Source organism: Paenibacillus artemisiicola (assembly GCF_017652985.1).
GTDB classification, from domain to species: Bacteria; Bacillota; Bacilli; order Paenibacillales; family Paenibacillaceae; genus Paenibacillus_Z; species Paenibacillus_Z artemisiicola.
Window position 1 is genome coordinate 230,685 of sequence record NZ_JAGGDJ010000005.1, and the last position, 56,626, is coordinate 287,310.

Below are 56,626 nucleotides of genomic sequence, written 5' to 3' on the forward strand. Positions count from 1 at the left end.
ATAAGCCGCCGTACAACCGCGCCTTGAAGCGGGACAACAGCGGCTATGCTTATTTGGAGCTGACCGGGGAGCGGATCCCGCGGCTGGCGGTGCATTTTCGCGACCGCCGGGAGCCGGGGCAAGCGGCCGGTGACGGCGCCGGAACGGCCGCCGCGGGCGCGGACGCCGCGCCGCCGGCCGTGAATGACGCCGCGGGAGACGCCGGCGCGCCGCCGAACGAGAAGGCGGAGCATGCGGCCCCGGGCAAGCCCGCGGGCCGTACCCGCGCGTCCGGCAAACGGGGCACCGGCGCAGCATCCGGCACGCCGGCCGGCAAACGGGACAAGCCCGCCGAAGCGGAACGCCAGCCCGCGCAAGCCGAGCCGAAGCGGTTCGGTCCGTTCGCCAGCGCGAGGTTCCGCAACGAGCTACTGGAGTTTTTGACCGACCACTATAAGCTGCGTTCGTGCGCGACGCTGCCGAAGCGCGCCTGCTTGCTGTATCATATCGGGCGGTGCAGCGGCATTTGCGAAGGGCATATCTCCGAGGCGGAGTACGCGAAGGACGTGAAGCAGGTGACCGAGCTGCTGTTCGGCGGGAGCAAGGACGCCTTGCTCGCCCGCATGTACGCTCAGATGGCGGAGTACGCGGAGCAGCTCAAATTCGAGAAGGCGCAGAACATGCTGGAGCACATCCGCAACCTGGAGAAGACGCCGGAGCGGCAGATCGTCGACCGGGAAACGAACGTCAACCAGGAGGTGCTCTATTTCGGCAGCGAAGGCGTCATGATCGCGAAGGTGCAGCAGGGCATGCTGCGGGATTTCCAACTGCACGAGCTGGAACGGGGCTATGGGGAAACGGCCTGCGACCGGTTTCTCGTTCAGCGGTACCGGGCGGAGACGAAGCCGGACGAGCTGATCGTCAACCGCGTCGCCGATCCCGCCGCGGTGCGCCGCGCGCTGCGGCGTCCGGGAGAAGGGCAGGCACCGCCGCTGCAGATCACGCAGCCGAAGCGGGGGCTGAAGCACGCGCTGCTCCAGCTGTGCAAGGAGAACTACGAGTACCGCAAGGGCGCCGGGCAGCATGCGGCGGACAGCGTGTCGAAGCGCGGCACATGCTCGGGTTGCGAGCAATGAATCCGCCTATTTAGCCGTGTATCACCCCGAACGAACGGCGGTCGCGCTTGCCCTCCCAAGCCGACCGTTGCGCAATGATGACGGGTCGCCTAAGCCATCGCTTGCCCGGCGGCTTTTACTCTCGCACGTCGGCGCCGAGATACGCCCGCGTCTCTTGATCGAAATACAGCACGATCGGACCGAGCAGTCCGTCTTGGGTCGTGCGCAGCGTCACGCGGTACGCCGGACGGGACGCGTCGCTGCGCGCCGTCATCGCCGCGGCCGTCTGCCAGCGGGGCACGTCGTTCCAATCCACGAGCGCGACCGGCGTCGTTTTCCAGTCGCCGTCCACCGTTCGCCGCGCGGAATCGGAGAGCCGCTTCCAAGCGGCCTGGCGGACGTCGTCGGCTTCTTCGGCACAACGGGCGGCCGTTTCCGTTATCGCGAGCAGCTTTGCCTGCACGGCGCAGGGGACGCCGGTTGCCGGCTGCGGTTCGCGGCTGACGGTGCCGGACGGCTGGCCGAGCAGAAGGATGCCAAAGGCTGCCGCCGCCGCGAGGCGGAGCGGGATGCGTATCGGATTCATGCCGAATCACCTCTTCATTAAAGGCTCGGAATGCGTTGCTTGCCTATACCGACGCAGCTATCGTCGAATGGGTTGCGCCATCCGCGCGAAAGGAGCAACACGATGCTGCATAACGCCAAACGATCGCCGGCCGGCGCGTTCCGCCGTTTGGACGCCTACATGGAGGAAACGCGCGAGCTGCTCTCGACCGGTTCCGCCCTGTGCGTCGTCCGGGGAGACGCCGTCGTCCACGAGGCATACGGCGGCCGGCACGGCGCGGAGCCGGGAAGCCGGCCGATCGACGCGGCTTCGCAATTTCATCTCGCGTCCGTCCGCAAAACGTATCTCGGCTTCGCCGTCAGCCTCGCCATCGAAGAAGGGCGGATCGCGAGCCTCGACGACGCGGCCGCGGATTATCTCGAGGACGCCGGCGAGGTGCCGCTTGAAGGCATCACGCTACGGCATCTGCTCACGCATACGCACGGCCTGCGGCGCGGGGGCGAAGCCGGCCGGGAGTTTCCGCCGGGAACGGGCTGGAGCTACAACAATAGCGGCGTGAACCTGCTTATCCGCATCGTCGCGCGCGTCTTCGGCAAGCCGCCGGCGGAGGTGCTGCGCGAACGCGTTTTCCGGCCGCTCGGCTTCGCGCGGACGGACTGGCGCGCGGAGCGGACGGAGGAGCTGGTCTGGATGGACGAAGCGTACGGGACCGACGACGGCTCCGAAGCGAATCTGTTCGCGAACGCGCGCGAGCTCGCGTACTGGGGCGCGCTGCACCTGAACGGGGGCGGCTTCGCGGGCGTCCGGATCGCGCCGCGGCGCGTCTTCGAACGCGCGGCTGCCGTCGCTTCCCCGGAGGGACTGCCGGCCCGTTATCCGCGCAACGGCTTCCTGTGGCAGGTGCAGGCCGGCCCGTCGGAGCGGTCCGAGCTCGGGCCCTCGCTGCCGGCCGGCGCGTTCCAGTCGCTCGGCGTCTACGGGAGCGCGGTGCTCGTCCTTCCGTCGCACGGCGCCGCGGCGGTCCGCATGCTGAACGGCTTCAAGCCGAATCCGCCCGGCTACGATTACCTGGCGGATATCCGCCGGTTCGGCGACCTCGTGCTCGAGGCGCTGGAATGTGCTAGTATGAAGGGATAAAAATCCCGTGATCGAGCGCCTGCGGGCCGAAAGGAGAATGCGCGATGAATCCACTGCTGCTCGATATTCCGTCTCAGTTCGAGACGGAGCGGCTGCTGCTGCGGGTGCCGCGTCCGGGCGACGGACGCGCCGTGGCCGAGGCGATGAAAGCGTCCATGAAGGAGCTGCGCGCCTGGCTGCCGTTTGCCCAGGAGGAGCCGGACGAGGACCGGACCGAGGCCAATCTGCGCGAGGCGTACGCCCAATTTATCCGGCGCGAGGACATGCGGCTCTTGCTGTTCGAGAAATCGACGGGGCAATTCATCGGCTCCTCGGGCCTCCACAATCCGGACTGGAACGTGCGGAAGTTCGAAATCGGGTATTGGATCGACACCCGGCACGGCGGCAAAGGCTACATGACCGAAGCGGTGCAGGGCATCACGGTGTTCGCGTTCACGGAGCTGCTGGCGCGGCGGGTCGAGATCCGCTGCGACGCGCTGAACGAGAAGAGCCAGGCCATCCCGCAGCGGCTCGGTTTCTGGCATGAAGCGACGCTGCGCAACGACGGCTTGTCGGCCGACGGCTCGCGGCTGCGGGACACGTATATTTTCGGCATGATCCCGTAAGCGGGCTTACCGACAAAAGGAGGCGGTCATGATGCGAAAACAGCTGGTGCTGGACGCGGGCGGCGTCATCGTGACGAACCTGACGCCCGGCTTCTGGACGATGGTCGCCGACGCCGCGCGCGTCCCGTATCCGGACATTCGGGCGGCGTATAAGACGGAGCTGCGCGACGGCCTCTGGACCGGCGCCGTGTCGGAAGCGGACTTCTGGCGCTGGCTGGGAGACCGCTGCCCGGACGTGGCGGAGCGGGATGCCCGCGAGCTGCTGCGACGGAACCTTCGGCCGCTGCCGGCGTTCGAACGCGTCGCGGCTTGGAGCCGCCTCGCCGACGTCCATCTGCTCAGCAATCATCGCGCGGAGTGGCTGGCGCCGGTCGTGGAGCAGCTTCGTCCGTACTTGGGGCACGTCGTCATCTCGAGCGAGGCGGGAGCGAGCAAGCCGGCGGACGCGATGTTCGCGGCGCTGCGCGACCGGCTCGCGCCGGACGCGCCGGTGCTGTACGTCGACGACCATCCGGACAATCTGGCCGCCGGAGAACGTTTCGGCTGGACCGGCTTGCTCGCGGACGACGGCGGGCGTTGGACCGGCGAGGCCGACGCATGGCTGCTGCAGGACCATTGCGAATAGTCGGAACGGTCCGTTGACACGGATGGCAGGAACGGATGGCAGGAACGGACAGCAGGAACGGGAAGCAAGAGCGGACAGCAGCAACGAACACCAGACAAACAGCAGGAACAAACCGTCGAACGACAGTCGATTTAGTCAGAAGGAGCGGACCGGACAACCATGCATGAATTGCGCATCGTCGACGTAGGCATGAAAGACCCCGATTTGCTCGGGCTGATCGGCAAGCTGGACGCGTACTTGTACGCATTGTATCCGCCGGAGGAGGTTTTCGGCGTCGACTTGGACGACCCGGACCTCCGGGACATTCATTTCGCGGCGGCCTATCTGGACGGCCAACCGGCCGGCTGCGGGGCGATCAAGGAGCTCGACGGGACGACGACGGAGCTGAAACGGTTCTACGTCGAGCCGGAATTCCGCAACCGCGGCGTCGCCGGGCGGATGCTCCGCTATTTGGAAGACAAGGCCCGGGCGCGCCGCTACGCCGTCATTCGGCTGGAGACGGGCGGGCCTCAATTCGAAGCCGTGGCGTTCTACAAGAAACACGGGTACGCCCCCATCGAGCCGTACGGCGAATATATCGGCTGCCCCTCGAGCTTATGTTTCGAGAAGCGGCTGGAAGGCTAGGATAGGGAAGTACGGGATAGGTTTACGAGGTACAACAATAATTTTGCTTATCTTTGAGGAGGTTATCGGATGCCGGGCATCGCAAAAAACATCACGGATCTCATCGGCAACACTCCGATGCTGGAGCTGTCCAAATTCGCGGGCAAAGCGGGAGCGCAGGCGAAAATCGTCGCCAAGTTGGAGTATTTCAACCCGGCGGGCAGCGTCAAGGACCGGATCGGCTTCGCCATGATCAAGGACGCGGAGGAGCGGGGATTGCTGCAGCCGGATTCCGTCATCATCGAACCGACGAGCGGGAACACGGGCGTCGGGCTGGCGATGGCCGCCGCGGCTATGGGCTACCGCCTCGTCATCGTGCTGCCCGAAAGCTTCAGCATGGAACGGCGCAAGCTGCTCGCGGCGCTCGGCGCGGAGCTCGTGCTGACGCCGGCGATGGAAGGCATGGGAGGCGCGATCCGGAAGGCGGAGGAGCTGGCCGCCGAAATCCCGCATTCCTTTATTCCGCAGCAGTTCGAAAACCCGGCGAATCCGGCGGTGCACAAACGGACGACCGCGGAGGAAATCTGGGCGGACACGGCCGGCGCCGTCGATATTTTCGTCGCGGGCGTCGGCACGGGGGGCACGATTTCCGGCGTCGGCGAGGTGCTGAAGCAGAAAAATCCGGCCGTGCGGATCGTCGCGGTGGAGCCGTACGACTCGCAGGTGCTGGCCGGCGGCCAGAAGGGCGGCCATGCCATCCAAGGCATCGGCGCCGGCTTCGTGCCGGGCAACTACAACCCGGCCGTCGTCGACGAGATCGTGCCGGTGCGCAACGAGGAAGCAATCGAGACGGCGCGCGCGCTGGCGCGGACCGAAGGGCTGCTCGTGGGCATCTCTTCGGGAGCGGCGGCGTTCGCGGCGCTTCAGCTGGCCAAGCGGCCGGACAATAAGGACAAGACCATCGTCGTGCTCCTGCCGGACACGGGCGAGCGGTACCTGTCCACCGCGCTGTTCTCGGATCCGCATTAAGCGGCTAGCCTCCGCATGTCGGGACGCGAGGCGTTGCGCGGCACGCGGCGATGGACTGGCGCGGCGGCAAGGCGTTCCGCATGCGGCCGGCTGTGAATGTTGGCGGGAACGTTTCCGGTCCCGGCGGTCGTCCCGGCGTCCCGGCAGCGACCAGCGGACCGGCGCTGGTTCCCGGCGAGCGACCAACTGGCCGATTCGAGTCCCGGCGAGTTGCCAACGGCCGAACGTTTTGATGCTTTAGATTAGGCACACCGCTTTCCTGGAGAGGAGATACGCCGCGTGCTGACCAATCTCTTGATCGTCTTCGCGATGACGACGATCATCCATACGGCGGAGACCCTGTCGTACGCCGTCCGGCTGGCGGGGGTCCGGTTGAACAAAATCGCCGTCGCGCTGTCCTTGACCGGCATCATCGTGCTGGTGTCGCGGACGGCGAACATGGTGCAGGGGCCGATCGCGGCCAAGTTCGTCGACTACGGGCGGTCGCACCCCGGCTTTCCCATGCTGCATTACTTGCGCGTCACGCTGCTCGCGTCGTCGGTCGGCACGCTGCTCGCGATCATCCTGTTTCCGACCTGCGTGCGGCTTTTCGCCCGCATGATCGCGAAGCTGGAGATCGCGGGCTCCTTGCCGAAGCTCGTGTCGAGCGTCACGATCGGGCAGCTGAAGAACACGAGGCATTACGTCCGTCTGCCGCGCTTCAATCTTAGCCGATTCCGGTACTTGGGCATCTCGAAGACGTTCATGCTGCTCAGCGTCATCGTCACGTCGTTCTATACCGTCGGGGTCCTGGCGGCGCTCTACGCGGCCCATCTGTTTCCGCATTTCGGCACGGCCGCCTCGAACGCGTCCGGCATCATCAACGGCATCGCGACGATTCTGCTGACGATCTTCATCGATCCGCAGCTCGGACTCATCACGGACAAGGCGCTCCGCAGCGCGGAATACCGGACGAAGCTCGGCAAAATCTACGTCGTCCTCATGACGGCGCGCTTCATGGGCACGATGCTGGCGCAGCTGGTGCTGGTTCCGGCGGCGTACCTGATCGGGTACTTCGTGACGGTGATTTGATGGTTTTATATAAAGAGGGCTGTCCTGCCGTCAGGAAAGACGACGAGGGGACGGCCTTTTTTTTGCCGATGTCGCGGTAAAGGCGCCTGGCGGACGGCTCAAGAACGGTACCACGTACCGTTCTTTCGGCGAAACCGCCGCCGAGCGGCTCAAGAGCGGTACCACGTACCGTTCTTTCGGCGAAACCGCCGCCGAGCGGCTCAAGAGCGGCACCACGTACCGCTCTTTCGGCGAAACCGCCGCCGAGCGGCTCAAGAACGGTACCACGTACCGCTCTTTCGGCGAAACCGCCGCCGAGCGGCTCAAGAGCGGTACCACGTACCGTTCTTTCGGCGAAACCGCCGCCGAGCGGCTCAAGAGCGGTACCACGTACCGCTCTTTCGGCGAAACCGCCGCCGAGCGGCTCAAGAACGGTACTACGTACCGTTCTTTCGGCGAAACCGCCGCCGAGCGGCTCAAGAACGGGCCGCCAAGCGGCATGGATGTCCCTATTACTCACCGATTGATCCGTTTTCGTTATTCAGTCGGCCGGCCAGGCGCATTAAGATGGGGAGGATGACCGGATTTCGACGCTTCATGCCTGATTTTTCGTTTGGCGAGAGGAGACATGGACGAATGAACGTAGACAAAAGCTGGCGCATCGAGAGGATCGAGCAAGCCGAGATGAGAGGCGAACGTCCGCGATCGGCCGGGTGCAACGCAAGGCTGGGCGTGCACGGCAAGGAGGTGCGATTCCCGCTCGTCCGCGTGACGATCGGCGGGAGGACGGGCTACGGGTGGTCGCGGATTTCCCGCGACGAAGCCCAGGCGATGGTCGGGACCCCGGCCGGCGAGCTGTTTTGCGAGGAGCAGTGGATCCAGGACCGCTTCCAGGGCCTGCAATTTCCGTTGTTCGACTGGCTGGCCAAGGCGGAGGAAATGCCCGTGCACGCGCTTCTGACCGGCGGGAAGGGGACCTCGCCCCTGACGGTGCCCTGCTATGACACGTCGCTGTATTTCGACGATCTGCACTTAAGCTCGGATGCGGACGCGGTCGCGCTGCTGCAGGAAGAAGCCATGCAGGGCTACGAGGCGGGCTTCCGGGGGTTCAAAATCAAGGTCGGCCGCGGCGCGATGCACATGGAGCTTCAGGCCGGCACGCGGCGGGACATCGCGATCGTGAACGGCGTTCGCGAGGCGGTCGGCCCGTCGTGCAACGTGTCGATCGACGCCAACAACGGGTATAACCTGAACCTAACGAAGCAGGTGCTGAAGGAAACGGCGTCCGCCAACCTGCTGTGGATCGAGGAAGCGTTCCACGAAGACGACCGGCTGTACCGCGAGCTGAAGGATTGGATGGCGAAGGAAGGCTTAAGCGTTTGGATCGCCGACGGCGAGGGGCTGGCCGCGGGGCCGATCGTCGAATGGGCGGAGGCGGGCCTGATCGACGCGATTCAATACGACCTGAAGGATTACGGCATCGTGAATTGGATCAAGCTAAGCAAGCGGCTGGCCCGCTCCGGCGTGAAGGCCGCGCCTCACAACTACGGGGGCTTCTTCGGCAACTTCGCGTCGGCGCAGGCCGCTCCGGCGATCGAAGGGTTTCAATTCGCGGAGTGGGACGAGGCGCGGATCGAAGGCATCGATACGTCGGGCTACCGCATTAACGACGGCCGCATTCTCGTGCCGGAGCTGCCCGGATTCGGGCTGGCGATCGACGAGGCGTACTTCGAGAAGCAGGTCGGCCAGCGCGGCTGGGCGGTCTAGGCGCCTCGCTCTGCGCGCTTAACCGGATTGCCAAACCGGATTTTTAGCCGATCGTCTAACGGTTGTCTAACCGGCTGTCTAACCGATCTCTAACCGCACGTCCAACCAATCGTCTAATCGATTGGTCGCCTAGCCGATTATCTAGCCGATCGTCTAATCAATCGTCTAACCGATCGTCTAATCAATTGTCTAACTGATCGCATAATCAATTGTCTAGCCGATTGTCAAACCGATTGTCAAACCGATTGTCAAACCGATTGTCAAACCGATTCGTCTAACCAGACCGCCTAAACTAGATCGCCCGACTAGTTCGCTGAAATATCGTCGGTTCGATCCGCGTAATCGGATTGCGCCACCGGAGTGTCGACACGCCTCCGGCCGACTTGCGCGAACAACTCAAAAAACACCGCGCTCGGCAGCATCAAGCCGCCGAGCGCGGTGTTTATTCATTTCTGCCTCTCTCTCTCTCTCTCTTTTCTAGCTCCATTCTTTCTTTTCTCTCTCTCTCTTTCCTCTCTCTCCCCCGCCTCAGTCCGGCAGCTGCGCCAGCAGCGCGTCGAGCAGATGCGCGTACTGCTCGGTCACCATGCCCGCTTCGTTCAGAATCGTGTTGAAGTGGCGCACGGTGCCCATTTGGGAGTGGCGGCGGTAGAGGGTGAGCGGCTCGTTGAAGTAATGAAAGTCCACGCGCGAGAGCAGCACGCGGATCCAAAAATCGTAATCGTGGGTATACGGCAGCCCCGGGTTGAAGCCGCCCATGGCTTGGAACAGCTCCTTGGTCATCATGACCGTGCAGCCGTTGACCGGACAGCCGTGCCGGATGCCGTAGATGAACGCTTTGGCCGACGGGTATTTGATGCCGGCTCCGTATTCCGTGACCGCGCCGTGCTCGTTGATGACGTGGAAGTCGGTATGGCTGATTTGGGCGCCGGTCGCTTCCATATAGGCGGCTTGCTTGGCGACCTTGTCGGACAGGAAGCGGTCGTCGGAGCTGAGCCACGCGACGTATTTGCCGGAAGCGATCGAGAACCCGTGGTTCAGCGCGCTGCCCGTGCCGCCGTTCGCCTTGCCGATGTAGTGGATGCGCGAACGGTAGGGGGCGACGACCTCCTGATGCCGGGTGGAGCCGTCATCCACGACGATCACTTCCACGTTCGGATACGTCTGGTACAGCGCGCTGACGATCGCCTGGTCGACGTACTGATCGTTATAGAAAGGAATGATGATCGACACTTTTGGCAGCATGATCGTGCACCTCTTCGAACAGAATGGCAATGCTTTTGTTTACTATGCGGGGACAAGGCGAAGGCGTCACGGACAAGTGGCGCGGGCCATCCGTCCATCTTCGCGCGTCAGCGCCGAAGGCCGAGCGCGGTCAGCACGTTGACGATGTCCGCCGCGTACCGGCCCAGCGAGAAATGCTGCCGGACGTGCAGCTGCGCCTCGTCGCGGATCCGTTCCGCGAGCGCCCGGTCGTTCATCAGCGTCCGCGCTTCCGAGACCGCTTCGTCGACGCCGCCGCTGCGGAAAAACTTGCCCGTCCTGTCGTGGTCGATGAAGCACCGGACGCCGTCGGAATCGGTAGATACCACGGGGCAGCGGCAGCTCATCGCCTCGGCGACGGCGTAGCCGAAGCCTTCGGCGTAGGAGGTCGACAGCAGCAGGCCGCCCGAATCGCCGATCGCCGACAAATAGTGGGGCATATGGCTGTGCGGGATGTTGGACCGGACGACCAGATTCGGCTCGAGGCCCAGCTCCCGCACCAGCGCCACGAACCGTTCCCGTTCGCCGGGCTCCGAGATCGTCGCGTCCTCGAACAGCCAGAGCCGCAGGTTCGGCTTCTCCGCGGCGAGCCTTGCGGCGATGCGCAGGCACAGCGGCCAGTTCTTGTTGGCTTCCAGCCGTCCGATCCAGCCGACGATGGGGTCGCCGTCCGGATTGAGCCACGGCGACGGGCGGTGGCTGAACTGCCCGGTGTCGATCATGTTTTGCACGTAGAAGCGGGGAAAGTCGCCGAGGTACCGCTGGAAGATGTCCATGAGATGCGACGTCGGCGGGCTGATGACCCCTTGCGCGTACATGCGGATGAACGCGGAGGCGAACGCCAGCGTCCCTTCGGCCTGCTCCTTCGTCCCGAGTCCCTGCGCTTCGTAGATCAGCGGGCCGCCGTAGCCGAGGCCGCGCAGCCGCTGCAGCATGAGATGGTCGCAGATGACGACGACGGCGTCGTACCCGTTTCGGAGCACCTCCAGGATTTCGAAATCGTTGTTGGTCACGAAATGGGGGATGCCGGCCATGTTCTGGGTGCCCGCGCCGTTCCATAAGTAGAGGGCGTGGACTTCGATTCCGGCGGCGCCAAGCGCATGATACCGCAGCCGGTTGAGCGTCTCGATCCCGCCGCTTGGAATAAAGTACGTAAACAACAGCTTCATCGCGTTCGTTCCCCCTTGCTATGCGCACACTTACCGCCAGTGTATGCCGGGGTGCGGCCGCCCGCTTGGGTCCTTGTCTTCTATTCTGCAAGACTCCCAATCTCGCGTGTGGTAAAATGGCGCTAACGAGGAAAGGGGACTGATGCGAGATGGAGATCCAAACCGCGTTACGCGAAATCAACGAAGCGGCCGCCCGCCGGCCGGAAGGCGTGGTGTTCGCGCCCATCGTCATGGAAGGCGCCCTGGAGGCGGGGGCGCTCGCCAAGGTCGCGCCGTACCTAAAGGCCCGCGGCTGCGCGTCCGTCGGGCTTGTCGCCGACGCCAACACGTGGGCGGCCGCGGGCGAGCGGCTGGCCGAGTCGCTGCGGGAGGCCGGGATCGCCCATGCCGTCGTCCGGGTGAAGCCGGACGGGCAGGGCGACGTGATCGCGGACGAGCGGACGATCGTCCAGGTCCTGCTGGAGACGCCGAAGGAAGCCCGCGCGATCCTGGCCGTCGGCTCCGGCACGATCCACGACGTCGTCCGGTTCGTCTGCGCGCAGACGGACCGCGCGTTCGTTTCCGTGCCGACGGCCGCTTCCGTCGACGGGTTCACGTCCGTCGGCGCGCCGATCATCACGGGCGGCTTCAAGCAGACGGTGCCGGCCATCGCGCCGGAGGCGATCTTCGCCGACCTGGACGTGCTGGCGGCGGCGCCGCGGCGGATGACGGCGGCGGGCTTCGGCGACATGCTGGGCAAGTTCACGTCGCTGGCGGATTGGCGCTTCTCGGCCGAGCAGGCCGGCGAGCCGTTCTGCCCGCTGGCGTACGAGCTGACGGAGCAGGCGCTGACGCGGTGCCTCGAAGCGGTGGACGAGATCGCGTCGGGATCCGCGCGCGGCGTGGAGGTGCTGATGGAGGCGCTGCTCCTGTCCGGCTGGTCGATGCTGCTCGTCGGCCATTCGCGGCCGGCTTCGGGCGGCGAGCATCATCTGTCGCATCATTGGGAGATGGCGTATTTGAAGGAGGGCCGCCGGCAGCTGCTGCACGGCGCCAAGGTCGGCGTCGCGGCCGTCATGCTGGCGAAGCTGTACCGCGAGCGGCTGGCCGGCGCGTATCCGGCCGTCTTCGGCGATTTGCCGGATGCCGAGCGGCTGCGGACGTGGCTGCGGCAAGCCGGCGGACCGTCCGATCCCGGCGACATCGGCTTGACGGAGGCGCTGATCGGCGAATCGCTGCGGGAAGCCTACCTGCTGCGGGACCGCTATACGGGGCTTAAGCATCTCGCGCTGAACGCCTGAACGAACAAAGCGCAGCCGCGCGTACGATTCGTACGCGCGGCTGCGCTTTTTTGCGCGGACCGGCCGCGGTCCCTACCAGTTGTCGCCGCCGGACGAACCGCGCGGCTTATCGAACGAATCCCCGCCGGTTGAGCCGCCGTGATGCCCGCCGCCCTGATGGCCGCCGTGGTGCGCGCTGTTTTGGCGGTGAAGCTCTTCGTGCCGGCGCCTTTCTTCCTCGTGCCGGCGCTCCTCGCGGAGGATGTCGTCGTACGCCGATTGCATGCGCTGGAGCTGGCGGTCGGCCTCGTTCATCTGCTCGATCGCGCCCGCGTACATCCCGAGCGCGAACATGCGGTCCGCTTCGTTCACGCGGGCTTGGTAGGAGGCGTCGAAATGGCCGGGCAGCGACCGGTGCCGCGTCCGGGCATGGACCGAATCGTAGCGCGAGCCGAGCTCGCGCATGCGCCGCTCCGCCGTCTGCTTCTCCTGAACGAGGCGCTGCACGTCCTGCGCGTACGCGGCCACGCGGCTGGCCAGCTGGTTCAGCCGCAGCTCCGCGGCGTCCGGGTGGATCCCCGGCGGCGAAAGCAGCCGGTCCGTCTCGCGGAGCTCCGCTTGAATCGCGTCTTCCTGCGTGGCGACCCGGGCGCCGCTGTCGCCCGCCGCGGGCAGCCGGTGCGCCGCCGCCTGCGAGGCGGCCGCTTCGAACGTCTGCCGCGCGTCTTCCCACTTGGCGCGCAGCGCTTCCGTGCGCGCATGCGCGCGTTCCCGCGCCTTCAGGCAGGACTCGGCCGCCTCCGCCGCGCGCTTCGACAGCTCGAGCAGCCGGTCCGCCTGCGGGCGCGCCGCGGCGTAGCGCTGCTCACCGAACGCCTCGCGAAGCGGCGCGAGGCCCGCTTCGAGCTCCCGGAAGGCGTCCGTCGCCGCGCGGAACGCGTCCGGCATGAAGCCCCAGACCGATTCGTCGAACTGGCTCCGCAGCTTGCCGAGCTCTTCGCGGTAAGCCGCTTCGCCGAAGGAGAAGGAGCCCGCGAACCGTTCGAGCGTTTCCAGATCGGCGGCGAGGCCGTCCCGCAGCGCGACCCGTTCGCGGACCATCCGCTGCGCTTCGGCGATCGCGCCCGTCATTGCTTCGGATTGGCCCGCGGCTTCGCGCAGATCGCCGGCCGCGAGCGCGTCCGCGAACGGCGCGAGCCGGCGGGACGCTTCCTCGAGCCGGTCGAACGGATTGAACTCGGTCAGCTCGAGCCGTTCGGCGCGCAGCTCGCCCTCGATCCGCGAACGGGCTTGCGCGATGTCGTCCGGCAGCAGCTGCCGCTGCGACAGGAACGAAGGGAGCCGCTCCAGCAGGGAGGCGTGCAGCTCAACCGTGGCGCGATGCGGCTTGAGCAGCTCGGCCGCGTCGATGAGGTCCGTAACCTGCCGCTTGCGGATGACTTCCACCTGCTCCGCGTTCTCGGCGATTTCCTGCTTGATCCGGGCGAGCGACAGGCCGTTCGCGGTTGCGAGCTCGCCGGCCTTGGCCGCCAGGCCGCTTAGTTCGCCCTGGATCCCGCTGACCTCGCGGCCGTTCTGCCGGTCCAGCTCCACGAGATGCTCGGCCTGTTTGCGCAGCTCACCGGCATCGGCGCGCAGGCGCGCGGCGGTCGCGCCGGCCGCGTCCGTCGCGCGGCGCCCGCCGCCGGAGAAGAAGCCCGGCCGGCTGCCGCCGAGCGTCCGCAGCAGCTCCTGCGCGGAAGCCGCGCGGGCGTCGAGCGCGTCCGCCACCGGCTTCAGCGTCGCCGCGGTGGCCGGGCCGCTGTACAGCCCGACGAGCGGACGGAGCAGCTCCTGGGCGCGGAACAGCTCCACCGCGATCGCGTCCGTTTCGCGGACGAGGCGGGCATGCCGCGACCGGCGGATCAAGTAGAGGACGAGCATGATCGCGGCGGCGGCAACGAGCGCTAAGACGAGCAGCGCGATCGCGAGGCCGGTCCGGTTCGCCGGCGAGCTCGGCTGGCCCGCCGCCGTGCCGTTGCCAGCCGCAATGCCGCTGTCCGGCGGCGTTGCCGGCGGCGTCGCGGTCTCGCCGGAGGACGGCGATCCGCCCGCATCCGGCGCGGTGTCCGGTTCCGCGCCCGGCGCCGCATCCCCCGCCGGCTCCGGCAGCTGTTTCGCCGCGGCGATCAGCTTCAGCACGCCGCCGGCGTAATCGCCTTCCTTGGCGAGCGGGGTGAAGGTGCCGCCGACGAACCGGTCGATCGCCGCCCGGCCGGCATAGTCATTGCCCGCGTAATCGTCCGGCAGCGCGTCCAGCTTCCGCTGGAGCGGCGGATTGACGAAATACAGCTGCACGCGCCGTTCTTGCTTGGCGAGCAGGATCAGCACGTCGTCCGCCCGCAGCTTCCAAGCGTCGTACAGCGCCTCCGCGTAGGCGTCCGGCTCGGAAGCGCCGAGCGACTCGAGCGTGACGATATAATACGCGTACGGCGCGCCCGCCGCGGCGGCCTGTTCCAGCCCCTGCAGCCGGCCGGACGGGAACATGCCCCCGCCGTCGTAGACGTGGCCTTTGCCTTTGGCGGGCAGCGGCGCCGCGCTCGCGAGGCTCGCGAACAGCGCGAAGAGGAAGAGGGCGATAAGGGCGATTTTTCTGGTCATGATGGGCCTCCCGGTCTATCCTTTTTTATCCAGTTCGACTCATTGTAACATGGATCGGGACTTCGGCGGCGGAGCGGCGGCAAAAAAAGCCGCTGCCGAATCGCGTCGGATTCGGCAGCGGCGCCTCCGGTCGGGGTCGACCGATTATTTCAAATACCCGGCAATGAACGAGAACGCGTTGTCCGGCCGCTCGGAATTCACGCGGACGCCGGCGATGTACTCTTTGCCGATGACGGGCAGCCCTTTGAGCAGCGGACTTGCGGAGATGTCCACGCCGTACACGTGCTCCTCGGGCACGTCCTCGGTTTTGGCTTTGTAGCCCAGCTCCGGCTTGAAGGCCGGGCCCAGCTTGGCGGCGTTGGCGCCGTCGAGCGGAAGGAGCGACCCGTCCTGGGCCAGCTTCTGGAAGTTTGCCTTATCCAGGATATAGACGTCGGCTTTGTTCATCATAAGATCGATGATGCTCTTCTGGATGAGCGCGGAATCCTGCTCGCTCTTGATGTCCGACGGCACGTAGGTGAAGAACGCCTGGACCCGTTTCCACTGCGGGAACTGGGCGAGGAACTTGTCCTCGAGCGGCTTCAGGTCGCTGACGGGGTAGCTGCCGTCCTGGCTGTAATACTCGCCGAAGAAGGAGACGCTTACATCGATCGGCGGCAGCTTCGCGAGCTCGGCCATTTTCTGCCGGTGGTCGATGTAGGCTTTCGTGCCGAAGATAAGGATCAGAACGAGCGCGATGGCGCCGAGCACGTGGAATTTATAATAGCTGAAAAAATGATCGACCTTCTGGGCGGAGCCGGCCATGCCTTTGAATTTGCCGTAGGCGGCGTCGTTGAACTGCGCCATCGTTTGCTTCTCGTCGTACTCCAGGATCGTCTTGTACGCCTTGTTGATGTCTTCGAGGGCGATCCCCTGCTCGTCCGATTGCGCGGCCTCTTCGCGCTGCCGGTTCGCGCGCTCCCGGCGGATCAAGAGGAAATAGCGCTTCTCGACGTCTTCCTTCCCTGCGCCCTCGGGCAGGCCAAGCAGCTCGTAAGCCTTTTTCAGTTCGTCCATGGCGGGCTACCTTCGCTTTCTATAGGTTCTTCGTATACGTTCTAGTATACCGCCTTTGCGCGCATTCGACAAAATCGGATTGTTCCCATTTCGCGGCGGCGGGACCGCGCGGGCGGTCATGGCCGAATCGCGCATGGTACCGGGCCGGCCAAGCGAAAAAAAGCGGAGCGTCCCGAAGGAAGCTCCGCGCCCGCCCGCGACGCGTCGCGAAACGTCCGGTTGAGCCGAAACGGCGTTACAGCGTCCAGCGCAGCAGCAGCGCCGATTCCGTCAACCCGCCGCCGAAGCCGTACAGCAGCAGCGTGTCGCCGGTCTTGATGCGGTCTTCCTTCAAGGCCAGGTCGATGGCCAGCGGGATGGACGCCGCCGAGGTGTTGCCGTATTCGCGCATGCTGGTCAGCGTCCGCTCCAGCGGAATGCCGGTCCGCTCGCAGACGGATTCGACGATGCGCATGTTCGCGCTGTGCGGGACGAACCAGTCGATGTCCGACGGCGCGAGGCCGTTGCGCTCCATGAGCGCCTGGATGCCCTTGGGCACCGTCGTGACGGCCCAGCGGTACACCTCGCGCCCGTTCTGGACGATCATGCCGTTCGTCTGGATCGGCACGCCGTCGATGGACGGCGCGAGGGAGGAGCGGTACAGATGATGCCCGTCGCCGCCCTTGGTTCCGTTGTGGGAGGCGAGGAACGCGCCTTCCTCGCGGCGCTCCACGAGCATCGCGCCCGCGCCGTCGCCGAAGAGGATGCAGGTGGAGCGGTCGGTGTAATCCGTCGCCTTGGTCAGCGTCTCGGCCCCGACGACGAGAATTTTATGGTAAGCGCCGGAGAGAAGCAGTCCGTTGGCGAGCTGCAGCGCCGAGACGAAGCCCGCGCACGCCGCTTGGACGTCGGCCGCCCCGCAGGAGACGATGCCGAATTCCGCCTGAACCCGCGCGGCCATGCTCGGGAAGAACGTATCCGGCGTCGTCGTCGCGACGAGCACGTAGTCCACGTCCTCCAGCACGACGCCGTAGCGCAGCTGAAGGTCGCGCACCGCGCCGAAGCACATGTCGCTGCAAAACTGATCGTCCGCGGCGATGCGGCGCTCCTTGATGCCCGTCCGTTGAAAAATCCACTCGTCCGTCGTGTCCACCATTTGTTCCAAATCGCGATTCGTCAAAATCCGTTCCGGGACATACGCGCCGAAAGCCGTAATGGCCGCATGCGATTGAAGCGGGTGCTGCAGCATAGCCGTTCAACTCCTTAGCATCAGGTTTTAGTACCTGGTATTAATTTATCTTCAGCGTACACCTTTTCGCCGCCGTTGTCTATAGGCAGTTCGCCGCGCCTTGCCGGATTGGCGCGGCCGCCCGGTTGAAGCGGCGCGGGAGCTGCAGCCGCGCATCGCTCGCGGCTTCCGTCTTCTCGCCGCCTCCGCCTTCCCGCTGTCCCGCGTCACCGTTCTCTCTTCATAGGATGGGACAAAAAAAGATATCCATGTATGCGGCCGGACCGCTTACATGGATATCGGAGGGAGCTAGGAGTCGCCCGGCCGGCGTACGCCGGATGGCTTGGAAGAATCGCGGACGGCCGAGATGCCGGCCGCAGCCGCCGATCCGGACCGGAAGGCCGTCCGGGGCGACGCATCGTCCTTCGCCTTCAGCTCGGCGATCAGCTTCTCGCCCTCCACGTCGAGGTTCGGCAGCAGGCGGTCCAGCCATTTCGGCAGGCGCCAGGCGCGGTCCCCGAAGACGGCCATGACCGCGGGCACGAGCGTCATCCGGACGACGAAGGCGTCGATCAGAATGCCGACGGCGAGCGCGAAGCCGATCTGCTTGATCATGATGTCCGGCGCGAAGATGAAGCCGGCGAAGACGGACACCATGATGACGGCGGCGGCCACGACGACTCGGCTCGCCTGCTCGTAGCCGTGCACGACGCTCGACCGGCCGTGATGCCCGTGGACGTACGCCTCGCGCATGGAGCTGACGAGGAAGACCTGATAGTCCATCGCCAGCCCGTAGAGAATCCCGGTCACCATGATCGGCATGAAGCTGAGCAGCGGACCGCCGGTATCGAAGCCGAACAGGGCGTGGAGCCAGCCCCACTGATACACGGCCGTCGTTATGCCGAACGTGGCCAGCACGCTGAGCAGGAAGCCGACCGTGGCTTTGACCGGCACGATGACCGAGCGGAACACGAGCAGCAAAATAATCAGCGACAGCACGACGATGATGCCGACGTAGAGCGGAAACACTTCCGCGAGCTTGGCGGACATGTCGAGGTTGATCGCGGTAAAGCCGGTGACGCCGATCGCGACGCCGTACGTTTGCGCCAGCTTGGATTCGGGCGCGCGCAGGTCGTGGACGAGACGCTTCGTCGCCGCGTCGGTCGGGCCCGATTTCGGAATGAGGCTGATAATGGCCATGTCGCCGGTCTTGTTCACGCCCATCGGCGTGACCAGCGAGACGTCCTCGTGCTGCTGGAGCTCCTGCGCGAGCTTGCCCAGCGTCTCCGCCCCGATGGCGGCTCCGTTCTTCGGCTCGGCGACGAGCAGCAGCGGGCCGTTGAAGCCTTCCCCGAACCCCTGCGAAATCGCGTCGTAGCTCTGCCGCGACGTCGTGTCGAGGTTCGCCGTGGCGCCGGACGGGATCCCCATCTCCATCTTGGCGACGGGAATCGCCGCGACGCCCAATACGGCGATCGCCGCGACCACGATCGGCCAGCGGAGCTTGATCGCGCCGGCTGCCCAGCGGCGCGCGAACCCGTGCCGCGGTTCGGACGATTGCCCGGCTTGCTTGGCGCGCGCCTTGGCCGAGCAGATCCGCTCGCCGGCCAGGCCGAGCAGGGCCGGCAGCAGCGTGAGGGCGATCAGCACGTTCGCCAGCACCGCCGCCGCGGCGACGAGCGCCATCGTCGACAGGAACGCGATGCCGATCACGAGCATGCCGCACAGGGCGATGATGACCGTCAGGCCCGCGAAGAACACCGCGCTGCCCGCGGTGCCGACCGCCCGGCTCGCGGCTTCGCGCGCGCTCAGGCCTTGGTCGAGGATCATGCGGCGCTGCCGGTTGACGATGAACAGCGAGTAGTCGATGCCGACCGCAAGCCCGACCATAAGCGCGAGCGCGGGCGTGATGTCGGTCATCGGGATGAATTTCGAGAAGGCGTACGCGCCGCCGACGCTGATGCCGACGCCGAGAATGGCGGTCAGCAGCGGCAGGCCGGCCGCGACGACCGAGCCGAGCGTCATCAGGAGGACGACGGCGGCCACGATGAGGCCGACGCCTTCGGTCGAGCCGAGGGCGGGCTTGGTCGACAGCGAGTCGCTCGGCAGCGCCTGGATGCCGGTCTTCTCCACGGCGGAGACCGCCTCGATCACCCGGTCCGGCACGGACTCGGGCAGCGACATCTGCTGCACGGTGAATTGGAACTGGAACAGGGCGACGCTGCCGTCCTTGGCGATCATGACGCCGGGAACCGGCGCGCCGTCGACGACGAGCGGGCCGTACGGCGCCTGCCCGGCCGCGGAGGCGTTCGCGCCCCCGGCACCTTGGCCGGCCGCGCCCGCCGCGTCGCCTTGGGCACCGGCTTCGGCACCTTGGCCGGCCGCGCCTGCCGCGTCGCCTTGGGCACCGGCTTCGGCACCTTGCCGGACGTCCGCCGCCGCGGAATCGCCGGCTTGCGCGCCGGCTTGGGCGCCGTCCGAGACGCCGGCCTTCGCCGCCAATTCGGCGGGGTTGATGACGTAGTCCAGCCGGTAAACGTCGTCGACGGCTTTGCGAAGGGCGGCCAGGCGCTCCGCGGTGTCCAGCCGTTCCCCGGCGGGAGCGGCGAATACGACGCTCGCTTGTCCGCCCGACGCTTCGGGCAGCTCCGCGGCCAGCTGGTCCAGCACCTTTTGGGACTCCGTGCCTTCGATTTTCATATCGGAGCTGACGTGGATGCCGTTCGCGCCGAGCGCGGCGAGCACGACGGCCAGAATGACGAGCCAGCCGGCGATGAACGCCCAGGGCTTGTCGTACGCGGAGCGGCCAACTTTGTACAAAAAGGTCGACATGGAAGGATGATTCTCCTTTGCTTGGGGGAGTAGGGGCCGAACGCGGGTCCTCGCTTAGAAGCCGCTTCGCAAATAGCCGAACATGGTGTCCAAATAATCGTCGAACGCGACGGCTCCCGGCGCTTCGCCGGCCGGTTGGCCGGGGAGCAGGACGTTCAGGCTGCCGTCGAGCAGCGGCAGGAATGCCCCGTAGACGGCGCCCGCCAGCAGATGGGCATAGCCGTCGGGATAGCGGCCCTGCGAATAGACGCTCAGCGTCTCCTGCGCCGACTCGTGCAGCCGCCGGAACGCGCTCAGGATATACGGCTCCAGCGTCGGGCTCCGCTTCGCCAGCGACACGAGCTCACGCAGCTTCCATAGAATCCCCGCGGTCAACCGCATCTTCATGAGCCGGTACAAGATATCGACCGGGGACGCGTTCCCGTCCACGCCCGCGAGCAATTCGTCGGCCTCTTGGACGCCTTGGAAGGAGACGGCGGCCGTCGCCACCGCTTCCTCCTTGCAGGCGAAATGATTGGCGAACGTCCGGCGGGAGAAGCCGGCGCGCTGGACGATGTCGTCGACGACGAAGCCGTCGAGCCCGCGCTCGAGCGCCAGCTCGAACGCCGCGTCGGCAAGCGCGTGCGCGGTCGCCTCCCGCTTCGCGTCCCTTAAGCTTGATTTGGTCATCGCGTACGGTACACCTCGCTTTGCTGACTTTCTTTCGTTCTTCCGCGGGCGCAAGCGGTCAAGCGCGCGCCGCGATGTTCCTCTCTATTATTGCCCATTGGGCAATCATGCACAATGGGCAACGATTATACGATTTTACGATATTGTGACAACGGCCTTCCGCCCCGGGAGAGAAGGATGCCGGTGAACGCCGTTCCCGGCGCGAGGTGGGTCCCCTTTCCTCAATTGAGCGCATCCGGCAGGACTTCCCGCCGCCGCGTGGAATATGGACACAGATGCGGCCGGCAGCGGTTGACGGAAGCGGAAATCCGCGAAACGGCCGCGCGGGTTTCATTATTGAAAGCGTTTCAAAGGACGAAGGAGAGGGGAAAGCGATCATGGAACCGATCGTGCAAATTTCGCTGGATTTGACCACGATAGCGGACGCCCTGGCGATGGCCGAAGTGGCCGTGGAAGCCGGCGTCGACTGGCTGGAGGCGGGCACGCCGCTTCTGCTCGGCGAAGGCCTGCACGCCGTCGCGGCGCTGCGCAAGGCCTTCCCGGACCATCCCATCGTGGCCGATTTGAAAACGATGGACGGCGGCTACCTGGAAGCGGAGATGATGGCGAAGGCCGGCGCCACCCACGTCGTCGTCATGGGCGTGGCGCATCCGGCGACGATCCGCGCCGTCGTCCGGGCCGCCCGGGATTACGGCATCCGGGTCATGGGCGACATTATGGCCGCGCCGGATCCCGTGGCCTGCGCCCGGATGATGGAGGCGAACGGCGTCGATTACATCATCGTGCATACCGGCTTCGACGAGCGCGGCGAAGACCGGGCGCGCACGCCGTACGATCACCTCGCCGAGGTGGCGGCGGCGGTGAACGTGCCGGTGCAGGCCGTCGGCGGGCTGTCCATCGACCAGGCGGCGGACATGCCTCGCCACGGCGCGCCACTCGTCGTCATCGGCGCGCCGCTCGTCATCGACAAGCGGGAATTCAGGCCCAGCACGGACCGCGAGGCGCTCCAAGCGATTTTGCGGCGGTTCGTGGACCGGGTCAAAGCGAACAAGACGGAGGAGTGACGACTATGGCGGCTTCGGCCCGCGTGGCGGTATTTCCGAAAGGCTTCATTCATGAGTTGTCCGAAGGCAAGATGAGCTTGGAGACGTGGATCGAACTGGCCGGCACGCTCGGCGCCGACGGGCTGGAGATGTATCCGCGGTTTCTGGCAAGCACGGAGGAGACGTACCTGAAGGCCGTCCGCGAGGCGTGCGACCGGCAGGGCTTGGCGGTCCCGATGATGTGCGCGTCCCCGGATTTCACGCAGCCGGATCCCGAACGGCGCGCGCGGGAAGTCGACGCGATGAAGCGGATGATCGACGTCATGGCGATTCTCGGCCCGGACGGCTTCCGGAGCTGCCGGGTGCTGTCGGGGCAGCGGCGAAGCGGCGTTTCCCGGGAGGACGGGATCGATTGGACCGTCGCGTGCATCCGGGAGCTGCTGCCGTACGCCGCGGAGAAACGGGTGCACTTGGTCATGGAGAACCATTACAAGGACGGCTACTGGACCGCGCCGGAATTCGCGATGCCGAGCGACATCTTCCTCGACATCGTCGGCCGGATCGAATCGCCGTGGTTCGGCGTGAACTACGACCCGTCCAACGCGATCGTGGCGGGCGACGATCCGCTTCGGTTGCTGGAGCGGGTCCGGTCGCGCGTGCTGACGATGCACGCCAGCGACCGGTATTTGAAAGCCGGCCGCTCGATGGACGACATTCGCGAATACCGGGACCAGGGCTATTCCGACGCGCTCGAGCACGGGGTCATCGGCCGGGGAATGAACGATTACGACGCGATCTTCCGCGTCCTGCAAGAAGAGAAGTTCCGCGGCTGGATCTCGATCGAGGACGGCGTGAACGGCCTGGAGGAGCTGCGGGAATCCGTGGCGTTCGTCCGCGCGGGGATCGGGCGGTATTTGACGTGAGGCGCCGGGGAGGCGCGCCGAAAGGGAGCGAAGCGAACGCATGAAGACGATCGTATTGAAGAACGCCGCATCGGAGTCGGCGAGAATCGAAGTGGCGGAGAAGGCGAAGCCCGCCATCCGGCACGACGGCGAAGTGCTGATCCGGGTGCTGTCCGTCGGAATCGACGGCACCGACAAAGAAATCGTCACGCACCGCTACGGCGTGCCGGAGGAAGGCGAGGACGACCTGATCATCGGCCACGAGCTGAGCGGCATCGTGGAAGCGGCCGGCCCCGCCTCCGGGTTCCGGCCGGGCGACGCCGTGACGGCGCTGGTGCGCCGGCCGTGCGCGGATCCGGCTTGCGCGAACTGCCGCGCGGACCGGGCGGACTACTGCGAGACGGGCGCGTACACCGAACGGGGGATCAAGGGCTCCCACGGCTTCATGCGCGAATACGTGGTCGAGGACGCCCGCTACGTCGTGAAGGTGCCGGACGACCTGAAGCAGCTCGCCGTCTGGGTGGAGCCGCAGAGCATTTTCGAGAAGCTGTGGGCGACGATCGCCTGCATCCAGCAGCGGTTCGTCTGGCAGCCGAAGCGGGCGCTGGTGCTCGGCTCCGGCCCGATGGGCCTGCTGTCCGCCCTGTCGCTTCGAACGATGGGCTTCGAAACGCACGTCTGGTCGCTGCATGCCGGGGACAGCCGGCAGGCGGCGGTGCTGGCGGGCGTCGGAGCGGAGTTCCGGAGCGCGTACGGCGGCGAGCCGGACGGCGAAGACGGCTGCGGGCTCGCGCGCCATTACGCCGGCAAGCGCGGAATCGGCTTCGACGTCGTGCTGGAGTGCACCGGCTACAGCCCGCTGCTCGTCGAGGCGCATCGCGTGCTGAACCGGAACGGCATCATCGGCACGGTCGGCATCTCGCCGACGGACCGCCGCATCCCGGTGCCGATGGACGACATCAATCAGCGGATGGTCATCGGCAACCAGACCGTGGTCGGCTCCGTGAACGCGTCGAAGGCGGATTTCGCGCGCGCGCTCGACCGGATCCGCGACATGGAGCGGCTTTATCCCGGCCTGCTGCGCGGGTTGGTCACGGACGAATTCGCGCCGGAGCAGGTCCCGTCGCTTGCGTTCGACCGGATCGGGATCAAGGCGGTCGTCCGCATGGGCGAGTAGCCCGGAAGACGCGGGCGCATGGCCGCGCCAATCGCATAGCGAGCCATTCTTCGAAGCCGCGCATGGCCCTCCGTGCGCGGCTTCGCCATGCGCGGAGGCCCGCCGGGGATCGCGCGGCACGGGATGCCGGACAGGGGACGCCGTTCGTTTAAACGCCTGGGCGCAAGGCAATAATGGTCAACATCACCTTGGAGGACGGAGACGATGCGGCATGAACGCGAGCACCCGTTTGCAGGCTTCCATCAGCGGCAATATCGCGGCGATCCGGGCGCTGACGGGCGAGAGCGACGACCTGATCGTGCGCGAGATCCTCGTCGAGTCGGGCGGCGCCGGACGAAGGGTCGTCCTCTTTTATTTCGACGGACTGACGGAGGAGAAGTCGATCCACCAATTCGTGCTGGAGCCACTGATGCTCCACGGCGGCGAAGGCGCCGGCGGATACGCGGGGGACGGCTGGCTGGAGCGGTTGAAGGCATCCGTCCTGGCGGTGGGCCAAATCTTCGACTTCGACGGCATGGAGGAGGCCGCCGACGCGTTGATGGACGGCAGCGTGCTCGTTATCCCGGAGGGGTTCGAGAAGGGTCTTCGCATCACGATGGCGGGCTGGGAGCAGCGCAACGTCACCGAGCCGACGAACCAGTCGGTCATCCGCGGGCCGAAAGAAGCGTTCACGGAGAACATCCGCGTCAACTCCGCGCTGGTCCGCCGCATCATCAAGGACCCGCGGCTGGCGCTGAAGAACCGCAAAATCGGACGCGTGACGAAAACGAACGTGTCGCTGATGTACCTGACGGGCATCGCCGACCAACGGGCGCTCGACAAAGTGAACAGGCGCCTCGGGGAGATCGATACCGACGCGATTCTGGAGAGCGGCTATATCGAAGAGTTCATCCAGGACGAGACGTACACCATCTACCCCACGATCCAGAACACGGAGCGGCCCGACGTCGTCGCCGCCTCGCTGCTGGAAGGGCGCATCGCCATTCTGATCGACGGAACGCCGCACGCGCTGCTCGTGCCCGCGGTGTTCGTGCAGTTCTTCCAGGCGGCCGAGGACTATTACCAGCGGGCGGACATCAGCTCGCTGCTGCGGGTGCTGCGGTATTTCGGCCTCTTCATCGCCGCGCTCGTGCCGGCGCTGTATATCGCCCTGACGACCTACCAGCAGGAAATGCTGCCGACCCAGCTGCTCATCAGCCTGGCCGCGCAGCGGGAGGGCGTGCCGTTTCCCGCGTTCATCGAGGCGATGATCATGGAGGCGACGTACGAGATTCTGCGGGAGGCCGGCGTCCGGATGCCGCGGGCCGTCGGCCAGGCCGTCTCGATCGTGGGCACGCTCGTCATCGGCCAAGCGGCCGTCGAAGCCGGCATCATCTCCGCGAGCATGATCATCGTCGTCTCGATCACGGCCATCTCCAGCTACGTCATCCCCGAGTTCGACATGTCGATCGCGGTTCGGATCACGCGCTTTCTCTTCATGGGGCTCGCCGCCGTGTTCGGCATGTTCGGCATCTTCGTCGGCATCGTCGCGCTGCTGCTGCATCTGAGCAGCCTGCGCTCGTTCGGCGTGCCGTACATGGCGCCGACGGGGCCGTTCGTGCTCGCCGACCAGAAGGACGTCATCCTGCGGGTGCCGCATCCGTACATGAAGAAGCGGCCGAGCCTCTTCGCGAAGCTGAACCCCGTGCGGACGCGGGGCAAGCGCCGGAGCGGCTCGTGAATCGCCGCCGGCGCTTGCTCGCCGCGCCGCTCGCGCTGCTGCTGCTCGTGCCGCTGGCGGGCTGCTGGGACCGGCGGGAGCTGAACGAGCTGGCCATCTCCCTCGCTCTCGGCATCGACAAGGCCGAGCGCGGGTATCGGGTCACGCTGCAGGTGGTGCAGCCCGGCCAGGTCGCGTCCAAGATGACCGGCACGGCCAATGCCGCCCCCGTCACCGTCTACGAGACGAACGGCACGACGATCTACGAGGCCGTCCGCAGAATGACGACCGTCAGTCCGCGGCACGTGTACGGGGCCCATCTGCGGGTCGCCGTGTTCGGCGAGGAGCTGGCCCGGGAAGGCCTCGGCGACGCGCTCGATCTGCTGTCCCGGGACTATGAGTTCCGCACGGACTTCTACCTGCTCGTCGCGAAAGGCGCGACCGCGGCGCGGGCGCTGAATCTGCTGTTTCCGCTGGAGCGGATTCCCGCCAACAAAATTTACGGCTCCATCCAGACGGCGGAGAAAGTTTGGGCGCCCGTCCGGGGGATCTCGCTCGACGAGTTCATCACGGATGCCGGGCGCGCCGGCAAAAATCCGGTGCTGAGCGGCATTCAAATCACGGGCGACGAACGGATCGGCGGTTCGACGGACAATGTGCGCACCGTGCGCCCGGCCGCCGACTTGCGGGACGCCGGCTTCGCGGCGTTCCGGAAAGACCGCTTGGTCGGCTGGCTGGACGAGGAGGAAAGCCGGGGGTATAACGCGCTGGTCAACCGCATCATGAGCACGGTCGGCCACGTGCCGTGTCCGCGCGGCGGCAACGCGGCCCTCGAAGTGGTTCGTTCGAAAGCGAAGCTGACGGGGACGGCCGCGCACGGACGCGCCCGTCTCGGCGTCGACCTCCGGCTCGAGGAGAATATCGGGGAGGTTCAGTGCCGCCTCGACCTGACGCGCGCGGAGTCGATTCGGGCGCTGGAACGGGCGGCGGGCCGCCTGGCGGCGGACAGCCTGCGCGAGACGATCGAATCGGCGCAGAAGCGGTACAAGTCGGATATATTCGGCTTCGGGGAAGCGATTCACCGCAGCAGTCCCGGCACCTGGAGATCGATTCGGGACGATTGGGACGAGCTGTTCGCGGAGGCCGGCGTGGACGTCTCGGTCACCGTGAAGATCAAACGGACGGGCACGCTGACGAACGCCTACAAGGAGAAGGAGGAGTAGCCAAGCATGTGGACGATTGCCGGGTTGATCGCGATCGCGGGCATCTGCGCCGCCCTCGAATGGCCCTTGCTGAAGGGAAGCAGGCGGGACCTGTGGACGTTCGGCCTGCTTCTGCTGGCGGGGCTCGGTGTCGGCGTGGCCGAAGCGCTGCATGCGCGGCTTCCGAATCCGCTCGATTTCGTGGCGGCCGTCTTCGAGCCGATGGGCGAAGGAATGCGGGACTTCTTCGACATTCGGGGATAGGAGCGAAGGACATGACGGACAATGGGAAAATCAACGCCCGCCAATTCATGGTGCTCGTGTTCCTCTATACGATCGGCTCGACCGTCCTGATCATTCCGGCGGGTCTGGCTTCGGCGGCCGATCAGGACGCGTGGATCGGCGCGCTCGCGGGCGTCGCGATGGGCGTTGTCATCGCGGGATTGTACATCGCGCTCTGGCGGCTGTTCCCGGGCCGCAGCTTCGTCGGCATCTGCCGGGCCGTGCTCGGGCGCTGGCTGGGGACGCTGCTGGGCATCGTGTTCTTATTCTATTCGTTCGTCGGGGCGACGACGGTGTTGTACTACGTCGGCAACTTTTTCTCGATTCATTTCCTGCCCCGCACGCCGTTCGCCTTCATCTGCGCGTTATTCGCCCTCATCGTGATCTTCGGCGTCCGGCTGGGGCTGGAGACGATCGCGCGGGCGACCGAAATGATGCTGCCCTGGTTCCTCATTCTCTTCATCGTCATCCTGCTCACGCTCATGCCGGGCATACAGCCGGAGAAGATGCTGCCGGTTTTCGAAACGGGGTGGAAGCCCGTCTTTTGGGCCGGCTTCACGTTCGCCGCAACGGCGTATATGCCGCTGCTGTCGCTATTCGCGGTTTTCCCGCGGATCGGGAATCCGGAGAAGGCCCGGACCGGCATGTACGCGTTCGCGCTGATGGGCGGGCTGTGCGTCGCGCTCGTGACGCTGCTCTGCATTCTCATTCTCGGACCGGACATCACGTCCCGGAGCATGTTTCCGAGCTACGCCCTGGTCAAGAAGATCAACATCGGCAACTTCCTGCAGCGCATCGAGGCGGTGCTGGCCGGCATGTGGTTCATTACGACGTATATCAAAACGACCTTCTATTATTACGGCTGGGTCACGAGCCTCGCGGAGATGCTGCGGCTCCGCGATTACCGGACGCTGACGCTCCCCTGCGGCATGCTGATGGTCGCCTTCGCGCTCATTCTCTATCCCGACGTCGCGTACATGCTGCACTGGGATTCCGTCGTCTTCCCGCCGTACATCCTGTTCGTCGCGTTCGTCCTGCCGCTCCTGCTGCTGATCGGCGGCCTGATCAAGCGCGGCGCCGGACGATCCGCGCCGGCCGAATGACGGGACGCAGGCCGAAGGCGCGCAGCCGCAAACGTTCTTGAACGCCCGGTAGAAGGAGGAGTAATCGCGAAATCCGGCATCGGCGGCGGCGGACGCGGCGGAGCGGCCTTCGCGCAGCAGCCGCTGGGCGAGCGCGACCCGCTTGCGCAGCACGTAATTGCCGACCGTCGTGCCGGCGGCTTTGCGGAACACCTTGTTCAGGTGATGCTTGCTGACGTAAAACGACGCGGACAGCTCGTCCAGCGACAGCGGCTCGGTCACGTGCGCGTTGACGTGGTCGATCAGCCGTTCGGCGAGACCCGGAGCGGCCGCGGGCGCTCCGGCCGGCGCGGGGGCCATGCGGGCGATTTGCGATAACAGCGCTTCCAACCGGATGCGCAGCGACAGGCCGCGGAGCGTCTCGTCCATGCCGCCGGCGTCGAGGAGCTGGTCGAGGAACGGCCGCAGCCCCCGCGCGTCCGCGACGCAGAACGCCTTCGAGCCCGACGCCGCGTGGAACGGCGCGAGCAGGGCGGAGCGGCTTTCCGGATGCAGCAGCTCCGGCGCGAAATGCAGCGCGAGCCGCTCGTAGGCGTCGTCGCTTTCGACGCGGACGCCGTGGAAGACGTTCGGCGGGATGAGCAGGAAGCTGCCCGGCTCCGGCGCGAACCGCCTGCCTTCGACGAGATAGCCGACGCGGCCCGCGATCAGGTAGAACACTTCGTAGTAGTGATGGCAGTGCAGGTCGTAGCTGGCCGTTCTTCGGACGTCGACGCTATGATGATAGAGCATGGCGTCCGTGCGGATGCTGCGGATTTCCATCGGTTCATCCCCTCCGGTTCCCCCTCAGTGTAGAGAAACATCGCTAGATTTGCAATGCACAGGCTTCGATTCGCAATGGCGGCTTCCGGCATAATTTTTATAATGGAGAGCAGAGCCGGTTCGAACCATTCGGAGGAGGTAGCAATCGATGATCTTGGGAGCCCAGCTGTACACGGTCAGAACGTTCATTCAGACGGAGACGGACATTCGCCGTACTTTGCAAAAAGTCGCCGCCATGGGGTATACCGCGATTCAAGCGTCGGCCATGGGGCCGATCGCGCCGGAAGCGCTGCGGGCGATCTGCGACGAGCTGTCGCTAACCGTCGCCCTGACGCACACGAGCCCGGACCGCATTATCCGCGACACCGAGGCGGTCATCCGGGAGCATGACGTGCTCGGCTGCGAATATATCGGGATCGGCAGCATGCCGGATAAGTACCGCACGCCCGACTGGTACGGGCATTTCGCCGCCGACTTCCGGGAAGCGGCCGGACGGATCGCGAAGGCCGGCAAGAAATTCATGTACCACAACCACAACTTCGAATTCCGGAAGGTCGGGGGCAAGCGGCTGATCGAGCGGCTGCTGGAGGATTTCTCGCCCGCGGAAATGGGCATTACGCTCGATACGTATTGGGTGCAGGCGGCGGGCGCGGACGTGTGCGAGTGGATCGGCATTCTGAAGGACCGCCTCGACTGCGTCCATCTGAAGGACATGGACGTCCGGGGCATGGACCCCGTCATGGCGCCGGTCATGGAAGGGAACATGAACTTCCGGGCCATCTTGGACGCGCTCGAGCGCGCCGGTTCGACGAAGTACCTGCTCGTCGAGCAGGACACGTGCGAGGGCAGCCCGTTCGACTGTCTGCGGACGAGCTACGCCAATCTGGCCGCGCTCGGGTATAAGTAAAGCGCGCAGGCGAAGAGGCGGCCGCGGGATGCGGCCGCCTCTTCGGCGCGCTGCTGGAATGGCCGGCCCGGGTCAGACGCCGTAGGCCGCCGGGTCGATCCGGAAGGCGAGGCCTTCCCAGTCGGCCGAGCCGCGATCCATGCGCGCCCGGTTAGCCTGCGCGATCTCGCGGAACAGCCGGAACGCTTCGCGGTCGTCCAGCTCCGCGGTATCCCGGCCGAGATGCTCGGCGAACAGTTCGCGGCGCAGCGCCCGCACGGCCGCGGGGTCCCGGAACGACGCGTTCAGCTCCGTGTGGCCGTAAAGCGAATTGGCGTGCAGGTTGCAGGAGCCGATCGTCGCCCAGACATCGTCGACGAGCATGAGCTTGGCATGGACGTAGACGCCGCTCCGTCCGCCGCGTCCGTCCGGTCCGGCGAGGCCGGCCAGCGCGAAGTTCGCATGGCGGCCGAGCGCTTCGATCGGCTCGAAGAAGGCGCGCTTGTCCGGCTGCCGGCGGTAGGCGCGCACATGCCCTTCGGGCTCGCCGGGGACGAGCAGGACGACGTCCACGCCGCGGCGCAGGGCGTCCTCGAGCCTGGCCGCGATTTCCGGCACGGGCAGCGCCTGATTCTCCACATAGATCGTGCGCCGCGCGGCGTCGATCGCCTGGACGTACTGCGCAAGGACGGTCCGCTCGCCGTGGGCGATGTCGTACGGCTCGCCGCCCGGAGCGGGGTGGCTGCCGGCATAGCGGCCGGGGGAGGCTTGCCGCTGCATCTGCACCTCGATCGTCCCGCGCGGCGGGGAGATCCGGTCCGGGAAGGACAGCTCGTCCTCGCCGTCATGGCCCCACGTGCCGTCCCGCGCTTCCCGTTCGCTGGCCTGGTTCCAGCGCTGGACGAAATTATGGTGCACGTCGGTCGCGGAAGGACCGGTCACCTCGACGTACGCGTCGTGCCGATGGCCTTCGCCGGCGTGGCCGGGCTCGACGGAACGGAAGGTAGGATTGATGCCGCCGACGAAAGACGTCTCCGTCTCGTGCCCGGCGTCGATCAGCCACGCCTTCTGGTGCTGGCAGAACCGGCCGTGCGTCCGGTCCCAGCGGGCACGGAACCGCGAGCCGCGCGCGGCGAGCAGGGCGCGGTCGGCCTCCGTGCCGGCGAACGTCCGGCCGTAGCCGCTGCTCTCCGGGTTCGGGCGCCAGAAGAGGATGCGCACGTCGACGCCGCGATCGGCCGCCCGGTCGAGCACGTCGAACGCCGTGCCGCGGCCGTCCGGCATTTGAAAGTCCTCGGCGAAGAACGTGACCGTAAGCCAGACGCTGTGCCGGGCGGCTTCGACGGCTTCGCAGATGCGCCGGAAGGCGGGGCCGCTGTCGATCAGGGGGCGCACCGCGTTACCCGCCCGCGCGGGATAGGAGCCGGACGCGACGAACCCGATAGGCGGTTCCGCGGCGTTAGGCGATAATGGATGAGACTGCTGCATGGTCATCTTCCTCCCTCGAATGGCTGTCTTGATCATCCTATCACAGCGGGACGGGAGAAACGTGTTTAGAACGCGTGAAGCTTTTGAAACCGGATGAAACGGAGAGAGGAAACGGCATTCGCGAAGGGAGAGGGGAAGCATGGCCGTGTTTGCGATCTTCTTTATGGTCTTCGTGATTCTGGGCCTCATCGGCATCGAGCGCAACCAGCGGAGGCGGCTCGACAACGACGCCGCGATCATCGCGCGCCTGGACCGGATTGCCGAGGAGCTGCGGAACGCGCGCAGGGAATAATGATTATGCCCGACGCGGCGGGAACCGCGAGGCATCGCGCCCGGCCGGACGCGCACGAGGAAGAAGACGTGAATAAAGGTCATCGGAGCAGGTTGTTCCGGTGACCTTTATTTGTTATTAGTGGTATTATTTTGAAATCATTGCCGCACACTAATAAAACTCACTAGCGACGGGAGGGCTGCCGCATGCGCGTATTGGCCGTGATTTGCTCGATCATCATGCCGGGATTCGGACAGCTGTTCAATCGACAGTACGTCAAAGCGCTCATTCTCCTTCTGATCGAATTGGGGCTGAACAGCACGATCCATCTCAACCGGATCATCCGGCTCGACATGCTCGGCCACGACGAGAAAATATTCCAATCGGCCAGCATGGAGATCGCGCACTTCTATCCGGGCTTCTATGTCATGAGCGTCTGGGACGCCTTCGCTTCGGCGCGCCCGTATCCGCCCGATTCGCGGGCGATCATCTTCTTTCAGGTCGCGGGCCTTACGGGGACGCTGTGCGTCATTTTTTCGGAGCTTATTCCGAACCCCGTCGTCACGTCCGGCTTCCTCATGATCGGCATTATCTTGACCGGATCGTTCATCTTCAACAAATCCAGTCGCCCGCTCTCTCCGGTACCGGGAGACGGTCTGCGCGAATGAGGCGGTTCCGATGACGTTCATGTATATCGCCACCGCGGTCGCTTGTCTCGCCGCCGCGCTTGTCCCGAAGCGGCTGACCCTTCAGGAAATTTACGTGGTTTGGCTCGCGGTGGCGTTCGTTACGCGGCTGTGCGACCAATTCCTCGATCTGTACATGGATTGGTACGACCAGGGCGGCTCGGGCATTCAATGGCAGGTCGTCGTCATCCAATGCTTGTACCCGAGCGCGATCGGCGTCATTATCGCGAACTTCATGCCGCGGGGCGTACGGGCCTTCATCATCTACGCGGCGGCTTGGACCGCGTACGCCATGGCCTTCGAATGGGCGTCCATCGGGGCGCATTACCTGAAGCTGCGGGAATGGTCCCACTGGTATTCGATTCCCGTTTATTTCGGCGGGATCCTGTTTCTGCGATGGAATTTGCGCTTCCTGCGGAAACGGCCGGCCCTGCTGCCGGAAGCCGGGAACGCGCGGTGAAGGAGTCCGCGATGGCAGTGGCGGCCAAAAAACGAGGCGGAGTCCGATGTGGACTCCGCCTCGTCGTCGCGCGGGTTTACGGTTGGATGTCGTAGAGTTTGTACAAGTCGTCGAGCATCAAGTTCGCCGCGATGACGCCGCCGGCCGTGTTCCAGATCGCGTCGCTCACCCGGTAGGCTTGGCCGTTCTTGACGGCTTTCAAGCTCTGCCACAGCGGATCCTTCAGCATGTCCTGCTCCATCTGGTTGCCTTTGCCGTCGCCCGTATCGTACGTGAAGTAGAAGATCTTGTCCGCGTCGGCCTCCGGCATCCGTTCCTTCGTGATTTCTTCGGCGAACGTTTCCTTAAAGGCGTTTTGGTTGTCCGGACGGGTAATGCCGAGCTTGTCGAACGCGACGCCCGTGAACGTGTCGGACAGGTAGATGCGGATCTTGCCGGCCATGAAGCGGACGACGGAGACCTTATCCTTCAGCTTGTCGCCGGCCTTCGCTTTGAAGTCCGCGGTGCGGGCGTCGTAGTCGGCGATGATTTTGTCGCCTTCGGCCTTCTTGCCGAGCGCTTCCGCGTACAGCTTGAAGTTCGACTGCCAAGCGCCGCGCAGCGTTTCGGAGAAGACCGTCGGCGCGATGGCCTTCAGCTGCTCGTATACTTTCTCTTGGCGCATCTTGTTGCCGATGATCAGGTCCGGCTTGAGGCTCGCGATCAGCTCGAGGTTCGGCTGGCTCTCTTCGCCGACGACCGTGACGCCTTCCATGTCCTTCGCGATATGGTCGTACCACGGGCTGCCCGTCCATGATTTGACGGCGCCGACCGGCTTCACGCCGAGCGCGAGAAGCGCTTCGGTGCCTTCGTTCGTGAGGACGACGACGCGCGCGGGCGTGCCTTTAATGACGGCTTCGCCCATGGCGTCCTTGACGGTGCGCTCCGCCGCCGGATCGGGGGCGGCGTTCGAGCCCGCCGCGTCGGAGGAGCCGGCGTTCCCTTCGGTTCCGGCGTTGGCGGCATTGGCGTTACCGTTGCCGGCGTTGCCGCCGTTCGATCCGGACTGGCCGCAGCCCGCCAGGACGACGGCGAACAAAATCAACAGGGTGGAGAAGGTCGAAGCGAATTTCTTGCTAATGATGGCAGACATGCTTCAAGCTTCCTTTCGATATGAAAATGATTCTCATTCTTGGTCAGCTAAACTATAGCAGGCCCGGACGCCGGCGTCAATGGACATTTGATAATGATTCTCAAAATCATTGACAGTCGGCTCCGCATCCCCTAAAATAATTTAATGTTAAAATAATTCGTTTCGGCTGCAGGCCGCGATCGCCCTACATACCCATTCCCGTTCCCGGAGAAGAGAAAGAGGACCGCATGAACGTACTACTCTCTACGCGCGCGCATAAAATCGCCGGACTGCTGGCCGCTCTGCTGCTGTTCTTGGCGGGCATCGTCTGCAGCGTCCTGTTCGGCGTCACGGACTTCAGCTGGCACGACGTCGCGCAAGCGTACAATCATTACGACGGCTCGCAGCAGCAAATCATCATCCGCACCGCGCGCGTCCCGCGGGCGTTCATCGCGGCGATCGCCGGGGCGAGCCTCGCCGTCGCGGGCGTGCTGATGCAGGGCATCACGCGCAATCCGCTGGCATCGCCGAGCTTGTTCGGCATCAATGCCGGGGCCGCCTTCTTCGTCGTCGCTTCCTCGGCCTTCTTCAACGTCTCGAGCCTCTCGGCGTTCGCGACGCTGGCGTTTGCCGGGGCCGCGTTCACGGCGGTGCTCGTCTACCTGCTCGGCTCGTTCGGCAGCGACGGCCTGACGCCGCTCAAGGTGACGCTCGCCGGCGCGGCCATGACGGCGTTCTTCTCGTCGCTCGCGCTCGGCGTCCTGCTCACGGGGGGCCAAACGTTCGATCAAGTGCTGTATTGGTTCGTCGGCTCCGTGGCGGGCCGCGATATGGGCATCTTCGCCTCCGCCGCGCCATACATGGGCGTCGCGCTAGCCGGCGCCTGGGTGCTGGCCCGGCATATGAACCTGCTCGGGCTCGGCGAGGACGTCGCGACGGGGCTCGGGCAGAAGACGATCTTCGTCAAGCTGGCCGCGGGCCTCGCCGTCGTGCTGCTGGCGGGCGGCTCCGTCGCCGTGGCGGGTCCGATCGCCTTCGTCGGCATCATCATTCCGCACGTGTCGCGCTATCTGGTCGGCATCGACTATCGCTGGACGGTCCCGTATTGCGCGGTGCTCGGCGGCGTGCTGCTGCTCGGGGCGGACATCGGCTCGCGCTACGTCGCGTTTCCGAAAGAAGTGCCGGTCGGGGTCATGACGGCGATCATCGGCGTGCCGTTCTTCGTCTACATCGCCCGCAAAGGAGGCCGCGCCTGACATGAACCGCTGGATCACCGTCCGGGGACGCAAGCATTCGTTCCAAATCGAACGCAGAACGCTTATCGCGATCGTCGCCCTGCTCATCGCCAACGTCGTCGCGGTCATCGTCTGCGCGGGGCTCGGCAGCACGAGGATCGGCCCGCTCGACGTCGTCCGCTCGATCTTCGGCGCCGGGGACGCTTCGAGCGAGATGATCGTCATGACGCTGCGCATGCCGCGCGTCGTCATCGCCATCCTCGTCGGCGCCGGGCTTGCCGTATCGGGCGCGCTGCTGCAGGGCATCGTCCGCAATCCGCTGACGTCGCCGGACGTCATCGGCATCTCGGGCGGGGCGTCGCTCGGCACGATCGTATTCATCTTGTATTTCTCGCAAATCAGCATCCGGTTCATGCCGATCTGGTCGATCACGGGGGCGTTCGCCGCCGCCGGATTGATCTACCTCTTCGCCTACCGGGGCGGCATTACGCCGCTTCGGCTCGTGCTGATCGGCATCGGCGTGGCGACGGCGCTGACGGCGTTCACCTACATGCTGATTCTGATGGCGTCCTTCACGCCGACGGCCGTGGCCGTCAAGGCGTTCACCTTCATGACCGGCAGCATCTACGGCGTAGCGTGGGACCGGGACGTGGTCACGCTGCTGCCTTGGCTCGTCGTGCTGCTGCCCGTGGCGCTGTTCTACGCGCGCCACTTGAACGTCCAGGAGCTCGGGGACGAAGTCGCGGCAAGCGTCGGCAGCCCGATTAACCGGAAGCGGACGATTCTGCTCTTCGTCAGCGTGGCGCTGGCCGGTTCGGCGGTCGCCATCGGCGGCGCGATCAATTTCATCGGCCTCATGGCGCCGCATATCGCCCGCCGGCTGGTCGGCCCCGCGTACGGCGGCGTCATTCCGGCCTCCGCGCTCGTCGGCTCGCTCATCCTGCTGCTGTCCGACCTGGTGGCCCGCACCGCGTTCGTCCCGCTCGACATTCCCGCCGGCGTGTTCACCGCCGCGATCGGAGCGCCGTTCTTCATCTATCTGCTGTACCGCCATCGCCGCGCATAATTAGGGAGGGTTTGACATGTCCGTCATCCAAGCGAACAATTTGACGTTATCGTACGGCAAGCAGCCGGTGTTCTCGAACCTGGATCTGCTTATCCCGCAAGGCCAGATCACCGTGTTCATCGGCAGCAACGGCTGCGGCAAATCGACGATTCTCCGTTCGGTCGCCCGTCTGCTGAAGCCGCAGCAGGGCTCCATCCTGCTCGAGGGCAGCGACATCGCCCGGCTGTCGAGCAAGGAAATCGCCAAGCGGCTCGCGATATTGCCGCAGGGGCCGATCGCGCCGGAAGGGCTGACGGTGCACCAGCTCGTGAAGCAGGGGCGGTATCCGTACCAGAGCTTCCTGCAGCAGTGGTCGCGGGAAGACGAGCGGGCGGTCAAGCGGGCGCTGGAAGCGACGCAGCTCGCGGAGCTCGCGGACCGGCCGGTCGACGCGCTCTCCGGCGGACAGCGGCAGCGGGCCTGGATCGCGATGACGCTGGCGCAGAATACCGCGACGATTCTGCTCGACGAGCCGACGACGTTCCTCGACCTGACGCATCAGATCGAAATTCTCGACCTGCTGTTCGAGCTGAACGAGAAGGAGAACCGCACCATCGCGATGGTGCTGCACGACATCAATCTCGCTTGCCGGTACGCGCACCATATCGTAGCGGTCAAGGGCGGGCAGATCTATACGAAGGGCCGGCCGGAGGACATCGTGAACGAACGGTTCATCGAAGACGTCTTCGACATGAAGTGCCAGGTGGCGCCGGATCCGATCTTCGGCACGCCGATGTGCATTCCGTACGGCAGAGGGCGACAAGTCGCGGGGCGGCGGCACGTCGGTGCATAATCGGGACATAAGAGCCTTCTTCGGCGGTGCCGGGGAAGGCCTTTTTTGCGTTTGCCCGGGCCGTGCGGGCAGCCGCGAGTGAAACGGCGATGCATGGGAGAAACTAGCAATCGACGGCCGATCGGCCGCAAGCGGACACGACAAGGAGCGCAGGGCATGATAGTAGGGTTTTACGCGATGGCGAACGCAGCCGCGCTGGCGCTGCTGGCCGCGGTCAAGCGCGGGAGGCGGCTTCACGTGCTCGAGATCTTGGCGTATTGGATATTCGGCTCGTATCTCTTTCAAAACTTCTCGGCCTTATGCTTCATGAACTTCAAAACGCTGGTCATCCCCGACCGTCCGAGCGCGGAGCTGGCGCACGCCTTGAACCGGCTCGTGCTGTACCCCGTGCTCATGGTCGCGTACCTGCATTGGTTCCTGCTTCCCGGCGGTTGGCTCGACAAGGCAGGGCGCACGGCCGCCTTCGTCGCGGCGCTTTCGGGATTGGAGTGGCTCTCGGACCGGCTGGGGGTTATGATTCACGTCCATTGGCGCGCGTGGTGGACAGCGGCGTTTTGGCTGGCCGCGGGACTGGCGATGCTCGGCGGCATGCGCGCGTTCCGGGTATTCCTCTACGAAAGGAAGCCAGGCGCATGAACGTCCGTTTCGATTGGAACGAATGGTACTTCATCCTGACGTCGGCGATCGCGCTGGCGTCGTTTATCCCGATTCGGGCTTACTTTCCGCGCGTCGTCGTCATCCTGATCTGGATCTGCAACGCCGGGCTGGTCGCGTCGACCGATTATTTCTTGATCGCCACGCCGTTCCGCCTCTATTACTTCGGAGATAATCCTTCTTACGAGCTCTCCGGCTCGCTCTTTCATCTGTTCATGTATCCGTGCGCCTCGCTGCTGTTCCTGTACGGGTACGACAGATGGCGTCTTCGCGGCTGGCGGCTTGCCGGCTATATCGCCGCTTGGACCGGGGTCGCCGTGGCGTTCGAATGGTTGTCCGTCGTCAACGGGGCGTTGACGTACACCGGCTGGAAGCTGCGCTATTCCGTTCCCGTCTATCCGGCCGCCGCATCGGGGCTGATCCTCCTGTACCGCTTCATCGCGTCCCGGCTGGCAACTTTGCAAAAAATGAGGCAAACCGCACGGTAATCGACGGTGGGGGAGGAATGATTTGCCAAATTGCGCATAGGTAGAAAGAAAGGGGAGGTGAAGACCGGTGAAGGAGAATCAGGCTGATTTTCCGACGTATTACAACGGGTATGCGGGGGACGGCGCGGCGATGCGCAGGCTGGCCGAGGCATTAGCCGCCGGCGCGGGCGGACGGAGAGCGGAACCTTTTGAGGAACGATGTTATGAAAGCGCTTCAAATCACGCGAGGGCAGACTGCCGACCGCGCTATTACGACGGGCGAGGCGGCAGCGGAGAATATTGGAGAAGACTCGCCGACGCGCTGGCTTAACGCGGCCGGCAACCGAACCGAACGCATGGGACGCCTCGCCGAACGAGCCGCCTTATGCGTTTTTTGCCTTGTCCGGACCGGCAGCCCCGCGCCCCGCTCCGCCGCGGCCGTAGCGCAAAAACAGCATGGTCCAAGCCGTCTGCACGATCAGGTAAATCGGGAACGAATAGGCAAGCTTATACCCGTAATTGTAATGAAACACGCCGATTCGGACCGAGATCCATTCCAGTCCGACGGAAGCCAGCGACCAGGCGAGAATATAGACCGGTACATAAGGCATTCTGACGCGAAGCTTGTCGAAGACGTAGAAGAACAAGTAGCCGACCGCGCCGTACGCGAAGTACGACAGAAAGTCCATCAATTCGTAATCGGACGTGTCGTTGACGTCGTAATAGCTCACGGGCTCGACGCTAAGGGAGTGATCGAAGAAGAATCCGCTGTACACGCCGCACATGTAATACAGAATCGTTCGCTGCATGGAGAACCGTTTGGGCAGAAACAACACGAGGCCGATGCCGACGAGAAAGCCTCCCAGCACGAACCATTCGTTGGCGTTGAACCGCGTATCGTAAATGATCACGATTGTCCCTCCTCGGCGGGCCGGGCGTTCAGGATCAGCTGGGCCATCACCCGCGCGAACGCGATATAACCGGCGAAGACGATCAACGTATAATATACGTTCCAATGCGGCGTCACCAGGATGCCGAGCTTCTCCTGCAGATATTGGAACGGAATGAACAGCAGCACGATGCCGGACGCGAGGATCCACTTCAGCCATTTCCGGTCGTAAAGCAGGACATGCGAGGCGATCACCAGAATGACCGGAATCACGACCAGGCGCATGACCAGATTGGCGTAAGACGGTTCGTTCCCATGAGGGACGATGACCCAATCGAGATTGACGTGCACGATCGTAAACGCGCTGAGCTCGAATACCGTACCGCTGAAGAAGACGAACAGCGACTCGAGCTCGGTCAGTTTCTTGGGAATGAGCGAAAGCGCGATAATGGCGCAGCAAGCCAGAAAAATGCAAATCGCGAGCGACATGGCGACCACCTTTGTACGGAGCCTCGGCGGAGGTAGAATTATTTCCATTATCGTCCAGTAAGGCGCCGGATAAACGCCTTCGCCCGAACGCGCGCGACGACGCGCGTCACGTCGAGTACCGTTTACGGAACTGCAGCGGGGACAAGCCGGCGAACTGCCGAAAACGGCCGGAGAAGTACGGGGCGCTGGAGAAGCCGGTCCGCTCGGCGATTCGCGCGACGGGCCATTCCGTCTTGAGCAGCAGCAGCTTCGCCTGTTCGAGCCGGTACCGGTGCAGATAGGCCATCGGCGAGCAGCCGAACGTTTCCTTCATGCAGCGCACGACGTAGTTCGGGTGAAAATGAAGCGCCTCCGCCAGCGAGCGGTTCGTGACGTCCGATTGGTAATGCTGCCGGAGATAGGCCTCGGCCTTGTTGGCGAGGCGGACGGCGGGCGCGTCCTCGTCCCGCTCGGCCCCGCGGTCCTCCAGCAGGTCGAGCAGCTCCAGGAACAGCCGCTGCTCCTGCCAGTACGCCGCGGTCCGTCCGCGGCCGGCTTCCGCCAGCAGCTTGGCGAGCAGCCCCCGCGCCTCGGCGAACTCCGCCGGCGAGGCGTATTGCGGCAGGAGGAGCGTGCGCGGATTGGTCCACATTTGCCGCAGCGGCGCGGGACGCTCGGCCGCTTCCGCGGCCGCCTCCGCCGTCCATTCGCCGGCGAAATCGAAATGAATCCAGTAGAACGCCGTCTCCGTCTCGCAGGGCTTGACCGCGTAATGATAGCGGTCCGGCAGCAGCAGAAGCGTCTGCCCCGCCGCGACGTCCCATTGCCGGTTCTCTTCGCCGATGTGCAGCGTGCCCCGCACGACCCACAGCAGGTCGAAGATGCCGAGATTGCGCCGGTTCGGATGCTGGTCGCCGGGGGCGAAGACGGACAAGCCGGTCGTGACGTAGTACGGCAGCGGCGGGAGCGACAGCGCGATCAGGCCGTTACGGTCGGACATGGATATGGCCTCCTTGTTCGTCGAGGGTGAAATATCGCAAAAAAGAGGGTCGTTTTAGCCGTAGAAGACCCTTTCATCCGAGGATAAACTATCGGTAGGCAATGTTCAAATCCCATCATTTCTTCAGGCAAAAGGAGAGGACGTACGTGGCGATGCAAATGAGCGGCAAACCCGAAGGCGTACGCATTCGGGACGATTTTTGGGACCGGTACACGGACTTGGTCCGGGAAACGGTCATTCCGTACCAATGGGAGGCGCTGAACGACCGGATTCCGGATGCCGCGCCGAGCTACGCGATCCGCAATTTCCGCATCGCGGCCGGGCTGGAAGCGGGCGAGTACGGCGGCATGGTGTTCCAGGACAGCGACGTGGCCAAGTGGCTGGAGGCCGTCGGCTATTCGCTGGCAACCCATCCCGATCCCGAATTGGAGCGCACGGCGGACGAGGTCATCGGCTTGATCGCGCTGGCCCAGCACGAGGACGGGTACTTGAACACGTATTTTACGGTGAAAGCGCCGGACGAGCGGTGGACGAACCTGTACGAGGCGCACGAGCTCTATTGCGCGGGCCATATGATGGAGGCGGCGGTCGCCTATTACGAGGCGACGGGGAAGCGGAAGCTGCTCGACGTCGTGTGCCGGTTCGCCGATTATATCGGGAACGTGTTCGGCGAGGGACCGGGCCAAATCCGGGGCTACGACGGCCATCAGGAGATCGAGCTCGCGCTCGTCAAGCTGCACCGGGCGACGGGCGAGGAGCGATACTTGAAGCTGGCGCGATTCTTCATCGACGAGCGCGGCGCGCAGCCGAATTTTCTGGTCGACGAGACGAACCGCCGCGACGGTCGGAGCATCTGGACGGAGCGGCGGCTGCGGCCGACCGCGGCGGACATGGCCTACAACCAAGCGGACGTGCCCGTGCGCGAGCAGACGGCCGCGGTCGGCCATTCCGTGCGGGCCGTGTACATGTACACGGCCATGGCGGACCTGGCCCGCATCGCGGGCGACCGGGAACTGGCCGAGGCTTGCCGGCGCTTGTGGGCCAATATGACGCGGAAGCAGATGTACATCACGGGCGGCATCGGTTCGACGCATCACGGCGAAGCCTTCACGTTCGACTACGACCTGCCGAACGATACGGTCTACGCCGAGACATGCGCCTCCATCGGGCTGATCTTCTTTGCGCAGCGGATGCTGAAGCTGGAGCCGAAGGCCGACTACGCCGACGTCATGGAGCGCGCGCTCTACAACAACGTGATCGCCAGCATGTCGCAGGACGGCAAGCATTACTTCTACGTCAATCCGCTCGAGGTCTGGCCGGAGGCGTCCGCGCGCAATCCGGGCCGGCATCACGTCAAGGCGGTCCGGCAAAAGTGGTTCGGCTGCTCCTGCTGCCCGCCGAACGTGGCGCGGCTGCTGAGCTCGCTGCACGATTACGTCTATACGGCCGACCCGGCGTCCGACACGATCTACGCGCATCTCTTCATCGGCGGCGAGGCGCGGTTCGCGCTGGCGGCCGGACCGGTCGGGCTCGCGCAGCAATCCTGGCTGCCCTGGGAAGGGCGCGTCCGCTTCGAGCTGACCGAGGCGCCTTCCGCGCCGTTCGCGCTCGCGCTGCGCATCCCGGCCTGGTGCGCGGGGCAAGCCGCGCTCGCGATCAACGGCCGACCGGCGCCGTACGAGACGAAGGACGGCTACGCGGTCGTGCGCCGCGCTTGGGCGCTGGGCGACGTCGTCGAGTGGGCGCCGGAGCTGTCGGCGCGGCTGACGGCGGCGCATCCCGACATCCGCGCGAACGCGGGCAAGGCCGCCGTCGAGCGCGGACCGCTCGTGTACTGCCTGGAGGAGGCCGACAACGGCCGGCCGCTCGCGTCCCTGTCGATTCCGGCGGACGCGAAGCTGACGGCCGCGTTCGAAGCCGGACTGCCCGGAGGGGCGGTCGTCATCGACGCGGAGGGACGGGCCGACGAGCGGGACTCCTGGCAGGCGGAGACGGCTTACCGCCCGCTGGCGGAGCGGCTCCGGCCGATCCCGGTCAAGCTGCGGGCGGTCCCGTATTACCTGTGGGGCAATCGCGAGCCGGGCGAAATGACGGTATGGGTCCGCGTGTCCGATGCGGCGGGCGGGAAGGAATGAAACGATGACCGACGGAACGGCGGCTTCGGATGCGTAGGCATCCGGGGCCGCTTTTTTTGGCGCGGCGCCGAGGCCGCCGGACGGATCGGGAAGCTCGTTCGCGCGCGGGAAGGGCCGGGCCTACGGCCCTATCCCCGCCGCCGTCAAATATTTATGCGGACGGCTCAAGATTCGACCAAATCCGCCATGCGGTTTTTTATACAATGAAGAGGTACGAGCCAAGGGAAGAGGAGGGGCGACGCGATGGAGCGCGAGCGCATATCGGCCGCGTTGGCCGCCGGCGCGCCGGGAGGGGCCGGGCTGTTGTTTCCGGAAGGCGGGCAGGACGAATTTTGGCGGCAGGTGAACGAAACCGACGATTACCGCGAAGCCGCCGCGGAAATCCGCGAAGAGGGGCGGAGGCTGCTCGGCGAACCGATTCTCGAGCCGACCTACGCGCAGTTCGCGACGTTCGAGCGGACGGGCCACCGGCTCGCCTACGAACAGGTCTACTTCGCGAAACGGCGAAGGCTGAACACGATGGCGCTCCTGACGCTGCTGGAGCCCGGGAACGAAGCCTGCCGCGGGGCGCTGCAGGACATCGTCTGGTCGATTTGCAACGAATATACGTGGTGCCTGCCGGCGCATCTGCGCGGCGCCGCGGAGACGGACGGCGGGCTGGCCTTCGCCGTCGAATCCCCCGAATGGAGCCGCCGGGAACGGGATGCGCGCATCGATCTCTTCGCGGCGGAGACGGGCTTCGCGCTCGCCGAAATCTCGGTGCTGACGGACGGGGCGCTCCCGCCGCTGCTGCGGAGCCGCATCGAGGAGGAAGTCGTCGGCCGGCTGTTCAAGCCGTACCTGCGGCAGGGGCCCTACTTCTGGGAAACGGCGGAGCATAACTGGGCGGCGGTCTGCGCCGGTTCCGTCGCGTCCGCGGCGCTGCTGCTGCTGCCGCATTCGGAGTCGCTGACGGCGATCGTCGGCAAGGCGCTCGGCACGATGGAGCATTACTTGGCCGGCTTCGGCGCCGACGGCGCTTGCCTGGAAGGGATCGGGTACTGGAATTACGGCTTCGGCTACTATGCGTACTTCGCGGATTTGCTGAAGCAGCGGACGAAGGGCGGCATCGATCTCTTCCGCGGCGACAAAGTCCGGCGGATCGCCGAGTTTCAGCAGAAGGCGTATCTGGACAGCGGGACGACGGTGAATTTCTCGGACTCCGCCGGGCACGCCTACGTCCAGATCGGCCTGTCGCATTACTTGGCCGGCCTCTATCCCGGCATCGCGGTCCCGCCGGACGCGCTGCGGGCGCCGTACGCGGACGACCATTGCAGCCGCTGGGCGCACGCGCTGCGCAACGTGCTCTGGTTCGATCCCGCGCTGCGGGGCGCCGATTGGGCGGATGGCGATTATTATTTGCCGGACGCGCAGTGGCTCGTCGGCCGGAAGACGACCGGCCGCGGGCGCTTCGGCTTCGCCGCCAAGGCCGGCCGCAACGACGAACCGCACAACCATAACGATATCGGGCAGTTCATGCTGACCGCGGACGGCGAGACGTTCGTCTGCGATCTTGGCAGCGGCGAGTACACGGCCGAATATTTCGGCGCGGGGCGCTACGGATACGCCTGCAACGGGTCGCAGGGCCACTCCGTTCCGGTCGCGGACGGGCGCGGGCAGACGGAAGGCGCGCGGAGCGCCGCGCGGGACGTCGCCGCGTCGATCGGCGAGGAGGCGGACGAGCTCCGGCTCGAACTGGCGGACGCCTACCGCGCGCCGGGGCTGGAATCGCTGCGCCGGCGGCTGGAATGGCGCAAGACCGAGCTGCCGCTGCTCGTGCTGGAGGACGAGTGCCGGTTCGGCGACGCGCCGGGGACGTTCGCGGAACGCGTGGTGACCCGGCTCGAGCCGGTCCTGCGCGACGACGCCCGCGTGACGCTGCAGGGCAGGGCGGGCCGCCGGCTGGTCATCGCCTACGACGACGGCGAGCTGGAGGCGAGCGCCATGCGGCATGTCATGCGCGGCCACGACGGCCGGGACACCGTCTGGCACGCCGTCGAGTTCGCGAGCCGGCGGCCGAAGACGGCGCACCGGGTCAGGCTGGAATTCCGGTTTGAATAAGGCGCTCGCCAACGCGCGGCTTGCGCGCTGAAGAGACGCCGCGAGGCCAACGGTTCGATATCGATTCTTGCGGAGGAGGAATGGGACATGACGACGAACATGCTGCCGGACCGCGAGGCGCGCCTGCGCGAAATCGCGCGCGGCGCTGCCGTCCGGGCTTTCGGACTGCCTGTACGGCCGAGCGGCCTATGGTTTCACGGCGATATCCGCGACAACTTCTATTACGCCTCGCATCTCTTCGCGGCGGCGGCCGACCCGGAGACGGACCTGCCGTTCGACCGCGCCGAAGCGAAGGCGGCGGCGGTCCGCGTGCTCGGCGAGGTGCTGGCGCTGCAGAACGCCGACCCGGCCGCCGAGCCGTACGGCCATTGGCCGCTCGGCCTCGACCCGTCGCCGCGGGAGGCGCGGCCGAACCCGCTGCCGGCGGAATTGATGGCCGGCTTGATGGCTTATTTCGCCGCCCGGTACGACGCCGCGCTGCCGGAGGCGCTGCGCGCGGCGTTCCGCGAAGCGCTGGCGCACGCGTACCGGAGCCGCTTCTACGACAAGCCGCTGCGGGCATTCAACCATCACGAAGCCAAGTACACGGCGCTCAAGCTGATCTTCGGCCGCCGGTTCGCGGATGCGGCGCTGCTCGCGGACGGACGGCGCAGCCTGAAGCGGACGCTGGCGCATGTCCGCGAACGGGGGATGGCCGAATACGGGGCGCTGCCTTGGTTCTGGCATTGGGTGCAAGCGTTCACATGCGCGCTGGCGCTGGCCGGGGACGGCGGCGGGCGCGAGGACGAGGAAGAGCGGGCCGACCTGCGCGGGCTGCTCGATTGGCTCTGGAACGAGCGGGCGCTCTATTACCTGAAGGGCGCCTGGGCCGCCCCGCATTCCCGCGCGCTGGCGCACGACCTGCCGAAGGACGGCAACGTGCTGTTCGACTACGCGCAGTTCGGCGATTTTCCGCTGCCGGACGACCTGCCCCGCCTGGAATATGCCGGTCTGCTGTTCTACGAGGCGCCCGAGGAGGCGCGCCGCACGGCGCTCGACCGCCGGAAGCCGGCCGAGGTGCGGAAGCGGATCGCGAGCGAAGACGGCGGCGAAGAGACGGCGCTGCACGCGTACACGTATATAACGGCACGGTTCGCCGCGGGCGGCGTGCTAGAGCGGCGCGAGGAGTTCGACAACGAGCAGCACCGCTGGGACGTCACGCTGCCGCTGCTGGCGTCCGGCAGCGTCAACAAGGCGTATTTCTTCCATCCCGGGCGGGGTTACGCGGAAGGCGACCCCCGTCACCGCAGCGGCCATGAGCAAGTGCTGTTCCACAAGAACGTCGTCATGGCGCTGTACGACATTCCGGAGACGGAGGACGGGCGGATCGTCGGCGTCCTGCCGAAGGGCGAATGGATCGCCGCGGGCAACGCCCTGCATGCGCTCGTGAACGACGTGTATTTGACGGTCTATCTCATGCAGCCGTTCGCGCTGCGGGAGGAATCCGACCGGATGACGGTGGTCTGCGCCGGCCGGCGGCACGGCGTCGTGGTGGAGGCCATGTCGGCGGAGGACGCGGACTGCATGGGCATCGACGGCCTGGAGGCGCTGATCGCCGGCCGGAAGCAGCGTCCGCCCGTCTTCGGCGACGGCGAGGCGCTCCGCATCGATTACGTGACCCGGCAGGGGCAGCCGCTGCGGCTGCAATGGGACGACGCACATGGGACGCCGGCAAGCGAACCGGCGAATTCGGGAGGAGGCGCATGGCGATGAACCGGGAGACCGAGTGGGTCGAGGAAGCATGGGCGCGGACGGTGGACAAGGTGAAACGGACGAGCGGGCGGATCGGCAGCGGGTACCCGCACGCGAGCGTAAACGGCCGTTACGCGCTGGAGGCGCCGGACTGGTGGACGGCCGGCTTCTGGCCGGGGCTGCTCTGGCTGCTGCACGACGGAAGCGGGGAGGCATCCTTCCGGCAGCTGGCCGAGGCTTGCGAGGAAGGGCTCGACGCCGTGCTGGCCGCCTACGACCAGCTCGATCACGACGCGGGCTTCATGTGGACGCTGACGAGCGTCGCGCGGTATAAGCGGTACGGCGCGGAGGACTCGAAGAACCGCGCGCTGCTCGCCGCCGGCCAGCTGGCCGGGCGATTCAACCTGAAGGGGAATTATATCCGCGCCTGGAACACGTGGCGGGCGGGCGACGACAACGCGGGCCTCGCGATCATCGACTGCGCGATGAACATGCCGCTGCTATTCTGGGCTTCGGCCGAGACGGGCGATCCCCGCTTCCGGCACGTGGCCGAGGCGCATCTGGACACGGTGCTGCGGGAATTCGTGCGCCCGGACGGCTCCGTGTACCATATCGTCCGGTTCGATCCCGGGACGGGCGAGCGGCTCGAGCGGATCGGCGGTCAGGGCTTCGCGCCGGAATCCGCCTGGTCGCGCGGCACGGCTTGGGCGCTCTACGGCTTGGCGCTCGCCTATCGCCATACCGGCCGGACCGCGTATTTGGACGGCGCGAAGCGCGTGGCGCATTTCTTCGTCGCCCATCTGCCGGAAGACGGCGTGCCGCACTGGGATTTTCGCCTGCCGGAAGGCGCCGAGCGCTTCCGCGACACGTCCGCTGGCGCTTGCGCCGCCTGCGGCCTGCTGCTTCTGGCGGATTGCGCGCCGGCGCACGGCGCGCCTTACCGGGCGGCGGGCGTCCGGATGCTGGAGTCGCTGTACCGCAACTACGGCGCCTGGGACGACGACGGGGAGGAAGGGTTGATCCGCGGCGGTACCAGCATTTATCCCGAGCGCAAAAACGTCGACGTGCCGCTCATCTACGGCGATTATTTCTTCACGGAAGGACTGGCGCGCTTGAAGGGCGCGGCGGCCATCGCCTGGGAGTAGCGGCGCTTCGTTCGCGATAGTCGGGTTGCACGAGGGGGTCGCTCGCTTGTTCGTAACGGTTCCATGCCGCGATTTTGTAGACTGCGCGCGGGAAGTCCGCGACGGGCGAGACGACGATTTTACGAGGGAGAGGAGCGAGCATGTATTTTTGTTTAAAGTGTCAGCGTCTCCACGAGCGCGCCGTGCCCGGGGCGGCCATGACGTCCGGCTTCGTTTACCGGGACTGGACGCTCGTGCCCGCGGGGATTTGTTCGGAGCCGCCGGCCGCCGCCCCGAAGGACGGCGAGGACAAACGGCCGCTCGAGGGCGCCGGGCTGATCTTGGCGTAAGCCGGCCCGGGGCGCGTACCGGAGCGAGGACCGAAAAGGACCGGAGCAGGCATGGGCCAGCTCCGGTCCTTCTCGTCTTATTGGCGCCGCGTCGTCAGCCGCCGCCGAGCACGAAGCGCTCGAGGCCGGCCAGCTTCGCGTCCGTGAACGGCCCCGAATTGTCGAAGTCGAGGACGGAGCCCGGCGGAAGCGGCCAGGCGATCGTCCTGCGCCGCAGCGCGCGCCGGAACTCGTCCCAATGGCCCAGCTTCCATGCGTCGAGCGCGGATCCCCGCGCTTCGATGCGCGTCCGGTAATCGTCGTCTCCCGGCAGGAAGACGGAGACGACCTTGACGTTCGCGTCGCCGGCGGACGCGCCGATGCGGGCGAGTTCGCGGTCCAGCCAGGCCGGGTCCTCCGTCTCCTTCGTGAACGGGCCGATCACGACGGCATCGAGGCCGAGGGCCAGCTGCTGCAGCGTGGCGTCCATCGTGATCCGGTAGCCCAGATCGCGGCAATGTTCCTTATAGAACGGCGAGTCCCGGTCCTCCGGGTCCTTGCCGGCAAGCGTCATGATCGCCTCCGCCGCCGGCCGGAGCAGCGTGTCCATGTCGAGGAACGCGCCGCCGTGCCGGCGTACCCACGCTTCGGCCAGCGTCGTTTTCCCGGCGCCGGCCGGGCCGACGAAAAAGAGCAGCTTGCGCATGCGTCCACCTCCGGTCCGTTTGATCGTCATAAGCGCTTGTGAGCTTGTACCGACATTGTAGCACAGGGGAAGCCGGGAGCGCGCGGCCGCGGGCGGGCGAAGGGGCGAACGAAAGAATGAAAGAACGAATGAAAGAACGAAAAAACGAAAGAACGAAAGAACGAAAGAACGAAAGAACAAAAGGACGAACGGACAAACGGACGAACGGTTGAACGGTTGAACGGACAAACGGACGAACGAACGGAGATGCTTATCGGACGGAGAGCGGCATCGCGGAGTTTTTACCGCCCGCCGCAAGGGAGCGCTTGCAGCCGCGGCGAATACATCCGGTAATCGGGAAGCGTCCCCGCCTTTGCCCAAGGGGGGCCATGATGCCATTCGATGAACAAGCGAGCAAAGGAGGCGAAAGCATGACAGACGCGCAACAACTCCGCCTGCTCCGGTACGGGTCCCCGGATCCGCTGCCCGAGCGGCACGCGCTGCGGGCAGGTCCGCTGACGGCCGTTTTCGAGGAGGGCGGCCTGCGGTATATCCGGTTCGGGGATGTCGAGATCGTCCGGGGCTTGTACGCCGCGGTGCGAGACCGCGACTGGGGGACGGTCCGGCCGGCGTTCCGGAACGTCGAGATCGCGCAGGACGCGGATTCGTTCCGCGTCCGGTTCACGGCCGAGCACCGGCGGGGCGACATCGATTTCACGTGGGAGGGCGTCATCGACGGCAGCGCGGAAGGGACGATCGCGTTTTCGTTCGACGGCGCGGCGCATGCCGCGTTCCTGAAGAACCGGATCGGCTTCTGCGTGCTGCATCCCGCCGCGCTGGCCGGCACGCCCGTCGAGACGGAGACGCCGGAGGGCACGGTCGTCGGCGCCTTCCCGGAGCGGATCTCGCCGCATCAGTCGTTCCGGGAGCTGCGGGCGATCCGGCACGAGGTCCGCCGGGGGCTCACGGCGGAGCTGCGGTTCGACGGCGACCTGTTCGAGATGGAGGATCAGCGCAATTGGACTGACGATTCGTATAAAACGTACTGCACGCCGCTGGCGCTGCCGTATCCGGCGGCCGTGCACGCGGGCGACCGCATCCGGCAGACGGTGACGCTGCGCCTGATCGGCGACCGCGCGCCGTCCGGGAGGACGCAAGCGGCGGCCGACGCGCCGCATGTAGAACTGCTGGACCGGCCTGCCGGCCGGCTTCCGCGCATCGGCCTGGGCAGCGCGCCCGGGCGGGAGCTGGAGCCGCTCGAGGCGGAGAAGCTGCGCCTGCTGCGGCCCGCGTTCCTGCACGCGACGGTCCGGCTCGGCGAGCCGGATTGGCAGGCGGAGCTCGACGCCGCCGCGCGCAATGCCCGGCAGCTGGACTGCGGGCTGGAGCTGGAGGCGCTGCTGCCGGACGGCGCGGACGATGGCGAGCGGGCGGCGGAGCGGCTCGTCGGGGCCATCGCTTCGGGGAGGCTGCGGGTCGACGCCGTCTACCCGTACCGCGTCTCCGCGTACGTCGCCGACGAAGCGCTGCTGGCGCTGCTCGCTGCCCTGCGGAGCGCCGCGGGGGTGACGTTCCGCGTCGGCGGCGGGACGCGGGCGTACTTCGCCGAGTTCAACCGCGCCGCGCTGCCGCTCGCGGCGATGGAAGCGGCGACGTTCGCGCTGAACCCGCAGGTGCACGCGTTCGACGCGGCTTCGATGGCCGAGGCGGCGTCGGCCCAGGGCGCGGCCGTGCGCAGCGCCCGCGCGATCGCGCCGGGCGTGCCGCTCGCCGTCGGTCCGATCACGCTCAAGCCGCGGCTGAATCCGAACGCGTCGAGCCCCGAGGCGGCCGCCGCCGCCGAGAACCGCGCGAACCGCGAGGACGCGCGGCAGCGCTCGCTCTTCGGCGCGGGCTGGACGCTCGGCAGCCTGAAGAGCCTCGCGGAAGCCTCGGCCGACCGCGCGTGCTACTACGAGACGGCGGGAACGCTCGGCTTGCTGCCGGAAGGCGGGGCGGGCGAATACCCGCTGTACCACGTGCTGGCCTGCGCGGGGGCGCTGCAGGGGGAGATAACCGAAGCGTGCCTCGTGCGCGACCGGCTGTCGTACGAGGCGCTGGCCGTCCGGGACGCCGACGGCCGGCGCACGCTGCTGCTCGCGAATTACACGGACGCGCCGCTGCGGCTCCGCGTGCGCGCGCCGTCCTTCCGTCCCGGCCGTCTGCGGCTGCTCGACGACCGCGGCTTGCCTTGCGCCGGCGCGGGCGAGACCGCCGGTCCGTACCCTCGGCTCGCGGACGCACCGCCGCCGGACGTCCTCGACGGCAGCTTCGAGCTGGAACTGCGGCCGTTCGCGTTTGCCGTCGCGGAGGAGGAGTAAGATAGCAGTCGGGTATTTCAGTTGCGGAGAGAGAGAGAGAGAGAGAAAAATAAAAAGAGAAATCCCGGCGATTCATTCATCGGGGCTTTTCTATTTTCTTGCGCATCTCAAGGTTGAGAGAAAGCCGTGGAAATGCGCCGCCTGTTTGCGTCTTGGCTCGAAAAAGACCCCTCCGGATGCGGGGCGGCGGGGCGCGGTCTTTGTTTTGCTTTGCGATTTGGCAGTCGCTACATGCGAATAACGATTTCGCGGCCGGTCGGCATTTGCTCTCCGCGCCGTTCGTATTCCCGGAACGTGAACGCGAGTCCCGCCAGATCGTCGGGCAGCGGCGGGGAGACGATATAATCGTGGGCGTGGTGGCCGCCATGGCTGCTGCCGGCCGGTGAACCGCATTCATAGCCATCGCCGACGGTCAGCTCGTAGTACCGGTAGCGCCGCGATCGGTCGAAGGCCGCGTCTTCTTCCTCGCTGCGATCGATCGTAAAATGCACGACGCTCGCGTTTTCGTACTGCCGAACGAACGGGACGGCGTAGACGGCTTCGCCGAACTCCGTTTGCCTGGCGACGAGGAGGTTTTTGCGAAAGCCGGCCGGCTCGACGATCGGGCGATACAGTCTCTCGTCCATCAGCAAGCCGAACACATACTTCAACTGATCCTCATACAAGCCGTTGTCCGCAGCCCACGCCTCGATATACGCGAAGGGCGGGTAGCCGGGGCGGTTGTCCGAGACGTTCTTTCGTTTCTTGAGCAGCACGCAGAGCGCCTCGTCGATGGCCTTGATCCGCTCGTCGTAATGCTCCGTTGGCCGTTGATAGGGCATCCGTTTCATCGAATTCCTCCTTCCGGAACCTTATGAGACTAGTATACCCTTATTTTGGAAGAAGACGAAGATAGAACTTCGGGCGCGAGCGGCGCGATCGGCGGAGGAAGTGCAGGGGGCGCGGAAAACAACGTCAAACTGCGGTCGAAGCGGGATGGGCGAGATAGGCGTGGTTGAGGCGAGATGAAGGTGACTGGATCACCTACATGAGCGAAATACGGGTGGTTGAGGCGCGATGAAGGCACTTGCATCGCCTTCATGGGCGAGATAGGCGTGGTTAAGGCGAAATGAAGGTGACTAGGTCGCCTACATGAGCGAAATACGGGTGGTTGAGGCGCGATGAAGGCACTTGCATCGCCTTCATGGGCGAGATAGGCGTTGTTGAGGCGCGATGAAGGTGACTGGATCACCTACATGAGCGAAATGCAGGTGTTTGAGGCGCGATGAAGGTGACTAGATCACCTACATGAGCGAAATGCAGGTGTTTGAGGCGAGATGAAGGTGACTAGGTCACCTACATGAGTGAAATACGGGTGGGTGAGGCGAGATGAAGGTGACTAGGTCGCCTACATGAGTGAAATACGGGTGGGTGAGGCGAGATGAAGGTGACTGGATCACCTACATGAGCGAGATACAGGTGTTTGAGGTGGGATGAAGGTGACTGAATCACCCTCATGAGCAAAATGTGCGATGGCAAGGCGGGACGCGGATTGCCGCATCACCCTCATGATCGGGCGGGCAAGCGTTCAGCAATGACCCGGCGCAGCATGCACTACTCGCCCACGCAAAAAAAAGACCGCCCGCGCCTCTCCATCATGACGCGCGGGCGGTCTTCGATTCTCGCGGATTCAAACGGCTAGTGTCCCTTTTTGCGGATTCGCTTGTGCCGGTGCTCGGCCCATTCCTTCGCCTGCGCGGTCGCGATCGAGATCGCGCGGCCTTCCTCGTAGCCGTCCTCGAGCAGCGCGTTGGCGATGTCGATCGCCTTGTTGCGGACGGGGGAGAGAAAGTTTTTGAGCGAATCCGGGTATTCGTCATGCGTCCATGGCATGGGTTCGGCCTCCTTCGCGGCTAGTCTTACGCATCATTAGCCCGATTCCGCCCGCCGCGAAACAGCTACCGCCCCGCTCCGCGGCGCTCGGCCTGCAGCCGCAGGCCGTGCTGCTTCGGCGCGACGCCGACGACTTTTTTGAACAGCCGCGAGAAGTACGCAAGCTCCGGAATGCCGACGCTTTTGCCGACCTGGCCGACGGTCATCGCGGTCGTCGAGAGCAGACGCTGCGCTTGATCGATCCGGTACTTGATCAAGTATTGCTGCGGCGATTCGCCCGTCGCCTTGGTGAACTGCTTCGTGAAGTAGGTCCGTTCGAGGCCGACGTAATCGGCGATGTTTTTGATCGAGATCGGGCTTTGGTAGTGGGTTTCGATGAACTGCAGCGCCTTGCCGACATAGTCCGCGGCATCGGCCTTCGCCGGCATCGCCGGACGCGAAGCGAGATAAGACAGCTCCAGCACCGCGAAAATATCGTACAGCGCGCCGTGAATCCGCGCCGCGGGGAGATCCCGGCTGGGGTACGCGTGCAGCGTCTCGTTCAAGAGCTCGACGTAGCCGCGGATCGCGTCGCCGCCGTGAACCCGACGGACCGGCACGTCATGGGAAATGCCCGCCCGCTGCAGCATTTCCTTGCTCCGCCTGCCGCCGAACGCGAACCAGCAAAAGGTCCACGGGTCGTCCGGGTCCGTCTCGTAATAGGTGAGCTCGCCCGGGAAAATCGCGAAGATCTCGCCGCCCCCGACCCGGTAACGCCGGCCGTGGCAGTCGAAGAACCCGCTGCCGCCGATGATGTAATGAATCAAGTACCGGTCGCGGATATGCGGCCCGCAGGTAAAGAATCGTTCGACTACCTCCACCCCGCAATAGTAGAGATCAAGGTCGGAAACGATCGACGGCATATGGAAGCTTTCGACTTTCACGCACATCCCCTCCTCACCCGAGACTAGCAAACAAACCACATCCGTGCAAGAAAAACGCACAGCAATTCATAGCGCTTACACCTGCGCCGCGCTTACAATGGGGGTAACGGTTCCGACTATCACGCAGAAAGCGCAGGTGTTATCCATGCCCCATCAATTGATCGCGGTGGCGCCCCGCAAAGCGGCGCTGCTCCCTTACGAGGAGACGGCCGGGCTCCGGCCCGGCCACGTGCGGGTCCGCGTCGACTACGCTTCGCCGAAGCACGGCTCCGAGCTGGCGGCCTTCCGCGGCGTCAGCCCGTTCGTGACGGATTACTACGACGACGGCTGGCGCGCGTTCCTGCCGCGCGAAGCGGCCGAGCCGCAGGAGAAATTCGGCGAGTGGAACCTCGGCAACCAATACGTCGGCGTCGTGACGGAGGTCGCTCCGGACGTGAAGCAATTCGCGGTCGGCGACCGCGTATGCGGCTATTCGGGCATCCGGGAAACGGTCGTCGCCCATCCGGATCACTTGCTGCGCGTGCCGGACGGCATGTCGTGGAAGAGCGCGGTCTGCTACGATCCCGCCCACTTCGCCCTCGGCGGCATCCGCGACGCGCATATCCGCGTCGGCGACCGCGTGGCGGTGTTCGGGCTCGGCGCGATCGGCCAGCTGGCGGCGCAAATGGCGAAGCTCGCGGGCGCGTCCTACGTCGCGGTCGTCGATCCGATCGCGAAGCGCCGCGAGGTCGCCATGCGCGCCGGGGCGGACGTCTGCTACGATCCGACCGTCGACGACGTCGGCCTGCTGCTCAAGCAGGACACGGAGAAGCTCGGCGTCGACGCCGTCATCGAGACGAGCGCCAATGAATTCGCGCTGCAGCACGCGCTGCGCGGGCTGGCGTACGGCGGCGCGATCGCGTTCGTCGGCTGGGCGCGGCCGTTCAAGGGCGGCGGCATGGACTGGGGGCGCGAAGCGCATTTCAACAACGCCAAGCTGGTGTTCTCGCGGGCCTGCAGCGAGCCGAATCCGGATCACCCGCGCTGGGATTTCAAGCGCATCCGCGAAGCCAGCTGGAACCTGCTCGCCGCGGGCAAGATCGACTGCGAGGCAATCATCAACCCCGTCGTGCCGTTCGGGCAGGCGGCGGAAGCGTACGAGACTTACGTCGATCAACAACCGGAAGCAAGCATCAAGCTCGGCGTTTCGTTAACGGGAGAGGGGCTGTCGCAATGATTTTCTCGCCATCCTTGGATGCGATATTCAGCAAGACGAATTTGACGTTTCCCGAGCGCGTGGAACGGACGCGGGAATTGGGCTTTACCGCATTTGAGTTTTGGGGCTGGGGCGGCAAGGACCTGGAGGCGCTCGCCGCCCAGAAGGACCGGCTCGGCCTGCGCGTCGGCTCGTTCTGCACGAAGCACGGCAACCTCGTCGATCCCGCGCAGCGCGGCCGGTTCATCGACGGCTTGGCCGAAAGCCTAGCGGCGGCCAAGCGGCTGGACTGCGCGTACCTGATCGCGACGGTCGGCGACGCCCGCGAAGGCGTCGCCCGCGCGGAACAGCACGACAGCATCGTCGACGGGCTGAAGGCCGCCGCGCCTCTGCTGGAGGAAGCGGGCGTCACGCTCGTCGTCGAGCCGCTGAACGAGCTGGTCGACCACCGCGGCTACTACCTTGTCCGTTCCGACGAGGCGTTCGCGATCATCGACAAGGTCGGCAGCCCGAACGTGAAGGTGCTCTTCGACGTCTACCATCAGCAGATTTCCGAAGGCAATCTGATCCCGACGATCCGGGCGAACATCGGGCGGATCGGCTACTTCCACATCGCCGACCACCCGGGCCGCCACGAGATCGGCACGGGGGAGATCCATTACCGCAACGTGCTGAACGCCATTCGCGACGCCGGCTATGCCGGTTTGATCGGGTTGGAATACTTCCCCGAACGCGGCGTCGACGAAGGCCTGACGGCGTTCCTGAAGGAATTCGCCTGACGGGCAGGCATACGCCCGGCAATAAAGCGCCGCTCTCGGATCCGATCCGGGAGCGGCTTTTTCGTCCGCGCGCGGCACCGCGCTCCTCCGCTTTCCAGCATTTGCCGCATAAGGTACACTAAGAGCAGCAAAGGGGCGATGACGGCATGAAAATCAAAGTGCTGATCGCGGACGACAACTCGTTCATCCGCGAAGGCATGCGCATCATATTGAACACGTTCGAGGAGTTCGAGGTGCTCGGCGCCGTCGAGGACGGACGTCAGGCGGTAGCGTACTGCCGCGAAAACGAGGTGGACGTGGCGCTGCTCGACGTGCGGATGCCGAACATGAACGGCGTCGAGGCGACGCGCCTCATTACGGAGCAGACCGGCACGAAGCCGCTCATCCTGACGACCTTCGACGACGACGAATACATCGTCGAGGCGATCCGCTGCGGCGCGAAGGGGTATCTGCTGAAGAACAACGACCCGGAACGGATTCGCGACGCGATCAAGAGCGTCTATCACGGCAACAACGTGCTGCAGGACATCATTCTCGACAAACTCAAGCCCGCGATCGGCGCCCCGGCAGCCGCATCCGCGGCGCAGCCCGCTTCCGGAGAAACGCCGATCGACCTCTCCCCGTTCACGGAGCGCGAGATCGAGGTGATGCGCTTGATCGCGAAGGGCTACGCCAACAAGGAAATTTCGAAGGAGCTGTTCATCTCCGAAGGGACGACGGCCAACTACATCACCTCGATCCTGAACAAAACGTCCCTGGAGCACCGGACGCAGATCGCCATCTACTACTTGACGGGCAAAACCCGCTAGCCGCTATCCGAAGGAGGCCCGTCCCCGTGGAAGTATGGACCGTCGGCAACAAGACGATCGTTTGGCTTTACGTCATCGCGCTGGCCTACTTCGTCCGCCCGCAGGCACCGAAGCTGCTCGTGCTTTATTTGCTGCTCTATCTGATCGTGAACCTGATCCTGCATATCGCGAAGCCCGCGCCCGCCAAGCAGGGGCTCGCGGTCGCGACGGTGCTGTACGTGCTGCTGTGCGGCGCGTACGTGCAGCCGGAATTGCTGCTGCTGCTGCCGCCCAGCCTGCTCGAGCTCGCGTC

51 protein-coding genes and 2 pseudogenes (2 of these 53 only partly in view) are annotated in these 56,626 nt (G+C 65.5%); 35 read left to right on the forward strand and 18 right to left on the reverse strand.

The genetic code is table 11. From position 1 onward, the window contains the following. Nucleotides 1-1,115: the 3' portion of a GIY-YIG nuclease family protein gene (locus I8J29_RS33750; RefSeq protein WP_240546095.1), read on the forward strand. Its footprint begins 262 nt before the window's first position; only the last 1,115 of its 1,377 coding nucleotides appear in the window; the start codon falls outside the window, past its left edge; the stop codon is at nt 1,113-1,115. Between the two features lie 115 nt (nt 1,116-1,230). Here I8J29_RS33750 and I8J29_RS11215 read toward each other — a convergent pair whose 3' ends face one another. Beyond that, nucleotides 1,231-1,680, reverse strand: a complete 450-nt coding sequence (locus I8J29_RS11215; protein WP_208847697.1) for a hypothetical protein — start codon at nt 1,678-1,680, stop codon at nt 1,231-1,233. Between the two features lie 102 nt (nt 1,681-1,782). Here I8J29_RS11215 and I8J29_RS11220 point away from each other — a divergent pair, with 102 nt between their 5' ends. From I8J29_RS11220 to I8J29_RS11250, 7 genes are all read left to right on the forward strand, one after another. Further along, nucleotides 1,783-2,796: a serine hydrolase domain-containing protein gene (locus I8J29_RS11220; protein WP_208847698.1), complete on the forward strand. Its 1,014-nt coding sequence runs from the start codon at nt 1,783-1,785 to the stop codon at nt 2,794-2,796. A gap of 44 nt (nt 2,797-2,840) precedes the next feature. Then, a complete protein-coding gene (locus I8J29_RS11225; RefSeq protein WP_208847699.1) occupies nt 2,841-3,401 on the forward strand; it encodes a GNAT family N-acetyltransferase in 561 nt (186 codons plus the stop codon). Nucleotides 3,402-3,429: 28 nt separating this feature from the next. Beyond that, nucleotides 3,430-4,026, forward strand: coding sequence for an HAD family hydrolase (locus tag I8J29_RS11230; protein ID WP_208847700.1), 597 nt, complete (start codon nt 3,430-3,432; stop codon nt 4,024-4,026). A 159-nt stretch (nt 4,027-4,185) separates the two neighbouring features. Beyond that, nucleotides 4,186-4,650, forward strand: a complete 465-nt coding sequence (locus I8J29_RS11235; RefSeq protein WP_208847701.1) for a GNAT family N-acetyltransferase — start codon at nt 4,186-4,188, stop codon at nt 4,648-4,650. Between the two features lie 69 nt (nt 4,651-4,719). Beyond that, complete coding sequence (gene cysK, locus I8J29_RS11240) at nt 4,720-5,658, forward strand: cysteine synthase A (protein WP_208847702.1); 939 nt, start codon at nt 4,720-4,722, stop codon at nt 5,656-5,658. A gap of 279 nt (nt 5,659-5,937) precedes the next feature. After that, nucleotides 5,938-6,729: a lipid II flippase Amj family protein gene (locus tag I8J29_RS11245; protein WP_208847703.1), complete on the forward strand. Its 792-nt coding sequence runs from the start codon at nt 5,938-5,940 to the stop codon at nt 6,727-6,729. A 615-nt stretch (nt 6,730-7,344) separates the two neighbouring features. Further along, nucleotides 7,345-8,475, forward strand: a complete 1,131-nt coding sequence (locus I8J29_RS11250; RefSeq protein WP_208847704.1) for a mandelate racemase/muconate lactonizing enzyme family protein — start codon at nt 7,345-7,347, stop codon at nt 8,473-8,475. A 528-nt stretch (nt 8,476-9,003) separates the two neighbouring features. Here I8J29_RS11250 and I8J29_RS11255 read toward each other — a convergent pair. Both I8J29_RS11255 and I8J29_RS11260 read right to left on the reverse strand, forming a co-directional pair. Continuing rightward, nucleotides 9,004-9,720, reverse strand: a complete 717-nt coding sequence (locus tag I8J29_RS11255; protein ID WP_208847705.1) for a glycosyltransferase — start codon at nt 9,718-9,720, stop codon at nt 9,004-9,006. Between the two features lie 107 nt (nt 9,721-9,827). After that, on the reverse strand, nt 9,828-10,907 hold the full coding sequence (locus I8J29_RS11260; protein WP_208847706.1) for a glycosyltransferase family 4 protein: 1,080 nt from the start codon (nt 10,905-10,907) through the stop codon (nt 9,828-9,830). 149 nt (nt 10,908-11,056) lie between these two features. Here I8J29_RS11260 and I8J29_RS11265 point away from each other — a divergent pair, with 149 nt between their 5' ends. After that, nucleotides 11,057-12,187 (forward strand): sn-glycerol-1-phosphate dehydrogenase, encoded by a 1,131-nt coding sequence (locus I8J29_RS11265; protein WP_208847707.1) that lies wholly within the window; start codon nt 11,057-11,059, stop codon nt 12,185-12,187. 72 nt (nt 12,188-12,259) lie between these two features. On the opposite strand, the gene I8J29_RS11270 is transcribed toward I8J29_RS11265, so the two are convergent. The 5 genes from I8J29_RS11270 to I8J29_RS11290 form a co-directional block, all read right to left on the reverse strand. After that, nucleotides 12,260-14,806: a TPM domain-containing protein gene (locus I8J29_RS11270; protein ID WP_208847708.1), complete on the reverse strand. Its 2,547-nt coding sequence runs from the start codon at nt 14,804-14,806 to the stop codon at nt 12,260-12,262. Between the two features lie 144 nt (nt 14,807-14,950). Continuing rightward, nucleotides 14,951-15,862: a J domain-containing protein gene (locus I8J29_RS11275; RefSeq protein ID WP_208847709.1), complete on the reverse strand. Its 912-nt coding sequence runs from the start codon at nt 15,860-15,862 to the stop codon at nt 14,951-14,953. Between the two features lie 235 nt (nt 15,863-16,097). Next, nucleotides 16,098-17,090, reverse strand: coding sequence for a ketoacyl-ACP synthase III (locus tag I8J29_RS11280; RefSeq protein WP_090641469.1), 993 nt, complete (start codon nt 17,088-17,090; stop codon nt 16,098-16,100). A gap of 288 nt (nt 17,091-17,378) precedes the next feature. Further along, nucleotides 17,379-19,901, reverse strand: coding sequence for an MMPL family transporter (locus I8J29_RS11285; protein WP_208847710.1), 2,523 nt, complete (start codon nt 19,899-19,901; stop codon nt 17,379-17,381). 54 nt (nt 19,902-19,955) lie between these two features. Next, the gene (locus I8J29_RS11290; RefSeq protein WP_208847711.1) at nt 19,956-20,570 is read right to left on the reverse strand and encodes a TetR/AcrR family transcriptional regulator; all 615 of its coding nucleotides are present in this window, start codon (nt 20,568-20,570) and stop codon (nt 19,956-19,958) included. Between the two features lie 377 nt (nt 20,571-20,947). Here I8J29_RS11290 and I8J29_RS11295 point away from each other — a divergent pair, with 377 nt between their 5' ends. The 7 genes from I8J29_RS11295 (at nt 20,948) to I8J29_RS33755 (ending at nt 27,978) form a co-directional block, all read left to right on the forward strand. Next, the gene (locus I8J29_RS11295) at nt 20,948-21,634 is read left to right on the forward strand and encodes an orotidine 5'-phosphate decarboxylase / HUMPS family protein (protein ID WP_208847712.1); all 687 of its coding nucleotides are present in this window, start codon (nt 20,948-20,950) and stop codon (nt 21,632-21,634) included. Nucleotides 21,635-21,639: 5 nt separating this feature from the next. Next, nucleotides 21,640-22,536 (forward strand): sugar phosphate isomerase/epimerase family protein, encoded by an 897-nt coding sequence (locus tag I8J29_RS11300; protein WP_208847713.1) that lies wholly within the window; start codon nt 21,640-21,642, stop codon nt 22,534-22,536. Between the two features lie 40 nt (nt 22,537-22,576). Continuing rightward, complete coding sequence (locus I8J29_RS11305) at nt 22,577-23,692, forward strand: alcohol dehydrogenase catalytic domain-containing protein (RefSeq protein ID WP_208847714.1); 1,116 nt, start codon at nt 22,577-22,579, stop codon at nt 23,690-23,692. 211 nt (nt 23,693-23,903) lie between these two features. Continuing rightward, nucleotides 23,904-25,412: a spore germination protein gene (locus I8J29_RS11310; protein ID WP_208847715.1), complete on the forward strand. Its 1,509-nt coding sequence runs from the start codon at nt 23,904-23,906 to the stop codon at nt 25,410-25,412. After that, complete coding sequence (locus I8J29_RS11315) at nt 25,409-26,614, forward strand: Ger(x)C family spore germination protein (protein ID WP_208847716.1); 1,206 nt, start codon at nt 25,409-25,411, stop codon at nt 26,612-26,614. The genes I8J29_RS11310 and I8J29_RS11315 overlap by 4 nt, the downstream gene beginning before the upstream one ends. Before the next feature lie 6 nt (nt 26,615-26,620). Then, the gene (locus I8J29_RS11320) at nt 26,621-26,857 is read left to right on the forward strand and encodes a hypothetical protein (protein ID WP_208847717.1); all 237 of its coding nucleotides are present in this window, start codon (nt 26,621-26,623) and stop codon (nt 26,855-26,857) included. A gap of 11 nt (nt 26,858-26,868) precedes the next feature. Further along, nucleotides 26,869-27,978: a GerAB/ArcD/ProY family transporter gene (locus I8J29_RS33755; protein WP_240546096.1), complete on the forward strand. Its 1,110-nt coding sequence runs from the start codon at nt 26,869-26,871 to the stop codon at nt 27,976-27,978. A 21-nt stretch (nt 27,979-27,999) separates the two neighbouring features. On the opposite strand, the pseudogene I8J29_RS34615 reads toward I8J29_RS33755, so the two are convergent. After that, nucleotides 28,000-28,779, reverse strand: a pseudogene (locus tag I8J29_RS34615) (helix-turn-helix transcriptional regulator); the annotation flags it as partial. A 148-nt stretch (nt 28,780-28,927) separates the two neighbouring features. Between I8J29_RS34615 and I8J29_RS11330 the strand changes: the two are divergent. After that, nucleotides 28,928-29,686, forward strand: coding sequence for a sugar phosphate isomerase/epimerase family protein (locus I8J29_RS11330; RefSeq protein WP_208847719.1), 759 nt, complete (start codon nt 28,928-28,930; stop codon nt 29,684-29,686). Nucleotides 29,687-29,758: 72 nt separating this feature from the next. Here the strand turns inward: I8J29_RS11330 and I8J29_RS11335 are convergent, their stop codons facing one another. Continuing rightward, complete coding sequence (locus I8J29_RS11335) at nt 29,759-31,153, reverse strand: phospholipase D-like domain-containing protein (RefSeq protein WP_208847720.1); 1,395 nt, start codon at nt 31,151-31,153, stop codon at nt 29,759-29,761. Between the two features lie 139 nt (nt 31,154-31,292). On the opposite strand from I8J29_RS11335, the gene I8J29_RS11340 reads away from it, so the two are divergent. From I8J29_RS11340 to I8J29_RS11350, 3 genes are all read left to right on the forward strand, one after another. Next, a complete protein-coding gene (locus I8J29_RS11340; protein WP_208847721.1) occupies nt 31,293-31,445 on the forward strand; it encodes a hypothetical protein in 153 nt (50 codons plus the stop codon). A 185-nt stretch (nt 31,446-31,630) separates the two neighbouring features. Then, nucleotides 31,631-32,092: a hypothetical protein gene (locus I8J29_RS11345; protein ID WP_208847722.1), complete on the forward strand. Its 462-nt coding sequence runs from the start codon at nt 31,631-31,633 to the stop codon at nt 32,090-32,092. Between the two features lie 10 nt (nt 32,093-32,102). Continuing rightward, nucleotides 32,103-32,570, forward strand: a complete 468-nt coding sequence (locus I8J29_RS11350) for a hypothetical protein (RefSeq protein ID WP_208847723.1) — start codon at nt 32,103-32,105, stop codon at nt 32,568-32,570. A 76-nt stretch (nt 32,571-32,646) separates the two neighbouring features. On the opposite strand, the gene I8J29_RS11355 is transcribed toward I8J29_RS11350, so the two are convergent. Next, entirely contained in the window at nt 32,647-33,702 is a 1,056-nt protein-coding gene (locus I8J29_RS11355) for an ABC transporter substrate-binding protein (protein WP_208847724.1), read from the reverse strand. Nucleotides 33,703-33,929: 227 nt separating this feature from the next. On the opposite strand from I8J29_RS11355, the gene I8J29_RS11360 reads away from it, so the two are divergent. The 5 genes from I8J29_RS11360 (at nt 33,930) to I8J29_RS11380 (ending at nt 37,956) form a co-directional block, all read left to right on the forward strand. Continuing rightward, complete coding sequence (locus I8J29_RS11360; protein ID WP_208847725.1) at nt 33,930-34,937, forward strand: FecCD family ABC transporter permease; 1,008 nt, start codon at nt 33,930-33,932, stop codon at nt 34,935-34,937. 1 nt (nt 34,938) lies between these two features. Then, nucleotides 34,939-35,982 (forward strand): FecCD family ABC transporter permease, encoded by a 1,044-nt coding sequence (locus I8J29_RS11365; RefSeq protein ID WP_208847726.1) that lies wholly within the window; start codon nt 34,939-34,941, stop codon nt 35,980-35,982. Between the two features lie 16 nt (nt 35,983-35,998). After that, entirely contained in the window at nt 35,999-36,814 is an 816-nt protein-coding gene (locus tag I8J29_RS11370; protein WP_208847727.1) for an ABC transporter ATP-binding protein, read from the forward strand. A gap of 156 nt (nt 36,815-36,970) precedes the next feature. Then, a complete protein-coding gene (locus I8J29_RS11375) occupies nt 36,971-37,450 on the forward strand; it encodes a hypothetical protein (protein ID WP_208847728.1) in 480 nt (159 codons plus the stop codon). Continuing rightward, complete coding sequence (locus I8J29_RS11380) at nt 37,447-37,956, forward strand: CBO0543 family protein (RefSeq protein ID WP_208847729.1); 510 nt, start codon at nt 37,447-37,449, stop codon at nt 37,954-37,956. Before I8J29_RS11375 ends, I8J29_RS11380 begins: the two co-directional genes overlap by 4 nt. A gap of 362 nt (nt 37,957-38,318) precedes the next feature. Here I8J29_RS11380 and I8J29_RS11385 read toward each other — a convergent pair whose 3' ends face one another. The 3 genes from I8J29_RS11385 to I8J29_RS11395 form a co-directional block, all read right to left on the reverse strand. Continuing rightward, nucleotides 38,319-38,846 (reverse strand): hypothetical protein, encoded by a 528-nt coding sequence (locus tag I8J29_RS11385; protein WP_338113130.1) that lies wholly within the window; start codon nt 38,844-38,846, stop codon nt 38,319-38,321. Continuing rightward, nucleotides 38,843-39,313 carry a hypothetical protein gene (locus I8J29_RS11390; protein ID WP_208847730.1) on the reverse strand — a complete coding sequence of 157 codons (471 nt, stop codon included), beginning with the start codon at nt 39,311-39,313 and terminating at the stop codon, nt 38,843-38,845. Before I8J29_RS11390 ends, I8J29_RS11385 begins: the two co-directional genes overlap by 4 nt. Nucleotides 39,314-39,419: 106 nt before the next feature. Further along, a complete protein-coding gene (locus I8J29_RS11395) occupies nt 39,420-40,292 on the reverse strand; it encodes a helix-turn-helix transcriptional regulator (protein ID WP_208847731.1) in 873 nt (290 codons plus the stop codon). 152 nt (nt 40,293-40,444) lie between these two features. Between I8J29_RS11395 and I8J29_RS11400 the strand changes: the two genes are divergently transcribed. The 5 genes from I8J29_RS11400 (at nt 40,445) to I8J29_RS11420 (ending at nt 47,732) form a co-directional block, all read left to right on the forward strand. Further along, nucleotides 40,445-42,427, forward strand: a complete 1,983-nt coding sequence (locus tag I8J29_RS11400; RefSeq protein WP_240546116.1) for a glycoside hydrolase family 127 protein — start codon at nt 40,445-40,447, stop codon at nt 42,425-42,427. Between the two features lie 243 nt (nt 42,428-42,670). Further along, complete coding sequence (locus tag I8J29_RS11405) at nt 42,671-44,527, forward strand: heparinase II/III domain-containing protein (RefSeq protein ID WP_208847732.1); 1,857 nt, start codon at nt 42,671-42,673, stop codon at nt 44,525-44,527. A gap of 87 nt (nt 44,528-44,614) precedes the next feature. After that, entirely contained in the window at nt 44,615-46,279 is a 1,665-nt protein-coding gene (locus I8J29_RS11410) for a hypothetical protein (RefSeq protein ID WP_208847733.1), read from the forward strand. Beyond that, entirely contained in the window at nt 46,270-47,403 is a 1,134-nt protein-coding gene (locus tag I8J29_RS11415; protein ID WP_420831115.1) for a glycosyl hydrolase, read from the forward strand. Before I8J29_RS11410 ends, I8J29_RS11415 begins: the two co-directional genes overlap by 10 nt. A 140-nt stretch (nt 47,404-47,543) precedes the next feature. Further along, nucleotides 47,544-47,732, forward strand: a complete 189-nt coding sequence (locus I8J29_RS11420) for a hypothetical protein (RefSeq protein ID WP_208847734.1) — start codon at nt 47,544-47,546, stop codon at nt 47,730-47,732. Between the two features lie 94 nt (nt 47,733-47,826). Here I8J29_RS11420 and I8J29_RS11425 read toward each other — a convergent pair whose 3' ends face one another. Further along, complete coding sequence (locus I8J29_RS11425) at nt 47,827-48,417, reverse strand: P-loop nucleotide/nucleoside kinase family protein (RefSeq protein ID WP_208847735.1); 591 nt, start codon at nt 48,415-48,417, stop codon at nt 47,827-47,829. A gap of 410 nt (nt 48,418-48,827) precedes the next feature. Here I8J29_RS11425 and I8J29_RS11430 point away from each other — a divergent pair, with 410 nt between their 5' ends. Beyond that, nucleotides 48,828-50,756 (forward strand): D-apionate lactonase family protein, encoded by a 1,929-nt coding sequence (locus I8J29_RS11430; RefSeq protein WP_208847736.1) that lies wholly within the window; start codon nt 48,828-48,830, stop codon nt 50,754-50,756. A 227-nt stretch (nt 50,757-50,983) separates the two neighbouring features. Here the strand turns inward: I8J29_RS11430 and I8J29_RS11435 are convergent, their stop codons facing one another. The 3 genes and pseudogenes from I8J29_RS11435 to I8J29_RS11445 form a co-directional block, all read right to left on the reverse strand. Next, on the reverse strand, nt 50,984-51,586 hold the full coding sequence (locus I8J29_RS11435; protein WP_208847737.1) for a hypothetical protein: 603 nt from the start codon (nt 51,584-51,586) through the stop codon (nt 50,984-50,986). 880 nt (nt 51,587-52,466) lie between these two features. Then, nucleotides 52,467-52,628, reverse strand: a pseudogene (locus tag I8J29_RS11440) (DUF2188 domain-containing protein); the annotation flags it as partial. Nucleotides 52,629-52,693: 65 nt separating this feature from the next. Continuing rightward, nucleotides 52,694-53,551 (reverse strand): AraC family transcriptional regulator, encoded by an 858-nt coding sequence (locus tag I8J29_RS11445; protein WP_208847739.1) that lies wholly within the window; start codon nt 53,549-53,551, stop codon nt 52,694-52,696. 145 nt (nt 53,552-53,696) lie between these two features. Between I8J29_RS11445 and I8J29_RS11450 the strand changes: the two genes are divergently transcribed. The 4 genes from I8J29_RS11450 to I8J29_RS34460 form a co-directional block, all read left to right on the forward strand. Beyond that, nucleotides 53,697-54,767, forward strand: coding sequence for a zinc-dependent alcohol dehydrogenase (locus I8J29_RS11450; protein WP_208847740.1), 1,071 nt, complete (start codon nt 53,697-53,699; stop codon nt 54,765-54,767). Then, nucleotides 54,764-55,525, forward strand: coding sequence for a hydroxypyruvate isomerase family protein (locus I8J29_RS11455; protein WP_208847741.1), 762 nt, complete (start codon nt 54,764-54,766; stop codon nt 55,523-55,525). The genes I8J29_RS11450 and I8J29_RS11455 overlap by 4 nt, the downstream gene beginning before the upstream one ends. Before the next feature lie 146 nt (nt 55,526-55,671). After that, a complete protein-coding gene (locus I8J29_RS11460; RefSeq protein ID WP_208847742.1) occupies nt 55,672-56,334 on the forward strand; it encodes a response regulator transcription factor in 663 nt (220 codons plus the stop codon). Between the two features lie 26 nt (nt 56,335-56,360). Further along, nucleotides 56,361-56,626, forward strand: partial view of a sensor histidine kinase gene (locus I8J29_RS34460; protein ID WP_208847743.1) — the 5' end (the start) only. It continues 853 nt past the right edge of the window; the window shows 266 of its 1,119 coding nt (coding positions 1-266); it begins with the start codon at nt 56,361-56,363; its stop codon lies beyond the right edge, outside the window.

Excerpts from the sequence above, each read along its gene's own strand:
- I8J29_RS11215 (WP_208847697.1), bottom strand. The coding sequence starts at position 1,680 with ATGAATCCGATACGCATCCCGCTCCGCCTCGCGGCGGCGGCAGCCTTT.
- I8J29_RS11220 (WP_208847698.1), top strand. The coding sequence starts at position 1,783 with ATGCTGCATAACGCCAAACGATCGCCGGCCGGCGCGTTCCGCCGTTTG.
- I8J29_RS11225 (WP_208847699.1), top strand. The coding sequence starts at position 2,841 with ATGAATCCACTGCTGCTCGATATTCCGTCTCAGTTCGAGACGGAGCGG.
- I8J29_RS11230 (WP_208847700.1), top strand. The coding sequence starts at position 3,430 with ATGATGCGAAAACAGCTGGTGCTGGACGCGGGCGGCGTCATCGTGACG.
- I8J29_RS11235 (WP_208847701.1), top strand. The coding sequence starts at position 4,186 with ATGCATGAATTGCGCATCGTCGACGTAGGCATGAAAGACCCCGATTTG.
- cysK (WP_208847702.1), top strand. The coding sequence starts at position 4,720 with ATGCCGGGCATCGCAAAAAACATCACGGATCTCATCGGCAACACTCCG.
- I8J29_RS11250 (WP_208847704.1), top strand. The coding sequence starts at position 7,345 with ATGAACGTAGACAAAAGCTGGCGCATCGAGAGGATCGAGCAAGCCGAG.
- I8J29_RS11255 (WP_208847705.1), bottom strand. The coding sequence starts at position 9,720 with ATGCTGCCAAAAGTGTCGATCATCATTCCTTTCTATAACGATCAGTAC.
- I8J29_RS11260 (WP_208847706.1), bottom strand. The coding sequence starts at position 10,907 with ATGAAGCTGTTGTTTACGTACTTTATTCCAAGCGGCGGGATCGAGACG.
- I8J29_RS11265 (WP_208847707.1), top strand. The coding sequence starts at position 11,057 with ATGGAGATCCAAACCGCGTTACGCGAAATCAACGAAGCGGCCGCCCGC.
- I8J29_RS11270 (WP_208847708.1), bottom strand. The coding sequence starts at position 14,806 with ATGACCAGAAAAATCGCCCTTATCGCCCTCTTCCTCTTCGCGCTGTTC.
- I8J29_RS11275 (WP_208847709.1), bottom strand. The coding sequence starts at position 15,862 with ATGGACGAACTGAAAAAGGCTTACGAGCTGCTTGGCCTGCCCGAGGGC.
- I8J29_RS11280 (WP_090641469.1), bottom strand. The coding sequence starts at position 17,090 with ATGCTGCAGCACCCGCTTCAATCGCATGCGGCCATTACGGCTTTCGGC.
- I8J29_RS11285 (WP_208847710.1), bottom strand. The coding sequence starts at position 19,901 with ATGTCGACCTTTTTGTACAAAGTTGGCCGCTCCGCGTACGACAAGCCC.
- I8J29_RS11290 (WP_208847711.1), bottom strand. The coding sequence starts at position 20,570 with ATGACCAAATCAAGCTTAAGGGACGCGAAGCGGGAGGCGACCGCGCAC.
- I8J29_RS11295 (WP_208847712.1), top strand. The coding sequence starts at position 20,948 with ATGGAACCGATCGTGCAAATTTCGCTGGATTTGACCACGATAGCGGAC.
- I8J29_RS11300 (WP_208847713.1), top strand. The coding sequence starts at position 21,640 with ATGGCGGCTTCGGCCCGCGTGGCGGTATTTCCGAAAGGCTTCATTCAT.
- I8J29_RS11305 (WP_208847714.1), top strand. The coding sequence starts at position 22,577 with ATGAAGACGATCGTATTGAAGAACGCCGCATCGGAGTCGGCGAGAATC.
- I8J29_RS11310 (WP_208847715.1), top strand. The coding sequence starts at position 23,904 with ATGAACGCGAGCACCCGTTTGCAGGCTTCCATCAGCGGCAATATCGCG.
- I8J29_RS11320 (WP_208847717.1), top strand. The coding sequence starts at position 26,621 with ATGTGGACGATTGCCGGGTTGATCGCGATCGCGGGCATCTGCGCCGCC.
- I8J29_RS33755 (WP_240546096.1), top strand. The coding sequence starts at position 26,869 with ATGACGGACAATGGGAAAATCAACGCCCGCCAATTCATGGTGCTCGTG.
- I8J29_RS11330 (WP_208847719.1), top strand. The coding sequence starts at position 28,928 with ATGATCTTGGGAGCCCAGCTGTACACGGTCAGAACGTTCATTCAGACG.
- I8J29_RS11335 (WP_208847720.1), bottom strand. The coding sequence starts at position 31,153 with ATGCAGCAGTCTCATCCATTATCGCCTAACGCCGCGGAACCGCCTATC.
- I8J29_RS11340 (WP_208847721.1), top strand. The coding sequence starts at position 31,293 with ATGGCCGTGTTTGCGATCTTCTTTATGGTCTTCGTGATTCTGGGCCTC.
- I8J29_RS11345 (WP_208847722.1), top strand. The coding sequence starts at position 31,631 with ATGCGCGTATTGGCCGTGATTTGCTCGATCATCATGCCGGGATTCGGA.
- I8J29_RS11350 (WP_208847723.1), top strand. The coding sequence starts at position 32,103 with ATGACGTTCATGTATATCGCCACCGCGGTCGCTTGTCTCGCCGCCGCG.
- I8J29_RS11355 (WP_208847724.1), bottom strand. The coding sequence starts at position 33,702 with ATGTCTGCCATCATTAGCAAGAAATTCGCTTCGACCTTCTCCACCCTG.
- I8J29_RS11360 (WP_208847725.1), top strand. The coding sequence starts at position 33,930 with ATGAACGTACTACTCTCTACGCGCGCGCATAAAATCGCCGGACTGCTG.
- I8J29_RS11365 (WP_208847726.1), top strand. The coding sequence starts at position 34,939 with ATGAACCGCTGGATCACCGTCCGGGGACGCAAGCATTCGTTCCAAATC.
- I8J29_RS11370 (WP_208847727.1), top strand. The coding sequence starts at position 35,999 with ATGTCCGTCATCCAAGCGAACAATTTGACGTTATCGTACGGCAAGCAG.
- I8J29_RS11375 (WP_208847728.1), top strand. The coding sequence starts at position 36,971 with ATGATAGTAGGGTTTTACGCGATGGCGAACGCAGCCGCGCTGGCGCTG.
- I8J29_RS11380 (WP_208847729.1), top strand. The coding sequence starts at position 37,447 with ATGAACGTCCGTTTCGATTGGAACGAATGGTACTTCATCCTGACGTCG.
- I8J29_RS11390 (WP_208847730.1), bottom strand. The coding sequence starts at position 39,313 with ATGTCGCTCGCGATTTGCATTTTTCTGGCTTGCTGCGCCATTATCGCG.
- I8J29_RS11395 (WP_208847731.1), bottom strand. The coding sequence starts at position 40,292 with ATGTCCGACCGTAACGGCCTGATCGCGCTGTCGCTCCCGCCGCTGCCG.
- I8J29_RS11400 (WP_240546116.1), top strand. The coding sequence starts at position 40,445 with ATGCAAATGAGCGGCAAACCCGAAGGCGTACGCATTCGGGACGATTTT.
- I8J29_RS11405 (WP_208847732.1), top strand. The coding sequence starts at position 42,671 with ATGGAGCGCGAGCGCATATCGGCCGCGTTGGCCGCCGGCGCGCCGGGA.
- I8J29_RS11410 (WP_208847733.1), top strand. The coding sequence starts at position 44,615 with ATGACGACGAACATGCTGCCGGACCGCGAGGCGCGCCTGCGCGAAATC.
- I8J29_RS11415 (WP_420831115.1), top strand. The coding sequence starts at position 46,270 with ATGGCGATGAACCGGGAGACCGAGTGGGTCGAGGAAGCATGGGCGCGG.
- I8J29_RS11420 (WP_208847734.1), top strand. The coding sequence starts at position 47,544 with ATGTATTTTTGTTTAAAGTGTCAGCGTCTCCACGAGCGCGCCGTGCCC.
- I8J29_RS11425 (WP_208847735.1), bottom strand. The coding sequence starts at position 48,417 with ATGCGCAAGCTGCTCTTTTTCGTCGGCCCGGCCGGCGCCGGGAAAACG.
- I8J29_RS11430 (WP_208847736.1), top strand. The coding sequence starts at position 48,828 with ATGACAGACGCGCAACAACTCCGCCTGCTCCGGTACGGGTCCCCGGAT.
- I8J29_RS11435 (WP_208847737.1), bottom strand. The coding sequence starts at position 51,586 with ATGAAACGGATGCCCTATCAACGGCCAACGGAGCATTACGACGAGCGG.
- I8J29_RS11450 (WP_208847740.1), top strand. The coding sequence starts at position 53,697 with ATGCCCCATCAATTGATCGCGGTGGCGCCCCGCAAAGCGGCGCTGCTC.
- I8J29_RS11455 (WP_208847741.1), top strand. The coding sequence starts at position 54,764 with ATGATTTTCTCGCCATCCTTGGATGCGATATTCAGCAAGACGAATTTG.
- I8J29_RS11460 (WP_208847742.1), top strand. The coding sequence starts at position 55,672 with ATGAAAATCAAAGTGCTGATCGCGGACGACAACTCGTTCATCCGCGAA.